General features: G+C 62.8%; 55 protein-coding genes and 1 pseudogene (1 of these 56 running past the window's edge). 12 read left to right on the top strand and 44 right to left on the bottom strand.

Annotated elements, in window-relative coordinates:
* The 6 genes and pseudogenes from A9762_RS06595 to A9762_RS06620 all read right to left on the bottom strand — a co-directional run.
* Window positions 1–167, bottom strand: a pseudogene (locus tag A9762_RS06595) (branched-chain amino acid ABC transporter permease); the annotation flags it as partial.
* A 152-nt stretch (window positions 168–319) separates the two neighbouring features.
* Window positions 320–1,360, bottom strand: coding sequence for a GTP-binding protein (locus A9762_RS06600; RefSeq protein ID WP_069341243.1), 1,041 nt, complete (start codon window positions 1,358–1,360; stop codon window positions 320–322).
* Window positions 1,350–2,960 carry an amidohydrolase family protein gene (locus tag A9762_RS06605; protein WP_069341244.1) on the bottom strand — a complete coding sequence of 537 codons (1,611 nt, stop codon included), beginning with the start codon at window positions 2,958–2,960 and terminating at the stop codon, window positions 1,350–1,352. Before A9762_RS06605 ends, A9762_RS06600 begins: the two co-directional genes overlap by 11 nt.
* Before the next feature lie 18 nt (window positions 2,961–2,978).
* Window positions 2,979–3,950, bottom strand: a complete 972-nt coding sequence (locus A9762_RS06610; protein WP_069341245.1) for a DMT family transporter — start codon at window positions 3,948–3,950, stop codon at window positions 2,979–2,981.
* Entirely contained in the window at window positions 3,947–4,573 is a 627-nt protein-coding gene (locus A9762_RS06615; RefSeq protein ID WP_069341246.1) for a GAF domain-containing protein, read from the bottom strand. Before A9762_RS06615 ends, A9762_RS06610 begins: the two co-directional genes overlap by 4 nt.
* A gap of 147 nt (window positions 4,574–4,720) precedes the next feature.
* Window positions 4,721–5,638 (bottom strand): LysR family transcriptional regulator, encoded by a 918-nt coding sequence (locus tag A9762_RS06620; protein WP_069341247.1) that lies wholly within the window; start codon window positions 5,636–5,638, stop codon window positions 4,721–4,723.
* Window positions 5,639–5,775: 137 nt separating this feature from the next.
* Here A9762_RS06620 and A9762_RS06625 point away from each other — a divergent pair, with 137 nt between their 5' ends.
* Window positions 5,776–6,540: an SDR family NAD(P)-dependent oxidoreductase gene (locus tag A9762_RS06625; RefSeq protein ID WP_069341248.1), complete on the top strand. Its 765-nt coding sequence runs from the start codon at window positions 5,776–5,778 to the stop codon at window positions 6,538–6,540.
* Window positions 6,541–6,701: 161 nt separating this feature from the next.
* Here A9762_RS06625 and A9762_RS06630 read toward each other — a convergent pair whose 3' ends face one another.
* The 4 genes from A9762_RS06630 to A9762_RS06645 form a co-directional block, all read right to left on the bottom strand.
* Complete coding sequence (locus A9762_RS06630) at window positions 6,702–7,361, bottom strand: carbonic anhydrase (protein WP_069341249.1); 660 nt, start codon at window positions 7,359–7,361, stop codon at window positions 6,702–6,704.
* A gap of 129 nt (window positions 7,362–7,490) precedes the next feature.
* Window positions 7,491–8,132, bottom strand: coding sequence for a DJ-1/PfpI family protein (locus tag A9762_RS06635; RefSeq protein ID WP_069341250.1), 642 nt, complete (start codon window positions 8,130–8,132; stop codon window positions 7,491–7,493).
* 154 nt (window positions 8,133–8,286) lie between these two features.
* On the bottom strand, window positions 8,287–8,958 hold the full coding sequence (locus A9762_RS06640) for a helix-turn-helix domain-containing protein (protein WP_069341251.1): 672 nt from the start codon (window positions 8,956–8,958) through the stop codon (window positions 8,287–8,289).
* A gap of 128 nt (window positions 8,959–9,086) precedes the next feature.
* Window positions 9,087–9,527, bottom strand: a complete 441-nt coding sequence (locus tag A9762_RS06645; protein WP_240493464.1) for a cupin domain-containing protein — start codon at window positions 9,525–9,527, stop codon at window positions 9,087–9,089.
* A 296-nt stretch (window positions 9,528–9,823) separates the two neighbouring features.
* Between A9762_RS06645 and A9762_RS06650 the strand changes: the two genes are divergently transcribed.
* Together A9762_RS06650 and A9762_RS06655 are read left to right on the top strand one after the other, a co-directional pair.
* Entirely contained in the window at window positions 9,824–11,089 is a 1,266-nt protein-coding gene (locus tag A9762_RS06650) for an MFS transporter (protein WP_069341252.1), read from the top strand.
* 130 nt (window positions 11,090–11,219) lie between these two features.
* The gene (locus A9762_RS06655) at window positions 11,220–11,555 is read left to right on the top strand and encodes a 4Fe-4S dicluster domain-containing protein (protein WP_069341253.1); all 336 of its coding nucleotides are present in this window, start codon (window positions 11,220–11,222) and stop codon (window positions 11,553–11,555) included.
* A 35-nt stretch (window positions 11,556–11,590) separates the two neighbouring features.
* Here the strand turns inward: A9762_RS06655 and arsH are convergent, their stop codons facing one another.
* The 5 genes from arsH to A9762_RS06680 form a co-directional block, all read right to left on the bottom strand.
* Window positions 11,591–12,361: an arsenical resistance protein ArsH gene (gene arsH, locus A9762_RS06660; protein ID WP_170836195.1), complete on the bottom strand. Its 771-nt coding sequence runs from the start codon at window positions 12,359–12,361 to the stop codon at window positions 11,591–11,593.
* Entirely contained in the window at window positions 12,361–12,783 is a 423-nt protein-coding gene (gene arsC, locus A9762_RS06665) for an arsenate reductase (glutaredoxin) (protein ID WP_069341255.1), read from the bottom strand. Before arsC ends, arsH begins: the two co-directional genes overlap by 1 nt.
* A gap of 17 nt (window positions 12,784–12,800) precedes the next feature.
* The gene (gene arsB / locus A9762_RS06670; RefSeq protein WP_069341256.1) at window positions 12,801–13,865 is read right to left on the bottom strand and encodes an ACR3 family arsenite efflux transporter; all 1,065 of its coding nucleotides are present in this window, start codon (window positions 13,863–13,865) and stop codon (window positions 12,801–12,803) included.
* Window positions 13,862–14,203: a helix-turn-helix transcriptional regulator gene (locus A9762_RS06675; RefSeq protein ID WP_069341257.1), complete on the bottom strand. Its 342-nt coding sequence runs from the start codon at window positions 14,201–14,203 to the stop codon at window positions 13,862–13,864. The genes arsB and A9762_RS06675 overlap by 4 nt, the downstream gene beginning before the upstream one ends.
* Window positions 14,204–14,305: 102 nt before the next feature.
* Window positions 14,306–15,205 carry a LysR family transcriptional regulator gene (locus A9762_RS06680; protein WP_069341258.1) on the bottom strand — a complete coding sequence of 300 codons (900 nt, stop codon included), beginning with the start codon at window positions 15,203–15,205 and terminating at the stop codon, window positions 14,306–14,308.
* A gap of 134 nt (window positions 15,206–15,339) precedes the next feature.
* On the opposite strand from A9762_RS06680, the gene A9762_RS06685 reads away from it, so the two are divergent.
* Entirely contained in the window at window positions 15,340–16,077 is a 738-nt protein-coding gene (locus A9762_RS06685; protein WP_069341259.1) for an SDR family oxidoreductase, read from the top strand.
* Window positions 16,078–16,147: 70 nt separating this feature from the next.
* A complete protein-coding gene (locus A9762_RS06690; protein ID WP_069341260.1) occupies window positions 16,148–17,050 on the top strand; it encodes an SDR family oxidoreductase in 903 nt (300 codons plus the stop codon).
* Window positions 17,051–17,072: 22 nt separating this feature from the next.
* Here the strand turns inward: A9762_RS06690 and A9762_RS06695 are convergent, their stop codons facing one another.
* The 6 genes from A9762_RS06695 to A9762_RS06720 form a co-directional block, all read right to left on the bottom strand.
* Window positions 17,073–17,714, bottom strand: a complete 642-nt coding sequence (locus A9762_RS06695) for a DUF1109 domain-containing protein (protein WP_069341261.1) — start codon at window positions 17,712–17,714, stop codon at window positions 17,073–17,075.
* A complete protein-coding gene (locus tag A9762_RS06700) occupies window positions 17,711–18,256 on the bottom strand; it encodes a sigma-70 family RNA polymerase sigma factor (protein ID WP_069341262.1) in 546 nt (181 codons plus the stop codon). Before A9762_RS06700 ends, A9762_RS06695 begins: the two co-directional genes overlap by 4 nt.
* A 269-nt stretch (window positions 18,257–18,525) precedes the next feature.
* Window positions 18,526–19,305 (bottom strand): YkgJ family cysteine cluster protein, encoded by a 780-nt coding sequence (locus A9762_RS06705; RefSeq protein WP_069341263.1) that lies wholly within the window; start codon window positions 19,303–19,305, stop codon window positions 18,526–18,528.
* A gap of 121 nt (window positions 19,306–19,426) precedes the next feature.
* Window positions 19,427–20,308: a CoB--CoM heterodisulfide reductase iron-sulfur subunit B family protein gene (locus tag A9762_RS06710; RefSeq protein ID WP_069341337.1), complete on the bottom strand. Its 882-nt coding sequence runs from the start codon at window positions 20,306–20,308 to the stop codon at window positions 19,427–19,429.
* A 9-nt stretch (window positions 20,309–20,317) separates the two neighbouring features.
* Window positions 20,318–21,226 carry a succinate dehydrogenase/fumarate reductase iron-sulfur subunit gene (locus A9762_RS06715; protein WP_170836196.1) on the bottom strand — a complete coding sequence of 303 codons (909 nt, stop codon included), beginning with the start codon at window positions 21,224–21,226 and terminating at the stop codon, window positions 20,318–20,320.
* A 95-nt stretch (window positions 21,227–21,321) separates the two neighbouring features.
* A complete protein-coding gene (locus tag A9762_RS06720) occupies window positions 21,322–23,154 on the bottom strand; it encodes an FAD-binding protein (protein WP_206093557.1) in 1,833 nt (610 codons plus the stop codon).
* A 228-nt stretch (window positions 23,155–23,382) separates the two neighbouring features.
* On the opposite strand from A9762_RS06720, the gene A9762_RS06725 reads away from it, so the two are divergent.
* The 3 genes from A9762_RS06725 (at window position 23,383) to acnB (ending at window position 28,514) form a co-directional block, all read left to right on the top strand.
* Window positions 23,383–24,684, top strand: a complete 1,302-nt coding sequence (locus A9762_RS06725) for an MFS transporter (protein ID WP_069341266.1) — start codon at window positions 23,383–23,385, stop codon at window positions 24,682–24,684.
* Between the two features lie 184 nt (window positions 24,685–24,868).
* A complete protein-coding gene (locus A9762_RS06730) occupies window positions 24,869–25,696 on the top strand; it encodes a helix-turn-helix domain-containing protein (protein ID WP_170836197.1) in 828 nt (275 codons plus the stop codon).
* A gap of 232 nt (window positions 25,697–25,928) precedes the next feature.
* The gene (gene acnB / locus A9762_RS06735; RefSeq protein WP_069341267.1) at window positions 25,929–28,514 is read left to right on the top strand and encodes a bifunctional aconitate hydratase 2/2-methylisocitrate dehydratase; all 2,586 of its coding nucleotides are present in this window, start codon (window positions 25,929–25,931) and stop codon (window positions 28,512–28,514) included.
* 102 nt (window positions 28,515–28,616) lie between these two features.
* Here the strand turns inward: acnB and A9762_RS06740 are convergent, their stop codons facing one another.
* The 4 genes from A9762_RS06740 to A9762_RS06755 form a co-directional block, all read right to left on the bottom strand.
* Window positions 28,617–29,483 carry an endo alpha-1,4 polygalactosaminidase gene (locus A9762_RS06740; protein WP_069341268.1) on the bottom strand — a complete coding sequence of 289 codons (867 nt, stop codon included), beginning with the start codon at window positions 29,481–29,483 and terminating at the stop codon, window positions 28,617–28,619.
* Between the two features lie 210 nt (window positions 29,484–29,693).
* Complete coding sequence (locus A9762_RS06745; RefSeq protein ID WP_069341269.1) at window positions 29,694–31,070, bottom strand: aldehyde dehydrogenase family protein; 1,377 nt, start codon at window positions 31,068–31,070, stop codon at window positions 29,694–29,696.
* Window positions 31,071–31,185: 115 nt separating this feature from the next.
* Window positions 31,186–31,653: a GFA family protein gene (locus tag A9762_RS06750; protein ID WP_371442557.1), complete on the bottom strand. Its 468-nt coding sequence runs from the start codon at window positions 31,651–31,653 to the stop codon at window positions 31,186–31,188.
* Between the two features lie 67 nt (window positions 31,654–31,720).
* On the bottom strand, window positions 31,721–32,755 hold the full coding sequence (locus A9762_RS06755) for a LacI family DNA-binding transcriptional regulator (RefSeq protein ID WP_240493465.1): 1,035 nt from the start codon (window positions 32,753–32,755) through the stop codon (window positions 31,721–31,723).
* Between the two features lie 264 nt (window positions 32,756–33,019).
* On the opposite strand from A9762_RS06755, the gene A9762_RS06760 reads away from it, so the two are divergent.
* On the top strand, window positions 33,020–33,634 hold the full coding sequence (locus A9762_RS06760; RefSeq protein ID WP_069341270.1) for a PolC-type DNA polymerase III: 615 nt from the start codon (window positions 33,020–33,022) through the stop codon (window positions 33,632–33,634).
* A gap of 17 nt (window positions 33,635–33,651) precedes the next feature.
* On the opposite strand, the gene A9762_RS06765 is transcribed toward A9762_RS06760, so the two are convergent.
* The 4 genes from A9762_RS06765 to A9762_RS06775 all read right to left on the bottom strand — a co-directional run bounded on the left by A9762_RS06765 (window position 33,652) and on the right by A9762_RS06775 (window position 38,110).
* Window positions 33,652–34,557 (bottom strand): NAD(P)/FAD-dependent oxidoreductase, encoded by a 906-nt coding sequence (locus A9762_RS06765; RefSeq protein WP_069341271.1) that lies wholly within the window; start codon window positions 34,555–34,557, stop codon window positions 33,652–33,654.
* A gap of 199 nt (window positions 34,558–34,756) precedes the next feature.
* The gene (locus tag A9762_RS06770) at window positions 34,757–36,109 is read right to left on the bottom strand and encodes an MFS transporter (protein WP_069341272.1); all 1,353 of its coding nucleotides are present in this window, start codon (window positions 36,107–36,109) and stop codon (window positions 34,757–34,759) included.
* A 317-nt stretch (window positions 36,110–36,426) separates the two neighbouring features.
* The gene (locus tag A9762_RS28860; protein ID WP_170836198.1) at window positions 36,427–36,588 is read right to left on the bottom strand and encodes a hypothetical protein; all 162 of its coding nucleotides are present in this window, start codon (window positions 36,586–36,588) and stop codon (window positions 36,427–36,429) included.
* Window positions 36,589–36,640: 52 nt separating this feature from the next.
* Window positions 36,641–38,110 carry a putative sulfate exporter family transporter gene (locus A9762_RS06775; protein WP_069341273.1) on the bottom strand — a complete coding sequence of 490 codons (1,470 nt, stop codon included), beginning with the start codon at window positions 38,108–38,110 and terminating at the stop codon, window positions 36,641–36,643.
* 400 nt (window positions 38,111–38,510) lie between these two features.
* Here A9762_RS06775 and A9762_RS06780 point away from each other — a divergent pair, with 400 nt between their 5' ends.
* A complete protein-coding gene (locus A9762_RS06780; RefSeq protein ID WP_069341274.1) occupies window positions 38,511–39,137 on the top strand; it encodes a LysE/ArgO family amino acid transporter in 627 nt (208 codons plus the stop codon).
* Here A9762_RS06780 and A9762_RS06785 read toward each other — a convergent pair.
* The 7 genes from A9762_RS06785 to A9762_RS06815 form a co-directional block, all read right to left on the bottom strand.
* Window positions 39,128–40,366 (bottom strand): phenylacetate--CoA ligase family protein, encoded by a 1,239-nt coding sequence (locus A9762_RS06785; RefSeq protein ID WP_069341341.1) that lies wholly within the window; start codon window positions 40,364–40,366, stop codon window positions 39,128–39,130. The genes A9762_RS06780 and A9762_RS06785 overlap by 10 nt on opposite strands.
* Before the next feature lie 122 nt (window positions 40,367–40,488).
* Window positions 40,489–41,301 (bottom strand): ABC transporter ATP-binding protein, encoded by an 813-nt coding sequence (locus A9762_RS06790; RefSeq protein ID WP_069341275.1) that lies wholly within the window; start codon window positions 41,299–41,301, stop codon window positions 40,489–40,491.
* 157 nt (window positions 41,302–41,458) lie between these two features.
* On the bottom strand, window positions 41,459–42,733 hold the full coding sequence (locus tag A9762_RS06795; protein WP_240493470.1) for an ABC transporter substrate-binding protein: 1,275 nt from the start codon (window positions 42,731–42,733) through the stop codon (window positions 41,459–41,461).
* Window positions 42,734–42,871: 138 nt separating this feature from the next.
* On the bottom strand, window positions 42,872–43,948 hold the full coding sequence (locus A9762_RS06800; protein ID WP_069341277.1) for a branched-chain amino acid ABC transporter permease: 1,077 nt from the start codon (window positions 43,946–43,948) through the stop codon (window positions 42,872–42,874).
* Window positions 43,949–44,003: 55 nt separating this feature from the next.
* Window positions 44,004–44,918: a branched-chain amino acid ABC transporter permease gene (locus tag A9762_RS06805; RefSeq protein WP_069341278.1), complete on the bottom strand. Its 915-nt coding sequence runs from the start codon at window positions 44,916–44,918 to the stop codon at window positions 44,004–44,006.
* A 68-nt stretch (window positions 44,919–44,986) separates the two neighbouring features.
* Complete coding sequence (locus A9762_RS06810) at window positions 44,987–45,793, bottom strand: ABC transporter ATP-binding protein (protein WP_069341279.1); 807 nt, start codon at window positions 45,791–45,793, stop codon at window positions 44,987–44,989.
* Window positions 45,794–45,896: 103 nt separating this feature from the next.
* The gene (locus A9762_RS06815) at window positions 45,897–47,870 is read right to left on the bottom strand and encodes a long-chain fatty acid--CoA ligase (RefSeq protein WP_069341280.1); all 1,974 of its coding nucleotides are present in this window, start codon (window positions 47,868–47,870) and stop codon (window positions 45,897–45,899) included.
* 355 nt (window positions 47,871–48,225) lie between these two features.
* Between A9762_RS06815 and A9762_RS06820 the strand changes: the two genes are divergently transcribed.
* Window positions 48,226–48,897 (top strand): Crp/Fnr family transcriptional regulator, encoded by a 672-nt coding sequence (locus tag A9762_RS06820; RefSeq protein ID WP_069341281.1) that lies wholly within the window; start codon window positions 48,226–48,228, stop codon window positions 48,895–48,897.
* Between the two features lie 26 nt (window positions 48,898–48,923).
* Window positions 48,924–49,541: a GNAT family N-acetyltransferase gene (locus tag A9762_RS06825; RefSeq protein ID WP_069341282.1), complete on the top strand. Its 618-nt coding sequence runs from the start codon at window positions 48,924–48,926 to the stop codon at window positions 49,539–49,541.
* Window positions 49,542–49,681: 140 nt separating this feature from the next.
* Here A9762_RS06825 and A9762_RS06830 read toward each other — a convergent pair whose 3' ends face one another.
* The 8 genes from A9762_RS06830 to A9762_RS06865 form a co-directional block, all read right to left on the bottom strand.
* On the bottom strand, window positions 49,682–50,002 hold the full coding sequence (locus tag A9762_RS06830) for a hypothetical protein (RefSeq protein WP_069341283.1): 321 nt from the start codon (window positions 50,000–50,002) through the stop codon (window positions 49,682–49,684).
* Window positions 50,003–50,248: 246 nt separating this feature from the next.
* Window positions 50,249–51,349 (bottom strand): diguanylate cyclase, encoded by a 1,101-nt coding sequence (locus A9762_RS06835; RefSeq protein ID WP_069341284.1) that lies wholly within the window; start codon window positions 51,347–51,349, stop codon window positions 50,249–50,251.
* Between the two features lie 290 nt (window positions 51,350–51,639).
* A complete protein-coding gene (locus A9762_RS06840; protein ID WP_069341285.1) occupies window positions 51,640–51,996 on the bottom strand; it encodes a RidA family protein in 357 nt (118 codons plus the stop codon).
* A gap of 55 nt (window positions 51,997–52,051) precedes the next feature.
* Window positions 52,052–53,485, bottom strand: a complete 1,434-nt coding sequence (locus tag A9762_RS06845) for an NAD(P)/FAD-dependent oxidoreductase (RefSeq protein WP_069341286.1) — start codon at window positions 53,483–53,485, stop codon at window positions 52,052–52,054.
* Window positions 53,482–53,790, bottom strand: a complete 309-nt coding sequence (locus A9762_RS06850; protein WP_069341287.1) for a (2Fe-2S)-binding protein — start codon at window positions 53,788–53,790, stop codon at window positions 53,482–53,484. The genes A9762_RS06845 and A9762_RS06850 overlap by 4 nt, the downstream gene beginning before the upstream one ends.
* Window positions 53,768–54,868, bottom strand: a complete 1,101-nt coding sequence (locus A9762_RS06855) for an FAD-binding oxidoreductase (RefSeq protein ID WP_069341288.1) — start codon at window positions 54,866–54,868, stop codon at window positions 53,768–53,770. The genes A9762_RS06850 and A9762_RS06855 overlap by 23 nt, the downstream gene beginning before the upstream one ends.
* A 3-nt stretch (window positions 54,869–54,871) precedes the next feature.
* Window positions 54,872–55,687: an ABC transporter permease gene (locus A9762_RS06860; protein WP_069341289.1), complete on the bottom strand. Its 816-nt coding sequence runs from the start codon at window positions 55,685–55,687 to the stop codon at window positions 54,872–54,874.
* Between the two features lie 14 nt (window positions 55,688–55,701).
* On the bottom strand, window positions 55,702–56,411 hold the 3' portion of the coding sequence (locus tag A9762_RS06865) for an ABC transporter permease (RefSeq protein WP_083253697.1). The gene runs 229 nt beyond the window's last position; the window shows 710 of its 939 coding nt (coding positions 230–939); its start codon lies off the right edge, out of view; the stop codon is at window positions 55,702–55,704.

Raw genomic sequence — 56,411 nt, forward strand, 5'->3', positions numbered from 1 at the left:
AGGTTGATGGTGGACAGCGCGACCATCGCGCCGATCATCATCACGTCGGCGTGGGCAAAATTGATGATGCCCAGAATGCCGTAAACCATCGTGTAGCCCAGTGCGATGATCGCGTACACGCTACCCAGCACGAGGCCGTTCAAGATTTGTTGAGCAAAAATATCCATACGAGATTTCTTGTGGTTGATTTGGACGATGCAGCACGGCTGCGAGAAGGCCTCTGCTGCTCCACTCGTGGATTGCGACGGTCGAGGACCGCGACTATCGGAAGTCGGGGATGAGGAAACGTGTCATTGAAAAAGTGAGAAGCGCGCAGGATTCAGCGGGAGCGCGAAAGAAAAAGAGGACGCGTGAAACGAAACCCCACATCGCCGGGGGACACGGCGCTCGAAAGCGTTGACACGTCAGGTGATGGCAGATTCGTCGGGATGGCGAGTAGCTCCCTTGCATCCGTGTCCACCGTGATGACGACGATCTGCGAGCGCGGCGCAAGGGATGCGATGCGCGTCGGTCGATCGAAATGCTGCCCAACGCCCTGCACAAGCACTCCATCGGCACATTCAGCGACACGAACGATGCCCTTGACGCGAAGCAATCGCCCTTCCAGAAACCCGGCGACGTTTTCCATCCAGTCAGAGAACGCCTGCCAGTCGAGCGGTGCGTCCCACGACAAGGTGAATGCTTTTACGCGAGCATGACCGCCGGGTAGCCCCACGCGCGTCATGGCGGGGTCCATGAGCATCGGCGCCACGGACGGATCTTCCGAAAAAGCGGCCGTAGCCCTGCGCTCCCGGTCGTGCTCGACGACGCGATGGGAAAGTGGCGCCAGCAGATCGATCTCGGCCAGCGCATGCGATCGTTGCGCCGCGTCGCACAAATCGAGCTTCGTAACGACGACCGTGTGAGCGCCGCAAACCTGCGCCGCCAATAGCGGGAAGTCATCGCGGCTGACGAGATTATTGGCGGCATAAGTGGTCACGACACGAACTCGCATGCCGTATGACGCCAGGGCAGACAGTCCTCGCATGACTGCGCCAGGATCGGACAGTCCGCTACATTCCAGAACAATGCGCGAAAAGGCTTGATCCGTCGTCGCGCGACGCGACGCAATCAACGACTCCACAGTGAACTGAAGGTCGTTGATGAGACTACAGCAGACGCACCCGTTGCCCAGCGTAGCCATCGGCACACCGTCGTGAGCCGCCAGAATCGCGCCGTCGATGTTCACTTCGCCGATGTCGTTGACGATGACCGCTGTCCCGCTGTCCGCTCCCTGCCTGAGAAACTCGGACAACAACGTCGTCTTACCGCTGCCAAGGAACCCGGACAGAATGACGAAGTCCGTGAGGTCAGATGCCATCCCGTGCCTCCCGGTCTTTCGCCTGAGCGACCATCGCTTCGACGTCCGTCAGCAATTCGCCGGTATCGAACACGACCCCGTCTTTGATGGTGTACCTCAGACAGCGATGCCAGACGCCCGCCTGACGCGCTTCGTCGAGCCGTAGCGCACCGGTTCCGTAGAGCTGCTTGAAATCGTCGAGAGGATTCGTATCGTGCACGAGCAGGTCCGCCCGCTTGCCGACTTCCACGGTACCGACACTGTCGTCGATACCGAGCAGCTCCGCGCTCGATTGGGTCGCAGCACGCAGCACTTCGTGCGGGTTGAATCCGGCCTCCTGAAGCAACTCCAGCTCTCGAACGAAGCCGAATCCGTAGACCTGATACATGAAGCCGGAATCGCTTCCTGCGCAAACACGTCCTCCGCGGTTCTTGTAGTCCCGCAGAAAGTGCATCCAAAGCCGGAACGTCTCGCGCCAGTCGACCTCGTTCTGCGTGCTCCATCGATACCAATAGGCACCGTGGCCACCGCGATGCGGCTCGAAATAGCGCATGAGCGTCGGGTCGGTGAACCGGTCGTGCCAATCCGCGCGACGGGTGCGCATGAGATCACGATTGGCGTCGTAGACGTTCAATGTCGGCACGAAGGTGTGTTTCGCGGAAAGAAAGGCGTCCAGCACGTCGTTCCACTTGGCGCTCCCGGGCTTCGCCGCCTGGAGGAACGTGGTCCCGGCGGTTGAGAAGCGCAGATACTCGTCGTTGTAGTGATAGTCGGCGGGAAACGACTGCACGGTGCGATCGTCGAACAACGCTTCGGGAAGTCCGTACGAGTGCTCGGAACTGGTCAGCCCCCAGCGCGCCGTGGTCAACGCATTCATCCGGCTCACGGCAAGCGTGGCGTGATGGCAGCAGGTTCGCAGCCCGGCCGCACACGCTTCGTCCAGCGCGGCTTCCATGACGGCTGGCGGCGCGCCGAAGAACTTCACACCATCGGCGCCCGCCTCGGCGACGCGGCGAATCCATTCTCGGGCCTGCGCCGGTGTGTGAATCGTCTTCAGATAATCGTTGATTGCCGGGAAATAGGCATAGGCGTAGAGATTCGGCGCGGCGATCTGATGATCCAGAGACGCCTGTTTCTGCGCTAACGTCCACGCCAGGCCGTTAAAGCACCCGGCCTCGCGGATCGTCGTCACGCCGTGTGCCAGCCAGAGCTTGTAGACGTAATCCGCACTCGGCATGACACCGCGAGCGGCGTGAAATGGCGCGCCGATGTGCGCGTGAGCGTCGATGAATCCGGGGGTGACGAACTTACCGTGACAATCGATCTCGAAATCCCCCGGTGCGGGGCGCCTCTCCGGCTTGATGGCAAGCCCCGGCGCCCCCACGCTGACGATGTCCGCAATGACGCCGTTCTCGATGACAACGTCGACGAATCCCCAGGGGGGTGCGCCGGTGCCGTCGATCAGCGACGCGCCTCGGAGAATCAGCCGACGGTGTGGGCCGACGCCCCGGTCGCGAGAGGTCGCGGGAACTACGCTTGGCAGTTTGTATTTGGCAAAGCCCGCGACGATTTCCTCGCCAATGGCGATCTGACGCGCGGCGCCATGTTGATTCGAGTTCATGATGTGCTTTCGCGAGGGTTAAATCGTCTTCCGAACCTGCCGATCGGCACGGTTGCCGAGGGCGACGGCAATGCTGACCAGAACGGCGCCGACAAGCGCCGCCGGTTCCACCCCGCGCCCCAGAAAGAGACCGACGAACAAGGTCGACGCAATGGGAACCGCGTAAGCCAGAATCGCAATCTGGTTTGGACGGCCGCGCTTAATGGCGAAATCCCACATGTAAAACGTGCCGCCCAGAGGGCCGAGCGCAAGAAAGGCAAGCGTTGCCCATTGGCGCAAGCTCAGGTCGGCAAGACCGAACATCGACGTCGTGCCATCGCCCCCTGAGCCACTCTGTAGTCCGGCATGTAGTCCAAGGGCGAGCCCCCCGGCCAGCACACAGTACAAAGCCACCGTCGAGGTGGGCACCGAACAGCGCTTGCGAGACCAGACCGTGTAGTAGGCCCAGATCAACCCGGAAACGCCCGCGAGCGTGAATCCGGCCCAGGTGCTGCTGGAAAATGCGGGGCCGGAGATCATGCAGGCCGCCGCGCCCGCGAATCCGCACAGAGCGGAAAACACATGCAGGAGGGAAATCCGGTACTCCCTGAGCATGACCGGCGTCAGAAGAATGATGAAGAGGGGCCAGAGATAATGCAGAAGGCTGGCGGCAACCGGGTCAGCCCATTGCAGGCTCAGGAAATAGAGGGCGTGATAGCCGAACATCGAAAGCGAGCCGACCAGCACGGCGCGCCAATCGAGCGAACGCCATTTCACCCAAGGCAAGCCGATGAGTCCCCCGCCGGTGAGCGCGATGCCCGTGGTCAAAAGTGGTGGTACCGCACTGAGACTTACGACCGATACCGCCAATGTGCTCCAGATCAGCAACGTCAGAATAGCGACCATGAGCGGCAGGGCGTCGGCATGGACTTGCGGCGAGCTCACGACCTTGATGGGCGAGCGGTCAAAGGCGCGCTCATCCATCAACTGTCGCGCGGCTTCCGGGCTCATGTCGCATCCCCTTGTCCCAGCGCAAAGACGCCAGCCATCAGTGGCGCCAGGCGCTCGACCTCGGCCAACGCGGCTCGGTCGATCTCCGTCGCATCGAAAAGCAGCGCAAAAGCTCCGATCGTGCGGCGACACACGACGATGGGAATGTTGACCAGCGTGCGAACGCCCAGCGACTCCAGCAGCGCGTAGTCGGGAAAGAAGTGTTTCAGGGGCGCTTGACCGGAGGCGATCAGCGTTTTCTGCTCAATGAGCACATGCTGTGCCCAGTCGCTGCCCGAGAGGTGTTTCCACCCGCCTACCGGATATGCCGTGGGGACGGTGGAAAACACGCGGCGTACGTCGCCCGGCGATCGATCAGCCGTTGCATTCGACGCGTCGGACGCACTGCACACCAGCGCCGTGGCGTGAATGAACGGCAGTAGCGGATTGACGATAGCGTCCCACGCCTGGAACGCCGCAGTTGTCGACGCCGCTTGCCGGATTTTCGACAGTAACGCCTCGGCAAAATCCTCGTGATAAAGCCGACGTCGAGCGGCAACTGCCGTCTCATCCGCATATCCGTTACGGGTGACGAGCGTGCACGCGGATACCGCGCTTGCGAATGCGAACTGTCTCCTGTTCACAGAATCCTCCTCGCTTGGAATTTACGTACGAGGATAGGTATTCAAAAAAACAGGTACATCAAACACAACGTACGAGGTTCGGCGCTCCGATTCGTACGGTTCACACAGATTGTCGACGCGGCGAGCCCGAATTCCCCCGCGTCCGCCCTACTTCGGCCACCGCCAAACCGGATCCGAAAGATGCGCCGCAAAGTAGTCCGACAGCGCCGCCACCTTTGCCGGGCGCGCTCTTGCCGATGGCGTGACGAAGTACAAGCCACCCTTGGTGAGCGACCAGTCGGTCAGCAGCGCTTCGAGGCGTCCGTCGGCAAGATATTCACCCGCCATGAACTCGGGCAACTCTGCGATGGCGAGACCGTCGAGCAGCATCGGTAGTAACGCCTCGGAGTTGGTCACACGCAACGGCCCCCTCGGGCTGATGGCCTCCTCTTCCCCCGCGTCGTTCGTGAAACGCCACACATCACTGCGGGCGCGGTACGCGTAAGACAGGCATGGCCGATCCGCAAGTTCTCGCGGGTGCACCGGCCGCCCTTCCCGCTTCAGATACGCGGGCGACGCCACGACGAATTGCGTCACCGCGCACAACCGTCGGGCGACCAGGGACGAATCCGGCAGCGCGGCAATACGTAGCGCGGCGTCAAATCCGTCCGCCACGATATCGACCGACGCATCCGACAGGTGCAAGTCGATAGACACCTCGGGATACGCCCGGAAGAACCCCGGTAGCAGCGGCGCGACCCAGCGCAGCCCGAACGCCATCGGCACCGCCAGACGCACCAGCCCTCGCGGCTTCACCGACATCTCCCTGGCAGTGCTTTCCGCCTCCTCCGCCTGACGGTAAATCTCCCCGGCCTTCTCGCAGATCGTCCGGCCGAACTCCGTCAGCGAAAGCTGCCGCGACGTACGGTTGAAGAGCCGCGCGCCCAGCCGGTCCTCCAGCCGCGCAACGCCACGCGACACCGTCGCCACGGATACCCCCATCGTCCGCGCCGCCGCCGCGAACGATCCCTCCTCGGCAACCTTCGCGAACATCGCCAATCCTTCGAAATCAGGTAGCTTTGCCATTCGCCCTCATCATTTCATTTTTGCAACGTTTGTTTGCAATTGATTCTATTTCGAAAAGATCGGGACGTCGATATTCTCCTTTCATCGCAGCACGCAACACCTCGCGCGCTCACTCACTGGATGGAAGGAGAAACATCATGGCAAGCAAGCTCGACGGCAAGATCGCACTCGTTACCGGCGCCAGCAGCGGGATCGGCCTCGCCACCGCACAGCGTTTCGCGGCAGAAGGTGCACACGTCTATCTCACGGGACGCCGTCAGGCAGAACTCGATGCCGCAGTCGCCGGCATTCGCGAAGCCGGCGGCAGCGCCACGGGCGTCAACGTCGATTCCACGAAACTCGATGAACTCGACGCGCTCTATGCGCAGATCGACAAGGAAAAGGGACGTCTCGACGTGCTGTTCGTCAACGCCGGCGGCGGTTCGATGCTGCCGCTCGGCGCCATCACCGAGTCGCACTATGACGACACGTTCGATCGCAATGTGAAGGGGGTGCTGTTCACCGTGCAAAAAGCACTGCCGCTGCTTGCCGAAGGCGCATCGGTGATTCTCACGGGGTCGACCGCGGGTAGCGCAGGCACGGCGGCATTCAGTGTGTATTCGGCGTCGAAGGCTGCGGTGCGCGCCTTTGTCCGTAGCTGGATTCTCGATCTCAAGGACCGTCGGGTGCGCGTGAACACGATCAGCCCGGGCGCAACCCGTACACCGGGTCTGCTGGACCTCGCCGGCAACGACGCCGCCCAGCGACAAGGCCTCGCCGATTACCTGGCCGCGCAGATTCCGATGGGACGTCTGGGTGAGCCCGGCGAAATCGCCAGTGCCGCCCTGTTCCTAGCATCCGACGACGCGAGCTTCGTCAACGGCATCGAATTGTTCGTCGACGGCGGCCAACAGCAGATCTGAAAGCACTTCGGGCGTGGATGCCATCCTTGCAGATCGCATTCCACGCCCGAAATGTCTGGCGCCCATCACGGACACCGCTTGACCGACACTCGCCCGCGACTCGCCTTCACGGCAATGACTCCGGCATCGCCTGAAAACGCGGACTTGCGGGCTAATCCGACTTAACGCCCGTCGAGATTGCGCGACGTCACCGCCACGGTCGTCGGCGAATCCGCCAGCGAGACGAATTGACGCGTTGCGCCGTCAAGCGCTTCGATGCCGCCAGTTTCGATGTCGTAGACCCAACCGTGCAGGTTCATGCGCCCCTGCTCCAACGCCAGCGCCACGGAAGGGTGCGTGCGCAGGTTGGCCAACTGCGCAATGACGTTCTCCCGCACCAGCCCGTCGAGCTTGGCATGCGGCGTATCGAACGAGTGCGCTGCGTTGATCACTTTCGCAGCATCCGCATGGCGCAACCAGTTGGCGACCGCCGGCATATGGTCCAGACACGTGCACCGCGAGATAGCCCCCATCGCCCCACAGTCGGAGTGACCGCAAATCACGATGTCTTTGACGCCCAGCACGGCGACCGCATATTCAACGGTCGCGGAAACACCACCGGGCTCAGGGCCGTACGACGGAACGATATTGCCCGCGTTGCGGATGACGAACAGTTCACCGGGCTCGCGCTGCGTCAGCAGCTCCGGCACGACGCGGCTGTCCGAACATGTCACGAACAGCGCTTTGGGGTTTTGGCTTGTGGCGAGCTGTTTGAAAAGCTCGGCACGCTGAGGATAGGCCTCACGCTGAAATCGCAGGAAGCCGTCGATGATGTCACGCATAGCGAATCTCTGAGTTAAGACGCCGACACAGGCGTGCCCCAGTGCGCGAAGCAACGTCCGGCCTGCCGACGGACGCCCATTATCGCCGATCTCTGCGAAAGGCAAAATGGCGTCGCATCATCAGCCCTGTTATCGGCTCTGCTCGCCCGACGCGTCAACGATGACGGGGAGCCGTGCCCGATTGGCCTCCCACGACGCCGCATATTCCATGATCCGCGCCGTTTCCTGCGCCACATCGCCCCCGAGAAAGCGTTGCAGCAGATACAACGTCGTGTCGATCCCCAGCGTCACGCCCCCGCCGGTGACAATTTGCTCCTCATCGACGACCAGCGCCTCGGTCGACTCGATACCGAAGCGCTCACGCAACACTGTCAGCGGTGGCCGTTCGGCGGGCGTCACCTCGAACTTGGTCGTCGCGCGTTTGCCGTCGAGCAAACCCGCTGCCGCGAGAATCATCGCGCCGGTGCACACACTCGCCACCACCTCACCGGCAGCATACCGACCTCGGATGAAATCGAGCATCGGTGGATGTTGGGCCTGCGCCTGCCATCCGGGACCGCCCGTCACGATCACTACGTCCACGGGCGGCGCCGACGCAAAGTCGTGATCGACCTGCACGGTGAACCCGTTTTGCAACGTGAGCGCGCCACCCTGCTCCGCGACCGTGAAATATTCAAGTTGATCGGTCACACGGGTCGCCATGGACAACACACCCACCACGGCAAGATCGATCGGCTCAACAGCCTCATACAGCACTACGGCGACTTTCAATTGGCATCTCCCAGGAGAAATCGGGGCAAATCATTGCGAATAAAATTCGGATTCCGAATTAAATAAGAGAATTTCCACCGCACACATCACCCCAACCTCCATCGTCGCCCACGTCCGGCCATGGCATCCATGACCTGAACGCGGGCCTTGCCGGTCAGTGCTCGTCCGCCTCGCCCTCAGCCGCCCCCTGCATGACGACCATCGCTTGCGCCTCGCCTTCCAGGCTGTAGCCACGATGCGGCAGACTGGAGTCGAAGTAGATGCTGTCACCGGCTTCGAGCGTATAAATTCGCTTGGCGTCGCCCAGCATGACCTCGAACGCCACCTTGCCCGACAGCACGTAGATAAACTCCTCGCCCGCGTGCTGAAAGAACTGGTCGACGTCGCCCGACGCCGGGAAGGTGAACGCAAACGGCTCCATCAGCTTGTTGGCGCGCTTGTGCGCCAGACTGACATAGTCGTACCCGAACGCCGAACCGCCGCGCGTCACAGGCTTGCGCTCCCACTTGTGCACCACGGAGACACGGGACTCGTCCAGCCGGGCGGACGTGCTGGTGACGTCGTCGACGAAGAAGCAGCTCAATTCCTGCCCCAAGGCCCGCGCGATCTTCGCCAGCGATGCGATGGGCGGCGCCTTGCCACCGTTTTCGATCCGGGAAAGGTATCCCTTCGTGAAACCGGAAAGCGCCGCCAGCGCTTCGAGCGTCAGTCCCTTTTCCGTGCGAAGCGCACGCAGTCTGCGACAAACGGCCTCTTCATCATCGTTGAACAACTCGCCGTTGGTTTCGATGGAACGGATGTGTGCTGCGGTCTGTTTCTTGGTCATATTCCAGTGTGTGCCCGGATTCCAGGAAGCGCGAACAGCGCACCCTGTCTCGAAGGTGCACCGTTCAACGCCCCGATTGTAACCCTTTTGGGAAACTCCAGGCACCACACTGGTGCTGATGTTTCCGATCAGTACTTCTTATTCTCGAAACCAGCGACCGCATTGAAGAACGTATTCGGCTTGCGGTAGACGGCGAGAAGCAAGCACCCTTCGTCGGAATGGGTCTCGTGCAACGACCCCGGCACGCGATACACGTACTCACCTGCCCGGCAAACCCCGTCGTGATCGTAAAACGACCCTTCGAGCACGAAACTCTGCTCGATCTCCGGATGACGGTGAAACGGCAGCGTCGCGCCCGGCTCCCACTTCAGCAACACCGTCATCTCCCCTTCCTGATCGTTGCGGTACAGCACCTTCATCCAGATCTTGTCGAACTGGGACTTCTGCCACTCCATCGACTTCGGGTCAACGTACACGGACCCACCTTTCGTCGGTTCCAGCTTTCCCTGCAAACGCTGGTTGAAATGTTTCGCAGGGGTGTTCTCTGCCATCGCTTCAATCGTGTCCATAGCTTCGTTTCCTTGACTGGATGAATCGCCCCGCCTGTGCCGGCGAGGGGTTAGCTGCACTGTACGTCCGTGTTTCCTGATAGGACATCAGTGTTTACGATTATGAAACTATTTTTGATTTGTTTTTTATCAGGGCTACGCTTGTTTCATGTTTGTGTTCCTCGGGCAGGACCGAAGTCCCGCGTCAAGACGGCGCATTCATTTTTTGGAGAAGGGAAATGGCACTTACGGGCGTAGAACACCTGGACTCGCTACAGACGGCAGCCAGCCGGACGGCCGCCGCCGAGCGATCTCGAATGCGAACCATCATGTTGTCGAGCGTGATCGGCACGACGGTGGAGTGGTATGACTTTCTGCTTTACGGCGCAGCAGCGGCCCTGATTTTCAACAAGCTGTTCTTCCCCGCGTTCGATCCGCTGGTGGGGACGATTGCGGCGCTTGCGACCTTTGCCGCCGGCTTTGTCGCACGGCCGCTGGGCGGCGCGATTTTCGGGCATTTCGGCGACAAGCTCGGGCGCAAGACCATGCTCGTCATCACCATGTTCATGATGGGCGGCGCCACGTTTCTGATCGGCTTGCTGCCGACGTACGACCACATCGGCGTGTGGGCACCGCTTGCGCTGGTCTTCCTCAGAGTGATTCAGGGTATCGGGCTCGGTGGCGAATGGGGTGGCGCGGCGCTGATGGTGATCGAGCACTCCCCACCCGGCCGACGCGGACTCTACGGCGCCATCGTGCAGGTGGGATTTCCGCTTGGCATCGTGCTATCGACCGCCGCGTTCGCGCTCGTGAGCCGATTGCCCGACGCGCAATTCCTCACCTGGGGCTGGCGTCTGCCGTTCATGGTCAGCATCGCGCTCGTCTTCGTCGGTCTGCTGATCCGTCTGCGCGTGACCGAATCCCCCGAATTTTTGCGTGCCATGAAGGACGAGCACGCCATTAAGCTCCCGCTGGTCGAGGTCTTCCGGTCGTACAAGCGCAGCCTGTTCATCTCCATCGGACTGAAGGTGTCGGAAGTGGCGTGGGTTTACCTACTGTCCGTATTCGTCGTGATGTACGGCTCGCAGGTCGTGGGCATTCCGCGCGACGTCATGCTCAACGGCGTGCTCATCGCCGCCGTACTGGAGTTCGTGACGGTGCCGCTCGCCGGATGGCTCTCCGACAGGATCGGCCGGCGTCCGCTGTACTTTTTCGGCGCATTCTCCACGATCGTCGCTTCGCTGCCGCTCTTCTATTTCGTTCAGACGGGCAGCCACACGGCCGTCATCGTCACGATGGCCGTCTGCATGAGTCTGGGGCACGCCACGCTATTCGGGCCGCAAGCCGCCTTCGTTCCGGAACTCTTCGGCACGCGTGTGCGATGCAGCGGCGCCTCGCTGGGTGTGCAGATCGCCGCCGCGCTGGGCGGGGGGCTCACGCCGATGGCCGCCACCTGGCTGCTCGCCAGGACCGGACACATCGAATCCGTCGCCGCACTCATGGCAGCGCTCGGGCTGATCACGCTGGTCGCCACGTGGGCCGCGCGTGAAACCTATCGGGAGAATCTTTCGGAAACGCCGTAAGTGATCGGGGAACGCTGACCAGATGACGCTGGCAGACGAACCGCCTGCGATGGTCCGTCGATTGCGACGGCCATCGCGCTAGCGCTTGCGTGCGCGCCCCCCATGCGCCGCGCGATTGAGGAGACACGCAATGACTTGCGTCGTAACAGAACCTTGCATCAAATGCCGCTTCGGGGACTGCGTTTTCGCATGCCCCGTCAGCGCCTTTCACGTCGGGCCGGAATTCGTGGTGATCAACCCGGCCGTGTGTGTCAATTGCACGACTTGCGTCATCGTCTGCCCGGTAGGCGCGATCGTGCCGGACTATGAGCTGCGCCCCGATCAGAGGTGGTTTGCCGAGGAAAACGCCCGGCTCGCCGGCGTCTATCCGCAAGCCGACGAACCGGTCACACCGCTGCCCGATGCCGAAGCGTGGGCGCTCAGGACGGACAAGAAAGCATGGCTCGCGACGCCACCGGGCAAATAACGCAGCGCCATCCTTGTCGCGGCCGCACGGGTGCGTTATTCGGCGTTGCTTCCGCCAGCGTCGCTCGTTTGCGCGGCAGCCTCATGACGCATGGCGGCTGCGGCCAGCGACGCTGCAACCGCAGGCGCAGCATCCTTTCGTTCGCTGTACCGGTCAGTGAGGTATTCGCTCCGGTCTCTGACCAGCAGCGTGAACTTGTAGAGCTCTTCCATGACGTCGACCACCCGGTCGTAATACGGCGACGGCTTCATGCGCCCATCCGCATCGAACTCCTGATACGCCTTGGCCACGGACGACTGATTCGGGATCGTCACCATCCGCATCCATCGCCCCAACACACGCAGCGCATTCACCGAGTTGAACGACTGCGAACCGCCGCTTACCTGCATGACGGCGAGCGTGCGTCCTTGCGTGGGACGCACCCCGCCCATCTCCAGCGGCAACCAGTCGATCTGATTCTTGAAGACCGCCGTCAACGTGCCATGACGCTCCGGACTGCACCAGACCTGCCCCTCGGACCACTCGGAGAGCCTGCGCAGCTCCACCACCTTGGGATGATCGGCCGACACGCTATCGGCCATCGGCAAACCGGACGGATCGAAAATGCGCGTCTCCGCACCGAAACGGCGGAGAATCCGCTCCGCCTCCTGCACCAGCAACCGGCTGTACGACGTGGCTCGCAACGAGCCGTAAAGCAGCAGGATTCGCGGCGGATGAGCGCTAGGGGGCACCGGATTGAGCTTGGAAAGATCCGGCGTATCGAAGACGGATTCTCTGACATTCGGCATATTCAGCAGGTCGGACATCACGCAATCCTCCGTCCGTCGGCGTCCACAACCGGCTGACCATCCTCTTTGACGAAGGCCCCCTTTTGCGGCGACGGCAGAATGTCGAGCACCACTTCCGACGGGCGACACAGCCGCACGCCCAGCGCCGTCACCACGAAGGGCCGGTTGATGAGGATGGGATGCGCGAGCATGGCGTCGAGCAGCGCATCGTCGGACAGCGACGGATCACCCAGCCCCAACTCGGCGTATGGCGTGCCTTTTTCCCGAATGGCGTCGCGCACCGTCAGGCCCGCATCGTGAATCATCGATTGCAGTGTGCTGCGGTCCGGCGGCGAACGCAGATACTCGATCACCGTGGGCTCGATACCGGCGTTGCGAATCATCGCCAGCGTGTTACGCGACGTCCCGCAATCGGGATTGTGATAAATGGTGACGGACATGGTGCTTTCTCATTGCCTCATTGCGATTCGTACCAGCGTTGCGATCGGTTGACGACGCCGACGACCAGCAGCATCACAGGGACCTCGATCAGCACGCCCACCACGGTGGCGAGCGCAGCGCCGGACTGGAAACCGAACAGACTGATCGCCGTGGCGACCGCCAGCTCGAAGAAATTGCTGGCGCCGATCAACGCCGACGGCCCCGCCACACAATGGACGACCCCCAACTTTCGGTTGAGCCAGTAGGCGAGCGCGGAGTTGAACAGCACCTGAATGAGGATAGGGATCGCCAGCAGCGCAATGATCAGCGGTTGCTTGACGATGGCATTGCCCTGAAAGCCGAACAGCAGCACCAGCATGAGAAGCAATGCGGCAACCGAATAGGGCCCCAGTGCGCCGACGACTCGCTGGTAAGCGGCCTCGCCGCGCGCCAACAACGCTTTCCGAACGACCTGCGCGATCACGACCGGCACAATGATGTACAGCCCGACCGAGATCACCAACGTATCCCACGGCACGGTGATCGACGACAACCCGAGCAGCAACGCCACGACAGGCGCGAAGGCCACGATCATGATGGCGTCGTTGAGCGCGACTTGCGACAGCGTGAAATAGGGATCGCCTTTGCACAACTGCGCCCAGACGAAAACCATCGCCGTGCATGGCGCCGCCGCGAGCAGGATCAACCCGGCAACGTAGCTATCGAGCTGATCCGCGGGCAGCCATCCGGCAAACAGATGGCGAATGAAGATCCAGCCCAGCAGCGCCATCGAAAACGGTTTGACGAACCAGTTCACGAACAGCGTGACGCCGATGCCGCGCCAATGTCCGGCCACCTGCCCCATCGCGCTGAAGTCGATCTTGATGAGCATCGGAATGACCATGACCCAGATCAGCAGCCCGACCGGCAAGCTGACCTGCGCGACTTCCATCGTGCCGATCGTCTGGAAAAGCCCCGGCAGCCATTGACCGAGCAAGACCCCGGCGACGATGCACAACGCGACCCACACCGTGAGATAGCGCTCGAAGAATCCGATGGCTGCCGGCGGCGACGCGACGACCGCCTTTTGCGAAAGGCTCATCGCGACTTCCCTGCCGTTTCGCCGACCTTGCAGGCGACATCAGGCAAACACGGCACACCACCGCAGCAGTTTTCCGTGAGGTAGCCGAGCAATCCGTTCATGGTCTCGAAGTGCGCCATGTAGATGATGGAGCGGCCTTCCTGTCGGCTCGTCAGCAAATCGGCGCGATGCAGTTCCTTGAGATGGAACGACAAAGACGACGCCGGCATCTCCATCAGTTCCGCAATGCGACCGGCGGGCAACCCCTCGGGGCCCGCCTGGACCAGCAAGCGGAAGACCGTCAGACGGACGGAATGCGCAAGCGCCGCCAGGGCAGTGAGTACGTTTTTAGTTTCCATGATTCGAATTTAGTCGAAATATGGAAATGTTGCAAACGGAAATTTCAGAACAGCAGCGGCACAGCGGGGAAAGCATTGACGGTCGGGTGTGCCCCGGCCGAGTCAAAGCGACACGTTTCTCGACTTGAATTCGTCGCCGGCCCACTCCAGGAAGACGCGAACACGCGGCGACAGTTGACGTTTGCGCGAATAGAGCAGCGACACCGGGGCAGACGGGGGGCGTGCGTCGGCCAGAATTTCGATCAGCTTGCCGGTTTTCAGATCGTCCTCGACATGGAAACGCGGGACCTGGGCAATCCCAAGGCCCAGCCGGATTCCGGCGAGGTAACTCTCGGTGCCGGTCACGATGAGCGGCCCTTTGAGCGACAGCGTCTGCAACCCGTTCGCGTGCTCGAACTCCAGAGGCGTCACCAGCCCCGTCGTAATGGAGCGCAGCCCTACCATGCGGTGCCCATCGAGCGCATCGATGCTGGCAGGCGTGCCGAACTTCGCCAGATAGCCGGGTGTTGCACAGGTCAGTCGCGTCAACGTCGCGACACGCCGCGCCACAAGATCGCTGTCCGGGAGATGGCCATATCGCACCGCGCAATCCACGCCTTCGTGCACCAGATCCACCCATCGATCGCTTTCGCTCATCGAAAACTCGATTTGCGGATAGCGCTCAAGAAACGCGGGCAGGCCCGGCATCAGGAAGTGACGCGCCAGCGTGCCCTGCACTTCCACGCGCAACTGCCCCGTGGGCTGCGCACCTCGAAATGCCCCTTCGGCGTCTTCCAGATCGTCCAGGATACGCACGCACCGCAGGTGGAATGCCTCGCCGTCAAGCGTCGGACGCACCACACGCGTCGTGCGTTGAAGCAGCCGCACGCCCAGTCGCGTCTCCATCTCCGCGATCACTTTGGTCGCCGTCGAGCGGGGAATCTCCAGATCGTTCGCGGCCAGGGTGAAACTGCGCCGCTCCACGATTCGGACGAAAAGCCGCAGGGCATCCAGACGGTCCATGACGCATTCTCCCGATCCGTTATTGTTCGCCATAGGGAAACAGTGACGTGCAATGTACACCGATTATCTCCGGACCGAAAGATCGCATAGTTCTCTCAACGCCGCGATCCCGCGGTCTCAATCGGAGAACTGCCATGACTTCCCTCACCAAAGTTGCCATCGTCACCGGTGCGTCGCGCGGTATCGGCGCCGCCATTTCACGTCATCTGGCGCGCGACGGCTTCACCGTCGTCGTCAACTACGCAGGCAGCACCGCAGAAGCAGAACGCCTCGTCGCCGACATCGAAGGCGCCGGTGGCCACGCCATCAGCGCGCAAGCCGACGTCAGCAAGCCCGCCGATGTCGCGCGCCTGTTCGACGCCACCGAAGCGGCCTACGGCGGCGTCGACGTCCTGGTCAACAATGCCGGCATCATGAAGCTCGCCACGCTTGCCGACAGCGACGACAGCCTGTTCGACAGCCAGATCGCCATCAATCTGAAAGGCACGTTCAACACGTTGCGTCAGGCTTCGCGCCGACTGCGCGACGGCGGCCGGATCATCAATCTGTCCACCAGTGTGGTCGGGCTGAAGCCGGAGACCTACGGCGTCTATGCGGCAACGAAGGCGGCGGTGGAGACGATGACGGCCATCCTCTCGAAAGAACTGCGCGGCCGCTCGATCACGGTCAATGCCGTGGCCCCCGGCCCGACCGCCACCGACCTGTTCCTCAACGGCAAGTCGCCCGAACTGATCGACCGGCTGGCGAAGATGAACCCGCTGGAACGCCTCGGCACCCCCGACGACATCGCCCACGCCGTTGCCTTCCTTGCCAGTCCGGCTGGGAGCTGGATCAACGGGCAGGTGCTGCGCGCCAACGGCGGCATGGTCTGAGTGCCGTCCGCCCTGCTATCGAACCTCGAAACCCCGTCACCGACTATCTAATCAGCCAAGGAGAATCACCATGAGCAAGATCATCCTCATTACGGGCGCATCGAGCGGCTTCGGCCGCCTTAGCGCTGAAGCGCTCGCCCGTGCCGGCCACACCGTCTACGCATCGATGCGCAACACGACAGGCCGGAACGCCCCGGTCGTCGAGCAGATGGCCGACTTTGCGAAGCGCAACGGCGCAGACCTGCGCACCGTCGACATGGACGTGCAATCGCAGGCCTCGGTGGACGCCGCCGTCGCCCGGGTCATCGCCGACACCGGTCGCATCGACGTCGTCATGCACAACGCCGGTCACATGGTGTTCGGCCCGGCCGAGGCATTCACGCCGGAGCAGTACGCGCAACTCTATGACGTCAATGTCCTGAGCGCCCAGCGGGTCAACCGCGCCGTGCTGCCGCAACTGCGCGCGCAGGGCCAGGGGCTGCTGGTCTGGGTGTCCAGCAGCAGTTCTGCCGGTGGCACGCCGCCCTATCTGGCGCCGTACTTCGGGGCGAAGGCGGCCATGGATGCGATTGCCGTGCAGTACGCCCGTGAACTCTCTCGCTGGGGTATCGAAACGTCGATCATCGTGCCGGGCGCCTTCACCCACGGGACGAACCACTTCGCCCATTCGACGACACCAGCCGATCAGGCGCGCGTGGCCGAATACGAAGCCGGCCCCTATGCCGGGTTCGGCGAACAAGTCCAGAAGGCCTTCGCCGAGATCGTGCCCGAAGACGCCGACGCCAGCCTCGTGGCCGAGGCCATCGTAAAAGTGGTCGACACCCCGTTCGGCAAGCGTGCGTTTCGCGTGCATATCGATCCGTCGGAAGACGGTGCGGACGTTGGCTTCACGGTACTCGATCGCCTTCGTGCCGAAATGCTGCATCGCGTCGGGCTCTCGGATTTGCTCAAGCCTCGCGCCAATACACGTTGATGGGTGTTGACCGGTGCATCCCTCACCAACGCAGCAACCTCGGCCCGAGCAGCGCACCGATGAGCGTGGGCAGCAACAGGCCGAGCAAGTACCACAGGCCCCAGAACGCCGGGCTCATCTCGGGGCAATGCAGGCAATAGACCAGCGTGCCGATGGCGCTCGCCAGCAATCCCGCCGCAGCGCCCGCCCGACGCGGGCGCGTCGGCGCCAGCCCTCGCATCGCCCAGATCATGGCGACGAAGCCCGGCGTCGACAGCAGCAGGATGTTGAACGGGCATGAGCGCCACGTCTGCCCGAGGAGCAGGCCGAGGCGCGCCTCCGGCACCGCCGTCGCCACCACCGCTGCGGCAGCCAGCCAGACGACGAGCACCGGTGCGCTTATCAACGGCAGCCCCATGCCCACACGCGCTGCCGGTCGCGCGAGTCGGCCGACGGCAACCACCGCGCCGACGGCCAGACTCAGCGGGAACGCCACCTTTGCCCAGAAAATCGGCGTCCGGGCCACCAGACCGATGTCCGGCCGAATCCCGTAGAGCGCCAGCATCAGCACCGCACCGCCCACCAGCGCAACGGCAATCGCCACGGAAAACCGTCGGGCCGCCACACCGCGCGGCACAGGCGACTCCCCCGCCGCGAGGAGATTCACGAATTCATCCGTTCTCATATCGCGCCCCTCACCAATGCCGCCAGCGCCTTCAGCCCGCGATGGATGCTGACCTTTACCGCCGACTCGCTCAATCCTGTCAGATGCGCCGCCTCCGCCACCGACAGCCCCTGCAACTTCACATGCTCGATCGACAACCGCTGCTTGTCCGGTAACCGCGCGAGCAGCGTGCCGATGTCACGACGCGCCTCCGCTGGCTCATCGTCGGCATACGCGAAGATGTCCTCGTCGCCGTCCAACGGCTCATGCAGTGCGTCGCGTCTCGAATGGGTGCGAAAGAAGTCCATCAGCTTGTAGCGGGCGATCGCATGAACCCACGCCGTCAAAGGCTCGTCCGGGCGGAACGTATGACGGGCGTTGTGCACGGCCAGCAGGATCTCCTGAACGAGATCCTCCGTATCGTCGCGAAAATGCGGAATCCGCTTGCGGAGATAGCCACGCAAGTGTCGGGTCAGCTCGATGAGGAACGAGCGATAGTCGGCCGAATTACCGGAAAGCCCGCTGGCAAACAGGGCTTTCAGGCGCGGCTCTGCGGAATACAAGGTCCAGCCTCCAGAATCACGGCACGCGTCGATTCCCGGTCCATGGCCGCCCGACAGGGGCGAGCCTGCGGCGTCGCCGGTCGTGCATGTCGCGCAGATAGCACAGGTAGCACATATCGACCTCAACGCCACGGCCACCGCTAAGCGAGCGATCGCTCACACCCGACGTCAGCCGGAAATCAGCCGGAATCTTATAACGCCACAATTCGGTAAGTTCGCTGGAAAACCTCCCCCGGTTACATCCCCTGAGAAAAATATCGTCCGGCGGATCACCCGGCCGGATGAAACGGCAGATAGCCGATGGTGTCCGGCAGACCGTCGCCGGGCAGCACAGCCAGCGCCCCGGCGGCCTGAAGGACATCCCGTGTGGGCGACCGGTTCGTCAGGAAGATCCATTCCTGATGGATCGAATCGGCGTCGATGTCCATGCCCTGCACTTCGACGAGTGCCGCCTCCAGAACGTGTGAAGGCGGCGTATGCACCGCGAACCCCTCGTTCGCCAGCGACGCGACGAAAACGCCGAGGCGATGACACAGCCAGGTCTTGCGCCCCATGTCCTCCACACTCGCCTGACGCGAGCGCGCCACCAGCGCCGCCGTCGGTGCATCGACCAGTGTCCCGTCGGTCATCAGGCGCGGCAGCGAAGGTGCCCACGCCTGCGGCGGACACGCCTTCTCCATCGGCACGAACGGCACAAACGGATTCACCTCTGCCGGATAGATGCGACAGACGCGTGGACGCACCTCGTACGCGCCGCACTTCATATCGGGTTCAAGATGCGGGCACGCCCCCTCGAACGCCGCCACCAGCGTAATCACTACGCGCACCGGCAACCCGCCGCTGATCGCAGCAACGGACCGCTCGCGCTTGTACCCGGCCATCCCGTCGAGGTTCTCCGGGTCTGCCGGCCACGGAATCGCCTCGCACAGCACCTGCACCTCGCCGCCGTTGCGGATCCATTGCAGCGCCTCGCCTGTGTCGACGGGCAATCGCAGGTCATGGCAACACTTGCCGCACATCGTGCAGGAGAAATGGTGAGTCGATGTCATGGGGATGCCGCGCGGGCGGCAGGAAAGGCAAAGTAAGACTCAGTTCGTTCCAGCCTTCCCGCCGGTTACATCCCATGACGAAATCTCCGTAGCCCGCCCAACGAACTCGGATGGTCCGGGGTTATGACGCCGGCTCTCGCACCCATTGAATCGGCTTTACCGGCACCACGTGCCGTCCCAGCCCGAGCGCCTCGGCGTCGAGTCCCAGGGCGAGCCCGACCAATTGCGGCAAATGCAGCACCGGGAGGTCCAGCGACTGGCCCAGATCCTTCGCCATATCGTCCTGATAGGTATCGAGCACCGTATGGCACAGCGGGCAAGGCGTTACGATCGCCTCGGCCCCTGCGGCCTTGGCTGAGGCCACATGACGGCCGCTCAGCTTGACGGGGATCACGTCGGTCTGGGCGGAGCAGTGAAAGCCGCAGCACGACGTTCTGCCGGAATACTCGACGGTCGAGCATCCGAGAATCTGCGCGAGGGTTTCGATCGAACGCACCTCGCGCGCGTCGGTATCGCCATACAGCGAGGGCGGCCGCACGATATGGCAACCGTAGAACGCCGCGATCCGATGCTCGCTCAGCGGTGTTCTGACCAACGAACGCAGCCTCGCCTCGCCGACCTCTTCGAGCAGATACCAGAGGAAATGCGTGATGCGTGCCGTGCCCCGGTACGTTAGCCCCTCCTGCGCCAGTTTGGCATTCACACGCTCGCGCAATGCGGGGTCGTCGTCCACCCGCTGCTTCGCCTCGATCAGATTCAACGTGCAGGTGTTGCAGATCGTCATCAGATCCAGCCCCTGCGCCTCGGCCATCGCAATGATGCGCACGTTGAGCGCCACGAAGCGTTCGACATCGGCGGCACGAATCTCACGACTGCCGGTACACGTCGCAGAACTCAGCGCGACCAGCTCGATGTCGAGACGATCGGCCACCGCTTGCGTCGCCAGCAGCAACTCGCCGCACGTCGTTCGGGCGCTGCACCCCGGATAAAAAGCAATTCGCATGACCATCCCTCAACGGAAGAAGATTTGCCGGATCTTTTCGATGCCCGCCACAGGCCGGCGCAGCAGCGCCGCCATCGGGCGAACCTTGCCTCGCAGCAGCAACCTGAGCGTGCGCGCCGGGCGTTGCAGCACCGCACGCCAGCCGCGCGTGCCCAGCACGAGCAGCATGGGCTCGATGCGCCCCCGTCGCGAAACGATCTCCATGAACGTGCGCGCGTGCGGCGACGCCTGCGGGTCGCTTGCATAAGCCATGCGCTTGAGCGGCTCGATGGCTGCGCTCACGATCGGAATATGCGCGGGACAGACCGCCTCGCACTGGTAACAGCTCACGCAGTGGTGCACATGAGCCTCTTTCAGAATCGTCGACACACGCGAGGCGTCGTCGCGAGCGTCGAGCGCCACGCGAGCGAGATGCACCAGCGGGGCCGGCCCGGCGAACGCAATCTCGTCCGGGAAATCGAGCACGGGGCACGCCGAATAGCACGCGAGACAGCTCAGGCAATCCATCGTCGACCTGAGCGTGGCCGCATTGGCCGCGTCGACCGGCTCCGGAAAGCCGCCATACGGACGCGAGCGCTGAAGCCAGGTCTGCATCGACACCAGCTTCGCCTCGGCCGGCCCGCGATCCACCGCCAGATCCCGGATACGCGGCAAGTGCCGCAGCGGTTCGAGGGACATCTCCGCCTCGGCCGCCTCCCAGCAGGCGAGCACTTCCTTGCCGTTCATGCGCACTGCGCAAGTGCCGCACTTCTTGGTACCGCAATACCACCGGTAGCCAATGTCGACGCCGAGCGTTTCCTGCACATAGTTCAGCGCATCGATAATGCGCATGTGCGGCACGTGCGGCACCTGAAAGGTCTGTACGTACGGCGCGGCATCCATCTGCGGATCGAAACGCGAGATGTGCAGCGTCACCATGGTCAGCTCATCGCCACCGCTTTTGCCAACTTCTCCCTGAAATTGCCTGACGTCCGAATACATGTGTCCCCTCGGTAAGAATGTTTGGGTACGGCTCACCACGGCACGCTGAAGTACTCCTGCCGCGCGAAGTCGGGGGCAATCGTGCCCACCGGGTACGACGCCTTGCGGAACCGGTAGTCGGCGCCGTCGCGCGCCACGATGTTCTTGCACTGCCACTCGGTGTTGTCGACGTACGGGAAGTCGGTGCGATAGAAGCTGCCGCGACTCTCCTCGCGCCGCAGGGCGCTGCGCAGCGTGACGTCGCAGACGTCGATCAGGTTGTGCACGTCCAGTGCGTCGAGCCACGCGGTGTTGAAGCAGCGCGAGGCACTCGGCGGCGTCATGCGCGGCAACTCGCGCTCGCGAAGCGCATCGAGCCGCGCCAGTCCGTCGCGCATCGTCTGACCGCTCTTGATGAGGCCGTACGCCTCGCCCATCAGGTCCCAGATGGCGGTCTTGACGTGCATGGGCGCGATGCCCGGTTGACCCGCCGCCTGTGCGGCGCTGGCGCCTGCGCTTGCCCCGACCCGAAGGCCCTCCACCCGGCTCGCCTCCTCGCGGATTTGCTGCGCAGTGAATTCGTCGTGACGGTGTCCGGTCGGCAGATGGCCTGCGACCGACTCTGCGGCAAGCCCCCCGTCGTAGATGGCGACGGCCAGACTGCCCGTGACATGCGCCCCCACACCCCCAGCCACCCACAACCCCGCAACGCTCGTGCGCATGGAGTGCGGATCGGACTCGATCCCGCCTTGCCGGTAGTGCATGGTCGTGCGCGCCTCGACCTTGTCTTGCGTGATGTCGAGCCCCAGCTTCTCGAACGCCGAGCCGGCATATTGATAACGCCGCAGCACATCGGCATCGACGTGGCTGTACGACGTGAAATACCCGCCGCTAAAGCGCGCCTTTCCTGCCAGCACCTGTTGCGTGAGCCGCTTGACCTGAAGCGTGTAGGGGGCGAGCGCGGCCGGCGCGTCGCGCGACTGCTCAAAGAAGCACTCGCCCTGCGCGTTGTACACGCGCGAACTCTGATCGGTGCCCACCAGCGGATTCGGATAGATGTGCAGACGCTGCCACGTCGGCGGATTCGCAAAGTCGCTGATGTGCCAGAACTGCATCTCCAGATTGGTCATCTCGGCGCCGGCGCGCAGTGCCAGCGCAATGCCGTCGCCGGTCTGCTCGCGCGTGCCGGTCGAGCGACGCACCAGCCGGTCGGCATGCCCCGTCGCCATGACGACGGCCTTGGCCTGCACGGCGAACAACTCGCCGCGCACGTAGTCGAGGGCCACCAGCCCGCACACGTCGCCATTGGCATTGCGCAGCAGCGAGGTGACCACGCACTCTTCATGCATCGGGATGCCCAGCGCCTGCAACTGCTTGCGCCGGATATCCATGAGCAGAATGCCGGTCTGCCCCTGCATGGGCGCAACGGCCCACCGCACCGGCGAATGGCTCATGGCGATATTGCCATTGTCGTCGCGCGAGAACAGCAAGCCGAGCGACTCCATCTCCGGATAGAACGTGTTCTCGATCCACTCCCCGGCCGCCGCCAGATAAGACTGGTCGACGAGAAAGTGGCTGTAGTACTTGGCAAAGAATTCGAGCGAGCTGGCCGCGTTCTCCTCAGTGCCGCCCAGCATCTTCGAGCCGACGATCACGGCGCCGGCCATGATCGACGCGCCGCTCTTGCCGACGAGCCCTTTGGAGATCAGCATTGGCTTCAGACCCAGGGCGTGCAGACGCAGCGCCGCATAGGTGCCGGCGCCTCCCCCGCCCACAACCACGACATCGCACTCGATCACTCTCATCGGAGCAGCGCCCTCCTTGGGCTGGTAGTGAACCGCAATACCTTCATTGTCGGCAGCCAGGCTCACCGCTAATGCAGCCATCGGGACACGCGGTCTACCAATCCGGCCAAGGTGACGGCGGCGATTGATGTGCCGGATGTGCCGGATGTGCTTGAAGTGCAGGAGGACGGGAAGCGTCGAACGCGTCGGTTTTGTCCGCTTTGCGATATGTGTTGTCCCGGCAGCGGTGTCCGCCATGCCCGGGAAGCGGTACGTTGAGGTGGGCCTTCAATCCCCTACGACAACGATCAGCCAACAGGAGACAACACCATGGATGCGACCCTGCGAGCCGTGCCGCACAACGAACGTGCGTCGCCCGCGAAATCGGTCATTTTGGGCGCGGGTATCGGCAACGCGCTGGAGTGGTACGACTTTGCGTCGTTCGTGCTCTTTTCCCGCTACTTCTCGACCCAGTTCTTCCACGCGGAGGACCCGACCGCCGCCTTCCTCTCGACCCTTGCCGTCTTTGCCGTCGGCTTTCTGCTGCGTCCGATCGGTGGCATTTACTTCGGCTGGCTTTCGGATCGCCGGGGACGACGCCTCGCCATGGTCGCCTCGATGGCCGTGACGGCCGCCGGCTGTCTCGTGATCGCCGTCGCGCCCACGTATGCGTCGATCGGCGTCATGGCACCCGCCCTGCTCGTTTTCGGCCGTCTGCTGCAAGGCTTCGGTCTGGGCGGCGAGATCGGCGCTTCGTTCACGTTCCTCGTGGAAAGCGCCCCCGTCCAGCGCCGGGGACTCTGGTCGAGCAGCATGTTCATCGCGATTACCGGCGGCTCGCTGCTGGCCACCGCAGTCGGACTCATCCTCACGCAAGTCTTTTCTGCCGACGAGATGACCCGCTACGGCTGGCGGATCCCGTTCTTTTTCGGCGCGGCACTCGGCGTGTATGCGCTCTTCCTGCGCGGCAGACTCAAGGAGACGTCGGCCTTCGAGCAGGAACAACACGACGCGCGCTCGGGCACGCACGAGCAAACGATGGTGCAGGCCATCTGGGAACACCGTGCGTCGGTGCTGCGGATCATTGCGCTGACCGCCGGGCCCACGCTCACGTTCAATACCTGGATGTCGGGGGCGATCACATTTGGCACCCATTTCAAGGGGGTCGATGCCCGGCAGGGGCTCTGGGCGCTCACCATCGGGTGTCTGGTCTATATGGCGGTACAACCGCTGTGGGGGGCGCTCTCGGACCGCATCGGCCGCAAGCCCAACCTGTTGCTGGGCGCTGGGGGTTCGGCGCTCGTCATCGTGCCGTTGCTGCTGCTCATCGATAACTCGTTTGCCCGGTTGACGCTTGCCATCTGCGGCGGGCTGGTCGTGCTCGCCGCATGGACCGCCATCGCCCCGGCCGTCTACGCCGAGCTGTTCCCGACGCGCATTCGCGCCACGGGCGTCGCCATCCCCTACTCGCTGACGGTGGCGATCTTTGGCGGCACAGCCCCCTATCTGCAAAACTGGCTCGCGGATCACGGCCATCTGGGATGGTTCGCCGCCTACCTGATCGCGCTCAACCTGCTCACGGTCGTGGCGGTGTTGCGCATGCCCGAAACCCGTGGCCAGCCGCTGGAATAAGCCTGCAATGACTCACCGGGCGGCCTGTAGGCATGGGGCCGCCCGTCGCATCCGGCCTCGTCCTGATTCGCCCCTGACCGTACTTCCGTGTCGCGCTTCGGCGCGCTTCAGTTCTCATTACCTCGCGTCACCCCGCCATCCCCCATGTTTACCCCCATGTCCAGCGTTGAGGGTTCGAGAAAAAATGAAACGGGCATCTCTCTCCCTTTCGGCCATGGGGCAAGTCATGCAGACCCGGATCATTACCGCACAGGATGTCGAGTTCTTCGAGTCCCGCATCTCGCCGGCCCCCATGGTGGGGCTCGCGTTCGAGTTCCCGTCCGGCGGCGGCGTCGAACCGCACGTGCATCCGTACGGTCAGGTGCTCTTCGGCGGCGAGGGCATCATGTGCGTCGACACCCCGCGCGGCACGTGGGTCGTACCCCCGCAGCGCGCTGTCTGGATTCCGCCGATGACCTTGCACGCTGTGCGGGGGCGGGCCTCGTTCGGCATGCATAACCTGCTGATCTCCCCGCACGCGGTCGCCGATCTGCCCAAGACGTGCGAGCCGCTGGTCGTCTCGAACCTCATGCGCGAACTGATCCTGCGCGCCGCTTCCACCGAAGAACCGTTGCTGCGCAAACGCCACGTCGACAAGTTCTTCGAGATCATTCGCGACGAACTCGAATTCATCGACGAAATGCCGCTTTCGCTGGAGATTCCCCGCGAGCGCCGCCTCGCGCGCCTGTGCACGGAGTTTCTGAGAGAACCGTCGGACAATCGCACCCTGCAGGAATGGGGCGATCATGTCGGGGCGAGCGCCCGCACGCTGTCTCGCCTGTTCACGCGCGAACTCAACCTCACATTCGACGAATGGCGGCGGCATGTCCGCCTGCAGGAAGCGCTCTACAGACTGGCCGAAGGCCGCGCGGTCTCGGCGGTGGCCAACGAACTCGGCTACGAGAGCACGACCGGCTTCATCGAAATGTTCCGCAAGTCGCTCGGACGCACGCCCGGTCAGTATTTCGCCTGAATTCGCCGCCCCGCTCCGGGGTAGCAGCACCCGAACCGCCCGCCTGTTCACCGGCATCGCTCGCCGTCGCCCGGCGCCGCACCGGCCGCCCTGTCGCTTTTAAGTCTTATATAAGACATAAGACATTTGACCTTACCTGCCATAGGGACTAAAATCTCGCCAAAAGCAGTACTGGAACGAGCCTTGGAGGCCTCAAAACCTCCCCCGAAACGCAACATCAGCAGGTCTCCTCATGCTTGAAAACTATCGTGCTCACGTGGCCGCTCGCGCCGCGCTTGGTATCCCGCCCCTGCCGCTGACGGCCCAGCAGACCGCCGAACTGGTCGAGTTGCTGACGAATCCGCCGGCCGGCGAAGAACAAACGCTGCTGGATCTCATCACGAACCGTGTGCCCGCTGGCGTGGACGAAGCCGCCCGCGTGAAGGCCGGTTTCCTCGCCGCCGTCGCCAAGGGTGAAACGGCTTGCGCGCTGATCTCGCGTGCACGCGCCACCGAACTGCTCGGCACGATGCTGGGCGGTTACAACATCGCGCCGTTGATCGAACTGCTGCCGGATGCCGAAGTCGGCGCCGTCGCGGCCGATGCGCTCAAGAAAACCCTGCTGATGTTCGACCAGTTCCATGACGTCAAGGAACTCGCCGACAAGGGCAACGCCAATGCAAAGGCCGTGCTGCAAAGCTGGGCCGACGCCGAATGGTTCACGAGCCGTCCGGAAGTGCCGGAAAGCCTGACCATCACCGTGTTCAAGGTCACGGGCGAAACCAACACCGACGACCTGTCGCCGGCACCGGACGCCACGACCCGCCCGGACATCCCGATGCACGCGCTGGCCATGCTCAAGAACGCACGTCCCGGCATCACGCCGGAAGAAGACGGCAAGCGCGGCCCGATCAAGTTCATCGAATCGCTCAAGGAAAAGGGCCATCTGGTCGCCTACGTCGGCGACGTGGTCGGTACGGGTTCGTCGCGCAAGTCGGCCACCAACTCGGTGCTGTGGTTCACGGGCGAAGACATCCCCTTCATTCCGAACAAGCGCTTCGGCGGCGTGTGTCTGGGCAGCAAGATCGCTCCGATTTTCTACAACACGATGGAAGACGCCGGCGCCCTGCCGATCGAACTCGACGTGTCGCAGATGGAAATGGGTGACGTGGTCGAACTGCGTCCGTACGAAGGCAAGGCCCTGAAGAACGGCGCCGTGATCGCCGAATTCCAGGTCAAGTCCGACGTGCTGTTCGACGAAGTGCGCGCTGGTGGCCGTATTCCGCTGATCATCGGTCGTGGCCTGACGTCCAAGGCACGCGAAGCCCTCGGCCTCGCCCCGTCGACGCTGTTCCGCCTGCCGCAGCAACCGGCCGACAACGGCCGTGGTTTCTCGCTGGCACAGAAGATGGTCGGTCGCGCCTGCGGTCTGCCGGAAGGTCAGGGCATTCGTCCGGGCACGTACTGCGAACCGAAGATGACCTCGGTCGGCTCGCAGGACACCACCGGCCCGATGACCCGTGACGAACTCAAGGATCTGGCCTGCCTCGGCTTCTCGGCCGACCTCGTCATGCAGTCGTTCTGCCACACCGCGGCTTATCCGAAGCCGGTGGACGTGAAGACGCACCAGACGCTGCCGAACTTCATCAGCAACCGTGGCGGCATCGCCCTGCGCCCGGGCGACGGCGTGATCCACTCGTGGCTGAACCGCATGCTGCTGCCCGACACCGTGGGCACCGGCGGCGACTCGCACACCCGCTTCCCGATCGGCATCAGCTTCCCGGCAGGTTCGGGTCTGGTCGCCTTCGCCGCCGCCACCGGCACGATGCCGCTGGACATGCCGGAATCGGTGCTGGTCCGCTTCAAGGGCAAGATGCAGCCGGGCGTCACGCTGCGTGACCTCGTCAACGCGATCCCGTTGTACGCCATCAAGCAGGGCATGCTGACGGTCGCCAAGCAAGGCAAGAAGAACATCTTCTCGGGCCGCATTCTCGAAATCGAAGGCCTGCCCGACCTGAAGGTCGAGCAAGCGTTCGAACTGTCGGATGCCTCCGCTGAGCGTTCGGCTGCCGGTTGCACGGTGCACCTGAACAAGGACCCGATCATCGAGTACCTGAACAGCAACGTCACGCTGCTCAAGTGGATGATTGCGCAGGGTTATCAGGATCCGCGCAGCCTGCAACGCCGTATCGCGGCGATGGAGCAATGGCTGGCCGACCCGCAACTGCTGTCGCCGGATGCCGACGCCGAGTACGCCGCCGTCATCGAAATCGATCTGGCGGACATCCATGAGCCGATCGTTGCCTGCCCGAACGACCCGGACGACGTGAAGACGCTGTCCGACGTTGCCGGCGCCACGATCGACGAAGTGTTCATCGGTTCGTGCATGACGAACATCGGTCACTTCCGAGCTGCGTCCAAGCTGCTCGAAGGCAAGCGCGACATTCCGGTCAAGCTGTGGGTCGCGCCGCCGACCAAGATGGACCAGAAGCAACTGACGGAAGAAGGTCACTACGGCGTGTTCGGCACGGCCGGTGCCCGCACCGAAATGCCGGGCTGCTCGCTGTGCATGGGTAACCAGGCACAAGTGCGCGAGGGCGCCACGGTCATGTCGACGTCGACCCGTAACTTCCCGAACCGTCTGGGCAAGAACACGAACGTGTACCTCGGCTCTGCGGAACTGGCAGCGATCTGCTCGCGTCTGGGCAAGATCCCGACCAAGGAAGAGTACATGGCCGACATGGGTGTGCTCGCCAGCAATGGCGACAAGATCTACAAGTACATGAACTTCGACCAGATCGAAGACTTCAAGGAAGTCGCCGACACGGTGCAGATCTAAGTGTGCTGTCGGATTACGGCGTGATCGTTACGCCGTAGCCCGATGAAAAAAGCGCCGCTGGCCAATGGCTAGCGGCGCTTTTTTATTGATCACAGAAATACATCAACGGCCGTCGCAACTAAATCGATAGCTGTTATCGAGTTCCTTGGCCAGCACCAGCGTGCGCAAATTGGCCAGACTTGCCGCGTCGCACAGCGTGCGTTGCAATGCCGGCGTTCGATACGGCAGCCAATACTCCGCATTGAGTACCGGCTTGTTCTTCGCCGTGAAGACGGCATAGCCCTCGCATTCCTTCTGCTCGTTGCACTCCTCGTTGACGGCGAAATCGAACCACGGCTCAAGCGCGGCGAGTTGGCCCACGTCGTTCTTGAGCCCGACGGCGAGTTCTCGCCAGTGGGCTTCGTTGGCAATGAAGGTGTTGAAGTCGAGCTGATCGCGCGCCGTCAGCGAGAACCCCGTGTCGTTCGCATAGCCGTCGACGTTATCGGGCTCGACGCCGTCACACCCCTTCGCCGCTGCCCTGTCCAGGCGCTGCTTGACGACCCTCCGAACGTTTTCCGAGCGAATGTCCAGCCAGCGCTCGCCCTTCCATTCGTGAAGACGCTTGCCCATCTCCGCCGCATTGAACTGCGGGAAATCCGGCCGCCAGTCCTCCGAGCTTCCCGCAGAGAAGTAGCACACGACCTTGCGGCCCGCGCGCTTGAGCGCATCGATGGTCGACGGGTCCACATCGAACAGATCGACGTCGTAGATCTTCACGTCGTACGACGTATCGATCTTGCCTCGAAGCTGCCATTGCCAGGTGTCTGAGACATGGGGCGTCCAGTGTGCAGGCACATTCGCCGGCGCAGCCTTCACAGGACTGGCTGCAATCATGGCAACGGGCACGGTGGATGCCGACGCATCGGACAGAAATGCAGCACAGAACAATACAGCGGTGACGCAGGACAGCACTTTGAGCGTTTTCATTACGTGAGCGAATTTACCGTTGTCGACGAATATCCCGGGAGATGGTATTCGTCACCGCGATTCGCTCGATGAACAAATAGTGGAGTTTCGAGGGAGTTTCATGCTGCCAGACGGCGCCCGCCAACGACAGGCCAATGAGCCGGGTCAGACGTTGCGAGCGAAAGGCCCACAAAGTCTGTCCGTTGTCTCATATCAGAACACCCTCACCACTCAGGCGTGTCCAGCCACACGTATCAACTTTCGGTTCAAAAACTCCCCGATGCCGATCTCCGAGAGTTCTCGCCCAAAACCGGAATTCTTCACACCACCAAACGGCAACCCCGGCGAATCGGCAAAGCACGAGTTGATGTAGACCATTCCGGCGTCGATGTAAGACGCAACGCGCTTGGCATTCTCGACGTCAGCATCAAACACGTAACCGCCCAGGCCATACGGTGTTGCGTTCGCCAACTGAATGGCCTGCGCTTCATCGTCGACGACATAGAACGACAGCACGGGGCCAAACGCTTCCTGTCCGTAGAGCGGATTATCGGCATCGATATCGGTCAGAATCGTCGGTTCGAGATAGAAGCCGGGACGATCGATACGCTTGCCGCCAAAGACCACCGTCGCGCCAGCAGCCTTCGCATCGTCGATCTGCTTGAGCAGCCCCAGCAACGCCTGCTCGCTCACCAGCGGCCCCAGCAACGTCGTCTCGTCTGTCGGATCACCGACCGGAATGGCAGCAAACTTCGCTTTGAGTGCCGCCAGCACGTGTTCGCCGCGCTCCTGACCGATCACAATGACGCGTTTGATGTTCACGCAGCCTTGCCCGTTGTTGAACGTGCGCCCCATGACGATCTGCTCCACCGCGTGATCGAGCGGCGCACCTGGCAAGACAATCGCCGGGTCGCTCCCCCCGAGCTCAAGAATCACTTTCTTGAGGTTACGCCCCGCCCGCTCGCCAACCGATGTCCCGGCGCGCTCACTGCCCGTCAACGCGACGCCCCGCACACGAAAATCGTCAACCAGACGCCCGATCTGCTCGACGCTACAAAACAGATTCGTATAAGCGCCCTGCGGCGCCCCCGCCTCCTCGAACAAACGGGCAAATGCCTGCGCACACTGCGGCACATTCTCCGCATGCTTCATCAGCACGACGTTGCCCGCGATCAACTGAGGCGCAGCCACACGCGCCAATTGGTAGTACGGGAAGTTCCACGGCTCGATAGCCAGAATGACGCCGATCGGCTCCGACAGCAGCGTTGCGCCGGGCTCCCCCGGGAGCGCCTGCTCTGCCAGCAACCGCGCGCCGTGCATGGCGTAGTAATCGAGAATGTCCGCGACCAGATCGATTTCCATGTAACCGAAACGCGTCACCTTTCCCATTTCGAGCGTTGGATACTTGACATACTCGTCACGTTTTTCGCGCAAGATCCGTGCGGCACGCGCCACGATTGCCGCTCGCTCGGCGACGGGGCGCCAGCGCCAATCCTCACGGTAACGGCGGTCGGCCGTCTCTAGCGCGGCGAACACTTCCTCGTCCGTCTGGAAAGGAAACGCCTTGATCAGTTCTCCCGTCGCCGGGTTGATAGTTTGAAAGCTCATGGTTGACTCCTGATAATCGACCCGACGGACACCGACCGAAACGGTGCCTCACACCTTGGTCGATGATGAATGCACCGACAACACGAAAACGTTTTCGTAAAAAGACAAAAAAATATCAAATCACGGGGGCCTGCGCGAACTGCGTCGCGGTGGCTACCGGCGAATGCCAGCCCCAAGCGTGTTCCATGTAGATCTCCATCTGCGGCATTACCCCGGCCGGATCGTCGAGGGTGCCCGCTTTGACGATCATCATTTCGGGCAGATTCATCGCCTCCGTTCTCACCGGAGACCCGCATTTGCCGCAGAAATGCCGGTAAGAGGGCAGACCGCTGTCCCCGCTATCCGTATAGCAACTCGTCTCTCCCGTCTGCACGTAATGACTCGCACCAACCAATAGATTGATCGAGTACGCGCTCCCACTCGCCCGCTGGCAGTGCGTGCAGTGACATACGACGACTGCCGCCGGTGCCCCTGTTATCCGGTATCGGACAGCCCCGCACAGGCATCCGCCTTCCTTGACATCCATGACTTGATTCATACGAATTTCCCGAAACAACGAAAACGTTTTCGAAACATTGTACATCACGGCCAAAAGAGGAGACGAAGACCACTTTGGGGATGGGGCTTAGACGCGTCGAGAAACCGAGGCGTCAGATGCCGGGCGCGACACTCACGCCATGGGATGACCGAAGTATCAACTCGGGCGACCAGACTTCCTGCAACGATTCCACGGACTTGCCGTTCATTTGTGCGAGCAGCAGATCCACCATTCGCTGACCGGCTTGCAGTGTCGGTGCGGAGAATGTTGTGAGAGGCGGGTTCAGGTACGGGCCAAGCGGATGGTTATCGCAGCCGATGATCGCCACATCGGCCCCCGGGCGTTTGCCCGTCTCGGTAATGGCCTGTATCGCGCCGCTAGCGATGAGGTCGTGTCCGCACATGATGGCCGTCGGCGGTTGCTTCATCGCCAGCAGCTTGCGCGCGCCCGCGAGACCGCCCGCTTCCGAAAGTTCCGATTCGACGATCATTTCCGGATCAAAAGGCAATCCCGCCGCATCAAGCGCGGCGCAGTACCCTTCGCGCAGATGCTGGCTGAGCATGAGGTAACCGGGCGTGCATAGCAGGGCGATCCGACGATGCCCAAGCCCGATGAATCGGGCGGTACCGTTACGCCCGGCAACCGTCCTGTCGATATCGACGAAGGGGAACGGATCGCCGGTTTCGCTTCGCCCTAACGTGACGAACGGGATGCCTCGCTCCTGCAGAAAACGGATTCGCGGGTCGTCACGACGTGTGCGCCCGAACATGACCGCATCCACGCGCTGCTTCTCTACGAGACGGCGAAAGCTGTCGACTTCGCTTTCGACACTCCGGGCGGTAACGATTACCAACTGGAATGGCGTTTTCTCCAGTCCCTCGTCAATGCCCATCAGAAGGTCGAGGAAAAACGGATGGGCAAAGTGACTTTGCGGCGGGGACAGAACAAAGCCAATCGTTTCCGAGTGCCCACTACGAAGGCGCCGGCCGGCGGGATCGGCAGAAAACCCGAATTCCTTCGCGGCGTGCAAGACCCTTTCCCGGGTGGCTTCGCTCACGTCGGACCGACCGTTCAGCGCTTTGGAGACGGTCGATACCGCCAAATCGAGCTGGCGCGCCAACTCGACGATACTGATGCGCCGATTCATCTCGTTTCTGGTACCCGACAGGCCTTAGACCGCAGCACTCTATCACGATACCCATACCGACGAAAACGATTTCGAGCCGTGGTTTCGCACGTTTGTGCCACCGTTCGACCGAGGCCCCCGTCACCGCCGGCGCAGTCTTCGCGCTGACCTCGGACGATCGACGGACCTTGTAAAATCACGGGCAAATTCTTACGCTGGCCCACGTTGTTGCCGCCCTCGGCCCTGCCGTCGGCACACTGGGCGAGGCACCCAATGAGACGTAGCATGCAGACAGTAGCGATCCTCGACTTCGAAACCACCGGCCTCTCGCCCACTCAAGGCGACCGGGCCACGGAAATCGCCGTTATCCTCCTGCGCGACGGGCAGATCGTCGACCGTTATCAGAGCCTGATGAACGCCGGGCGGCGCATTCCGTCGGACGTCGCAGCACTGACCGGCATCACGAACGACATGATCGCCTCGGCACCGCCCGTGGCGCAGGTGATGCGCGAGGCGGCCGCGTTCGTCGGTCAATGCCCGGTCGTCGCTCACAATGCCGGATTCGACAAACGCTTCTGGCAAGCCGAACTCGCCATGCTGGGCACACGCGCCGATCATGCATTCGCCTGCACAATGCTGACCGCGCGGCGCCTCTATCCGAACGCACCGAATCACCGGCTCTCCAGCCTCGCGGATCTGCTCGCACTCCCGAAGACCGGTCGTGCCCACCGGGCCATGGTCGATGCGGAAATGACGACCCACCTCTGGCGTCGTATGCACGACGACATCTCGCGCACCTACGGCCTGAAGCGGGTGGACCACGCTCTCATCTCGCGCGTGCAGAGCACCAGCAAGGACAAAGTGCCGACGCTGCTCAGATCGCTTGCACAGGACACCTGACCTGGGCTTGATCGAATTCAGCGACCAAAGATCAAGGATCGATGCGCTCCAACGCCCGCCGCCACGCCTGCCGCCGACGCGAACGTGGCGTTCGTCATGGCGTTCGACGCATCGCCCGCCGCAAAGACGCCCGGCACAGTGGTTTCCTTCCAGTCGCCCACACGAATCAACGGGCCCAGCGGCCCTTCGTCGATCGCACAACCGAGTTGCACGGCGAGATCGTTCGCCATAGCGGATTGGGGAGTGATGAATAACGCGTCGACAGGCACAACACGGCCATCGACCAGACGCACCGCTTCGATGTGCGGCACATCGCCAAGCAACTCGGCCACCGGCGTGCGCTCGACAACAACACCACGCGCAGCCAGCAGCGCCGCCTCTTGCGCATCGGGTTCGACGATACCTTGCGTGAACCACGTCGTCGGCCCCCAATCAGGGATCAGCATCGCCTGATGCACCGACAATGAATGCGTCGCCAGCACGCCCAGTCGTCGGCCGGCCACTTCGAAGCCGTGACAATACGGACAATGCAACACGCCGACACCCCATCGCGATTCGATCCCCGGTACCGGCGGCAACACGTCCCTCACCCCAGTTGCGAGAATCAGGCGACTCGCTTCACGCTGCGCGCCGTCGGCCAGCGCAACGCGGAAACCCCCAAGCGCGCCGGAGACCTTCCGCACCTCGGCCTCGATCACTGTCACTGTCGGATACTTCAGTAACTGCGCTGTCGCCGTCGCGACGATCTCCGACGGCGAGACCCCATCAAGTCCAAAGAAGCCGTGCGAATGCGGTGCAAAGCGGTTGCGAGGCAGGCGGGCGTCGATCATCAGCACACGACGACGCGCACGCGCCAACTGCATCGCTGCAGACAAGCCAGCAAAGCTGCCGCCCACGATGATCACTTCGAATGGTTCCTGCATTCGCATTTCTCCCATTAAGCAACGGGATGAAATCGAGTGACATCACCCCACATAAGAAACTTTAAAAGTTACATGATAGAGCACAACAACCCTATCACGCAACTTCATATGTTTCGAATGAGAAGGATGGGTATGGAAGGCTCACCACAGTCCCTGCACGGCAAGCCTTCCGTCGATTTGACGGCGCGTTACAGCCCCTTCACCGCCCCTTCACCGCATCCATGACGGGGACAGACGAGACTTCCGGCGACTGACGATTACGCAGTTCCCTGCGCGCGACGCGGGGACCGTACCAGACGGCCACCAGGCTGACGAGAATCAACGCCGAGTAGAAAAGCTGGATCGGCAGGATGCTCGGCGAATAGGCGCTCACCAGCGCAACGGCCCCCAAAGGCACGATGCCTGACACCAACGCACCGGAGAGCTGATACCCGAAGGAGATGCCGGTAAAGCGCAACTCGACCGGATACAGCGTCGTGAAGAATCCGGAGAGCGTGGCGTAATACAGGCCGTGTCCGACATACGAGAGAATCACGCCCGCAAACACGCTGACCGCGCTACCGTCCTTGATCAGCGCGATGAGCGGCACCGGTACACAAACGAGGTACAACACCGTAAAGATGATCTGCGCCCGTTGTACGGAAATCCTGTCGGCGATCATCGCCGCCACGGGGGTGACGAAAATCTGCACGAAAGCGCCCGCCAGCAACGCGCTCAGGAACAGGCTCTTGTCGATGCCCAGCGTGCCCGTCGCCCAGTTCAGCGCAAAGATGTTGCGGAAATAAACACCCGCCACGGCAAACGAACCGACGAACACACAAAGGCTCGTGAGCGGAAACTGTCGGAGCACATTGGTGAGCGGCGCGCTCGCTTCCTTCATCTTCTTCTGCCGCTCGCGAGCGGCAATGAACTCCGGATTCTCTTCGAGCGTCATGCGGATCAACAAGCCCACGATCAGCAGCACGCCGCTGAGCAGGAACGGGATTCGCCATCCGCCATTGATCAGGAAGTTGTCGCTCATGGCCATGAACGTCAACGTCGCGAGGCACGAACCGGCCGGCGAGCCCATCTGTGCCATCGATGCGGCAAGCGCCTTGCGATGCGGCGGGGCCGCCTCAGAAGCCACGAGCACTGCCCCGCCCCATTCGCCGCCGACGGACAGGCCTTGCGCCAGACGAAGCAGCACGAGCAGTACCGGCGCCCAGATGCCGATCGACTGGTACGTCGGCAACAGACCGATACACATCGTCGATCCGCCCATCAACAGCAGGGTGATGAGCAGCGACGACTTGCGGCTGATCTTGTCGCCGATATAACCGAAGACGATCGCCCCGATGGGACGCAGCAAAAAGCCAAACGCAAACGTGCCGAGCGCGAGCAACGTCTGTGCGAGATGATCGTCCGAGGGGAAAAACAGTTTGCCGATAATCAATGCGGCAGCGGTACCGTAGACGTAAAAGTCGTACCACTCGATGGTCGTGCCGATGAAGGCGCCGAGGGCGGCGCGACGCGCCTGACGGGATTTGTCTTGCGATTGATTCAACTCCGACATCATTGTCTCCGGGGGTGATGTTTTCGGAACTTGTTATCCCCCTCTTCGTCGACTGCGAAGTGTTATTGGCCGAAGCCTGGATCTTTGACGTGCGTGTGCGAGCCGCAAAGAGGGTCGCGTATTATTCGGACACCCGGCTCCAGCGGTAAAGCAACATTAAATTATCGGGTGATGCGTTTTTGTCAGCATCTTCCCTTCGTACACCTCAATACACCTCACTACACCTCACTACACCTCCCCGGCAGCCCCAAAAGCAAACCGCCCCGAAACACGGTGCTGTATGCACCGTTTCGGGGCGGAGAATCAGAACAGCGCGATCAGACCGATGCGACAGGCAGGAAGTGATTCACGATGCCGAGCACGACCAGCAAGACGATACCGAGCGTGAGGCTGCCCGCAATCAGTTTCTTCTCGATGGGAAGTAACGGCTCTTCCGGAATTTCGGCGATGCTTTTCGACAGTTCGTTGAGATCGGACATACGAATGGGATTCCTCAGATAAGACGGCGAATCAGTCACGGGCGGCACAGTGTCAGGCCAGCGGCGGCTTCACGCCGTGGAAGAACAGCCACGAGATCAGCAGTCCGACCCAGATCACGAAACCGAACAGGCTGATGACGTAGACGGCGGCGAGCTTGCCGATACCGTCCGCCCAGAGCTTGCGGAAATTCGACAGCAAGCCGATGGAGAAGAACGTCAGCACGAAGAAGATCACGCGGAAGTTGTTGGCCTCCCCGACCGCGCCTTTGATCCTCGCGGCCACTTCCGGGCCGGCGCTCAACGAGAACGCGAGCGCCACCGCGAACGTCACGACGAAACCGATGATGAACTTCGGGAAGCGTTCCCAGATTTCACGCGGGCGCGCACGGTTCGACGGGTCGGTGACGTTGATGTGATTCGTCCAGATCCACGCGAGGATGAACGACCAGATGCCGATGAACACGTCGATAAACACCTTGATCGTAGCCGTCGTGCCGACGATCCAGCCTGCGGCGTAGTGCGTGCCGCCGGCGGCGGCCTTGGCGTTGATCAGCGCTTCGGTGATCGCACCGCCGGCCACGGCAGCGCCGTCGGTCTTCACCGCGAGACCGAGCCATGCCGCGGCGACCAGCGGATCATCCGCCAGAAAGTGCTGCGCAAAAAACGGGAGGATCAGCAGTTCGATGACCGCGAACACCACCACCAGCGACGACACGAGAATCGGCACCGCCGGGCGCGCACGAATGGCGCTCCCCGTCGAAATCGCAGCGGCGACACCGCAAATCGAGATGCCCGACGCCAGCGGCACGGCCCACTCGCGCGGAAACTTGAACCACTTGCGCGCGATGAAGTACACGACCGCCCAATAGATCAGATACGCCTCGACGATGGCCGCGACACCGCGCAACAAAATCGACGACGCGAACGACAGCCGCTCGGCGACCGTCACTGCGATGAACGCCCCCAGCACCACGATGGCCGTCTTGATGTACCACTCGGGGCGCACCGCGTCGGAGAGCCAGGCTGTCGCTCCCGGAAAGACGTTGGCGATCACGAGGCCGGCGAGCAGCGCCACGATGTAGCCGCCTTCGTTGGTGAGACGCAGCGACCAGTCGATGCCGAACTTCGCCTGTTCCGTCGGGGTGACGGCCGCCAGATGCGCGTAGCTGCCGACGAACCAACTGGCGTAGGCGAGCCAGAACAGGACCGAGAACCGCACGGCAAAGCGTTTGACGTCCTGTTGCAGCGACGCCGCACCGAGCGACAGCACGACCGTCAGCACGATCCATGTCGCAAGAAAAGCGCCGATGCCGCCGATCCGCCCATAACCGGCCGTGGCCGGTGCCAGCGCCGCCGCCGGATCGGTCCAGACGCGCGTGGTAACGACCCAGCCGATCGGGTCGGCCCCCGAGACGCCGATCAGTCCTGCGGCAACGATGACGAGTCCGATGATGACCGCCAGCCAGTCTTCACTGAGCGGCTTCGCAGCGACGAGCTGCGGTGTTGTGGTGGCTTCCGCCATAACGCATTCCCCCAAAAGTACGTGTTACGTGACGTATTGAACGATGGCCTGGGTGCACCGCCTGATGACTGTTGTGGGTGTCGTTGCACAGAAGCAGCACTGGCAACGCAGGCGGGCGAGCCCATCCTAGGCATCGGACGACGTCGGGGGAACCAACGATTTGCGCTATGGATGGATGCGGAGGTGGCGCATGCAAATGCGCGTGGACCCCATATGAAAAGCGAGATTTTTGCCTCGCGTTTTGTCTGTCGAGACCGCGCCGCCAGGGCGTGGCGTGCGCCGCGACGATGCGGGGCAAACGAACGTGAATCCGTTCGCGATTGCATTTGTCACAAACGACTTTTATAGTTCGGAAACTTAACTATTCCCGGTTCAGCTTAAGAGGTTGTCGGCATCTCGCATGTTAGACACCTCTGCATTCGCCGAAGGATTGCTCCTCGGCCTTGGCCTTTTCACTTCTGTCGGCCCGAAAGACGCGTTCGTCATCCGGCGCGCCATTACCGGGCAGTACCTGTTGCTGATCGTTCTGATCTGTGCGGGCAGCGATGCACTGCTCATCGCGCTGGGCACCGGTGGACTTGCGGCACTTCTGAACCGCTATCCGATGGTGTTGAGCGTTGCCTTGTGGGGCGGCATCGGGTATCTCGTCTGCCACGGGCTGGTCGCATTGCGCTCGGCGATTCGCGGTCATCACGAAGCGACGACGGGCGACGTCAGGCAGCGTCACACTGTCGTCCAGACCTTGCTCGCCACCTCCGCCGTCTCGCTGCTGAACCCCTATGCCTGGGTCGATACGGTGCTGGTGCTGGGGTCAATTACCGCGAGCAAGGCCGTCGAAGCGCGCATGCCGTTCACCTTCGGCGCGGTCGCCGCGTCATTCGCATGGTTCTTCGCGCTCACGTATCTTGCCTACGCCTGCCGCTGGATCTTCTCGCGCCGTGTCGCATGGCGCGCTCTGGACGGCTTCGTCGCGCTCATGATGTTCGGGATTGCGGGGCATCTGGCAATGCAAAGCGCTCAATCGTAAGCCCGCGCATCCTCCACCAGCTTCCCGTCCGCCGGGAGCGAGCCCGCGGCCACGAAGTCGACTTCGCCGCGCAAGCGCGTCACATCGCGCAACGTCTCCTGCACGCGCGCCGCCAACCCTTCCGGCGGCGTGTCGGTCGTCTCGCAGAGCAGTCGCATCCGGTCGTCACCCACACGCCCTTCCACGCGCAGACGCACGCGAACCAACTCCGGATAGCGCTTGCCGATCTCGCCGATCTGGCCCGGATGCACGAACATGCCCCGCACCTTGACGGTCTGATCGGCGCGGCCGAGCCAGCCCTTGAGGCGCACGTTCGTCCGCCCGCACGGGCTGATACCCGCCTCGATCGCCGACAGGTCGCCGGTCGCGAACCGGATCAACGGATAGTCCGGATTGAAGTTCGTCACCACGACCTCGCCGACCTCACCGTCCGCTACCGGCTTCGTTCCGCCCGGCTCCACCAGTTCGACGAGCACGTTCTCGTCGACGATCAACCCGGCCTGCGCGTCGCTCTCGAACGCGATCAGTCCGAGATCCGCCGTGCCGTACAACTGACGCGCCGTAATCCCCCGCCCGTTGAACCATTCCCGCAACGACGGCGGCAGCGCCTCGCCGGATAACGTCGCGCGCCGGATGCTGCTGATGTCCGCTCCCGCCGCCTCGCCCTTCTCGATCAGGATCTTCAGGAACGACGGCGTGCCCGCATACGCCACCGGCCGCAGATGACGAATCGCTTCCAGTTGCAGCTCCGTCTGCCCCACGCCAGCCGGGAAGACGCAGCAGCCCAGACGCGTCGCCCCCGTCTCGATCATCATGCCCGCCGGGGTGAAGTGATACGAATACGTGTTGTAGACGAGATCCCCCGCGCGCAATCCGGCCGCGAACATCGCCCGCGCGAAGCGCCACCAGTCGCTGCCGCGCCCGTCCGGCTCATAGATCGGGCCGGGCGATTGATAGACGTGAGCCAGCCCGCTGACGGGCGTCGCGTTCAGACCGCCCAGCGGCGGGTGCCGCTGCTGGAAGGCCGACAGATCCGATTTGCGCGTGACGGGCAGGCCGGCCAGTGCGTCGCGCGAACCGATCTGGCTCGCATCGACGTCGCCCAGCGTCTCGGCAAAGTAGGCCGCATGCGTGCGGGCGTGGGCCACCTGCCCGGGCAGCGCGGCGAGCAGCGCCTGCTCGCGAAGCGCCGGCGCACGCGTTTCCAGCGTATCGAAGTATTGGTTCATATCCACGATGAGGCGATCAGGATTCAGGGTCCCGCGCACGGCCATGCCCCTGGCGGCGTCTGGACAGGCCGGCGTTCTTTCGGGTGCGTTCGGGTTCGTTTGTCTATCCGCTGGCTATCCGTTCAGGCGATCCAGCGCTTACGACGCCGGTAGCTCTTGACGTTACGGAAACTGCCCGCGCTACTCGCGCCGTCCTTGGCGATGCCGAGATAGAACTCCTTGACGTCCTCGTTATCGCGCAGCACGTCGGCGTCGCCGTCCATCACGACGCGACCGTTCTCGAGGATGTAGCCATAGTCGGCATAGCGCAGCGCCGCCATGGTGTTCTGCTCGGCCAGCAGGAAACTGACGTTCTCGCGCTGGTTCAGATCGCGCACGATCGTGAAGATCTCTTCAACGATCTGCGGCGCCAGCCCCATCGACGGTTCGTCGAGCAGAATCATCGACGGCTGCGCCATCATGGCGCGACCGATCGCACACATCTGCTGCTCGCCGCCCGACGTGTAGCCGGCCTGCGACTTGCGGCGTGTCTTCAGACGCGGGAAATAGGCGTAGATGCGCTCCAGCGCGTGCTGCTGCGCACTGCGCGACGCGTGCCGCACATAACTGCCGGTCAGCAAATTCTCTTCGATGGTCAGATGGCCGAAGCAGTGACGCCCCTCCATCACCTGAATCACACCGCGCTTGACGAGCCCGTTCGGGGTGAGCTTTTCGACCCGCTCGCCGCGATAGTCGATCGTCCCCTTCGTCACTTCGCCCCGCTCGGCATGCAGCAGGTTCGAGATGGCCTTGAGCGTCGTACTCTTGCCCGCGCCATTGGCCCCCAGCAGCGCCACGATCTTGCCTTCCGGCACGATCAGCGACACGCCCTTGAGCACCAGAATGACGTGGTCGTAAATGACTTCGATGTTATTGACGCGCAAACTCGCTTCCATGCGTGACTCCGCAATCGTTGCTGCCGGGACCGGTGGGTGATGGCATCCCTCCCCGCCGGATCGTCCGATGTGTCGATGTGTCGATGCGCCCCTCGCCCGTGCTACGTGCCGCCATGCAGCGCCGGCGAGGGGCCTTGCCTAACGGCTCTGCCCGTCCTTACCCCTTGAAGCAGGCGGGCGTCATGCCCTTTTCCTTGGCGTATTGCTTGGCCGACGCTTCGAACAACGGGTGGATCAGACGACGATTGCCCTCGATCCAGTCGGACACCATGACCCACTTGGCGCCGTCCCATTGCTGAATGCGCACCTTGCCCGAGCCTTCGTGGTCCTCGCAGCTCGTCTTGATGTCCGGCAGCAGGCCCGTCGCGCCGAGCGCCTTGAGACGGGCAGCGTCGATGTTCAGGTTTTCGAGCGCCCAGCGCACCTGCACCGGCGTGGAGACCTTGCCTTTACCGAACTTGTTCTGTGCGGTATTGAGCGCCTCGACCGTCGCTACGGCCGCCGACACGCCACGGTTGTACAGGACCGAACCGACCTTCGACGGGTCCTGCATATTCCCCTTGCCCGCGCCGTACACGACCTTTTCGATGTCGGCGATGAGCGGCACCTGTTTGCCCGCCACGTTCCACGTCGCACTCATGTAGCCCTTGGCCGCCGGACCGGCCGGGATCGTGTCTTCCTCCGAGCCAGCCCACCAGCTACCGACGATCTTCTCGCGCGGATAGCCGACCTTCTGGGCCGCCTTGAGCGCCGTCTGGTTCATCACCCCCCAACCCCAGAACACCACGTAGTCGGGGTTCTCCTGACGAATCCGCAGCCACTGCGCGCCCTGCTCGTTACCCGGGTGCGCCACCGGAATCTCGATCAGGTTGAACTTGTGAATCTTCGATTCGGCCTGCATGGCGACGATCGGCTCCTTGCCGTACGCCGAGTCGTGGTACAGGAACACGATCTTCTTGCCATTGAGCGATCCGCCGTTCTTGTCGGCGAGGAACTTGATGATGGCCGACGCCTGCATCTGGTACGTCGTCACCAGCGGGAACGCCCACGGGAACACGGTGCCGTCTACGGCGTCGGTGCGCCCGTAGCCCATCATCACGAGCGGCACCTGATCGGTGGCCGTCTTGTCGATCAGCGCGTACGAAATGCCCGTCGCCATCACGTGATAGGCGGTACCTTTCGTCACCGGGTTCTTGCCCTTGAGACGCTCATAGCACTCCACGCCCTTGGCGTTGTTGTACTCGGTCTCGCACTCTTCCCACGTGAGCTTGACGCCGTTCACCCCGCCGTTCTTGAGGTTGACGTATTGCAGATAGTCGATGAACCCGCCATAGAACGACTGGCCGTTGGCGCCATACGGGCCGACGCGATAGTCCGCCAGCGCGATGAACTGCTCGTTCGACTGCGCGAACGACGTCCCTGCCACTCCCATCGCCCCCGTGCCGAGCGCCAGCGCCAGGCCCAACGATGTCGTCAACTGTTTCGTGTTCATGCTGTGTCTCCATCTGTGGTTTTGTGTATGACCGAACTTGCACCGGCAATACGTGAATACGTGCCGGCTTGGCGAACCTCAATGCGGGAAGGGCCAGATGCGAAGCTTCTCCTTGGCGATCTGCCACAGCCGCGCCAGCCCATGCGGCTCGACAATCAGAAAGAAGATGATGAGACCGCCGAACACCATCATCTGGATGTGCGAAACCGTGGCGTTGGTGAACGGCAGATGCAGGAAGGTAGCGATCGTCGGCAAGGTGCTGTCGAGCAGGATCGGCAGCAGCAGAATGAACGCCGCGCCCAGAAAGCTGCCGAGAATGCTGCCCACGCCACCGATGATGATCATGAACAGAATGCGGAACGACAGGTCGAGCGAAAAGCCGTCCGGCTCGACGGAGCCGAGATAGCAGTACGCGTACAGTGCGCCCGCCACACCGCAGTAGAACGAACTCACCGCGAACGCGAGCAGCTTCACGCGCATGAGCGGAATGCCGATCACTTCGGCAGCGACGTCCATGTCGCGCACGGCCATCCAGGCGCGACCAATGTGCGAGCGCACGAGATTCTTGGCGATCAGCGCCATGACCGTCACCACGCCCAGCACGAACAGGTACTTGCGCACGGGCGTGTCGACATCCACGCCGAACACGGAGATCTTCTGCGCCGTAATTACGCCCGACGAACTGTTGTTCGACAGCCAGGGAAATTTCGTCAGCACCCACAGCACGAAGAACTGCGCGGCCAACGTCGCGACCGCCAGATAGAAGCCCTTGATGCGCAGGGACGGCAGCCCGAACGCTATGCCGACGAGCGCGGCGCACACGCCACCCAGCGCGAACGACGCCAGAATCGGCATGCCCTCGATGCGCAACTGGAAGTTGTACGACGCGTACGCGCCAACAGCCATGAATGCCGCCGTGCCGAGCGACAACTGCCCCGCGTAGCCCGTCAGCAGATTCAGGCCAAGCGCGGCGAGCGAGAACACGAGAAACGGCACGAGGATGGCGGTGAGCCAGTATTCGGAGGCAATCCATGGCAGCACCCCGAACGCCACCACGAGCACGGCGCTCACGGCGATGCGGTCCTGCCGGATCGGGAAAATCTGGCTGTCGGCAACGTATGACGTCTTGAACTGCCCAGCTTCGCGATAGAACATGTGTGGCCTCTGCAATGAATGCTTACGCGGACATTCCGGATGGATCGCTCACCGCTCAGACGCGGTCGATGTGCCGCTCGCCGAACAGCCCTTCCGGGCGTACCAGCAGGAACAGCAGCGCGAACACGTACGGGAACCAGCCCTCGATACCGCCGAAATTTCCACCGAACTGGGCTTGCAGCAACTGCGGCACGTAAATCTCCGCGAGCTTCTCCGCCGCGCCGATGATCAGCCCGCCGACGATGGCGCCCGGAATCGACGTGAAGCCGCCGAGAATCAGCACGGGCAGCGCCTTGAGCGCCGTCATCGTGAGCGCAAACTGCACGCCGTTACGCGAACCCCACAGCATGCCCGCCACCAGCGCGACGAAGCCCGACACGCTCCACACCACGACCCAGATGCGCTGCAACGGAATGCCCAGCGAGAGCGCCGCCTGATGGTCGTCGGCCACCGCGCGCAACGCTCGGCCGATGCTCGTCGCCTTGAAGAACAACGCGAGCAGCGCGACCAGCACGGCGGCGATACCGGCGGCCGCGAGGTCGAAGCTGCTCACCAGCACGCCGGTCGAGTCCATGATCGAGGCGATGGGCTCGTCCACGATGCCCAGCGACAGCGGACGCACCTCGTTGCCCCACAGCAGCGGCGCGAGGCCTTCGAGGAAGAACGACAGGCCGATCGTCGCCATGAACAGCGTGATGGGCGACTGGTTCACGAGCTTGCGCAACACGAAGCGTTCCGTGGCCATGCTCATGAGCACCATGACGACGAACGCCCCAATGGCGGCCGCCCACAGCGGCAGGCCACTCTCCATGAGACCGACGACCGACAATGCCGCGAAGTACACCATCGCGCCCTGCGCGAAGTTGAAGACCCCGGACGCCTTGAAAATCAGCACGAAGCCCAGCGCCACGAGCGAATACATCACGCCCGAGAGCAGACCGCCGATCAGGATTTCGAAAAAGAACTGCATCGATGTCTCCAGGTTACCTATGCGTCGTCAACGGCCGTGAGGCTGCATCAACGCTCTGCGGTCTACCGTCAGGCGGCCGCCGGCATGCCATGCGACGCCCCGAGATACGCGCGAATGACCTCAGGGTCGGCGCGCACTTCCGCCGGTGTGCCGTCGCCGATCTTCTTGCCGTAATCGAGCACCACCACGCGATCGGAGATGTCCATCACCACCCCCATGTCGTGCTCGATCAGCACGATCGTCGTACCGAACTCCTCGTTCACTTCCAGGATGAAGCGGCACATGTCGCGCTTCTCTTCGAGGTTCATGCCGGCCATGGGCTCGTCGAGCAGCAGCAGCTCGGGCTCGGCAGCCAGTGCGCGCGCGAGTTCAACGCGCTTTTGCAGGCCATACGGCAACCGGCCGACCGGCGTCTTGCGGATGTGCTGGATTTCGAGGAAATCGATGATCGCTTCGACCTTCGCGCGATTGGCCATTTCCTCCTGCCGCGCCTTGCCCCACCAGATCGCGCTGGCGAGCAGTCCGGCACGCATGCGGGTGTTGCGTCCCGTCATGATGTTGTCGAGCACGGACATGCCCTTGAACAGCGCAATGTTCTGGAACGTGCGCGCCACCCCCTGCCGCGCCGCAGCCGTGGGATGCATGCGCTGACGAACTTCGCCGCGAAAGACGATGGTCCCCTGCTGCGGGTGATAGACGCCATTGATGACGTTGAGCATCGAACTCTTGCCGGCGCCGTTGGGGCCGATGATGGCGCGGATCTCGTGCGCCATCACGTTGAACGAAATGTCCGTCAACGCCTTCACGCCGCCGAAGGACAAACTGATGTGCTGCAAATCGAGTAAAACATCGCCAGTCTTGCGGGGCTCACTCATACCGTCTCCTGCGGCAATGCCGGGCTGAAGTCAGTGCGGGGTCGGCGCAAACGCTGCGGCCAGGGGATTCACGACGCGCACGAGTGTCGTGAATCCGTGCATCTCAGGCCGCACAGCGCAATGTCGCAGGCGCAGGGTCGTCGACCGGGGCTCGCACCCCGACCACGCGCGCCGGATGAATCGTCAGCGTGGCGCTCACGCTGCCCTCGCGTCCGTCCTCGAATTTAACCCGCGTCTCGATGAACTGCGACGCCTTACCCGTGTAGAACGCGTCGATCAGCACGTCATACTTCTGCGCGATGTACGCGCGCCGCACTTTGCGCGTGCGCGTGAGTTCGTCGTCGTCCGGGTCCAGCTCCTTGTGCAGAATCACAAAGCGCTGAATCTGCGCGGCGGCAAAGGCCGATTCCTTCGCGAGATCGGCATTGACTTGCTCGATGCAACCGAGGATCAGATCCGCCACGAGCGGGTTGCTGGCGAGATCGAGGTAGCCGGCATAGGCGAGGTTCTGCCGCTCGGCCCAGTTGCCGACCGCGTCCATGTCGATGTTGATGAACGCGCAGACACCGTCGCGGCCGTCGCCAAACGCCACCGCTTCCTTGATGTAGGAGAAGAACTTGAGCTTGTTCTCGATGTACTTGGGCGCGAACAGCGATCCGCAGGCGAGTTTGCCGACGTCCTTGGCACGGTCGATGATGCGCAGATGCCCGTCGGCGTCGATGATGCCGGCGTCGCCCGTGCGGAAGTAGCCCGCTTCGTCGAGCGCTTCGCGGGTGGCGTCCGGGCGCTTGTAATACTCCTTGAGCAGCCCCACACCGCGCACGAGCACCTCGCCGTTCTCGGCGATCTTGATCTCCATGCCCGGTGCGACCGGCCCTACGCTGTCGAAGCGCACCTGACGATCCGGTTGCAGGCAGACGTAAGCACACGTCTCGGTCTGCCCGTAGAACTGCTTCAGGTTGATGCCGATGGCGCGATAGAAACGGAACAGGTCCGGGCCGATGGCTTCGCCTGCGGTGTACGCCGTGCGGATGCGGCTCATGCCGAGCGTGTTGCGCAGCGGGCCGTACACGAACAGATTGCCGAGCGCATATTGCAGCCGGTCGAACACCGGCACGGGCCGGCCGTCGAGCACGGCGGCGCCACAGCGGTTCGCCACGTTCATGAAGTGCGCGAACATCTTGCGCTTGAGACGACTCGCGTCCTCCATGCGGATCATGACCTGTGTGAGCACGTTCTCGTACACACGCGGCGGCGCGAAGTAGTAGGTGGGGCCGATTTCGCGCATATCCGTCGAAATCGTGTCGGGCGATTCGGGGCAGTTCACGGTGAAGCCCGCCACGAGCGCCTGTGCGTAGGAAAAGAGGTGGTCGCCGACCCAGGCCATCGGCAGATAGGACAGCACTTCGTCGCCCGGGCCGAGCCGGTCGAAGGTGCTGCCGTGATACGCCGCGCCGATCAGCCCCGCGTGAGAGTGGCACACGCCTTTGGGTTTGCCCGTCGTGCCTGAGGTGTAGAGGATGGTGGCCGTATCGTCGGGGTCCACACCGGCTACGGCGTCGTCGAAATACCGCGGATGCTTCGCGTCGAACGTGCGCCCCTGCTCCAGGGCGGCATCGTACGACTGCAAGCCCGCGGCGTGGTAGTTACGCAGACCGCGCGGATCTTCGAAGATGATGTGCGACAGCCGCGACACCTGCTCGCGCAGCTCCAGCATCTTGTCGACCTGCTCCTGATCTTCGACGATGACGAAGTCGATCTCCGCGTCTTCGAGCACGTGCGCCATTTCAGCGGCAACGGCGTCCTGATACAGCGGCACGGCGACACCGCCGAGCGCCTGCGCGGCCGTCATCGCCCAGTACAGTCGTACGCGGTTGTTACCGACGATGGCCAGATTGTCACCCCGTTTGAACCCGGCAGCCGCGAGCGCACAGGCGAGCATGCGCACTTCCTGCGCAGCCTCCTGCCAGCTCCAGCTTTGCCAGATCCCGAGATCCTTTTCCCGATACGCCGTGCGGGCGCCCCGTGTCGCGGCATGCGCCAGCAACAATCGCGGGAAGGTAGTCCGCTCCTGCATGCCAGTCTCCTGTGTCTCGCCACATTTCGACGTCGGTCGAGGGGGAGTGGCGTGGCTCGGTCGGCTCGCGTGCTTGCGGCACGCGACTTGTGGCTCGCAGCGTCTTCGTCCGACGCTATTTTTTGATTTGGAATGCCATACAGCGCGTACAGCGCATACAGAGCTAAAGCAAATGCCATCAACAAGCGACTACGGCGACTACCGATATGCCGGGTAAATTTCAGCTTCTATACTTGTGTTTCGGCGCCGTTTCAGAGCGCCATGAATGCTTGTCTCGCTTACCAGGCAGGGCCAAGATACCGCATGGCTCACGGCGGGTTTGTCACCAGGATGACAATCAAGGGAAAGTCCCTATATGTCGCTCGAAAGCTTGTTGCAGCGCAGCGTGTGGGCGCAAGGACTGACACCGGAACAACGCGCGCGCGTGATGGCGGAAATCCAGGTGCGCCCGGTCGAAAACGGCGGTTACGTGTGCCGCAAGGGCGACCCGACGCACGCCTGGTTCGGCGTGATCGAAGGGCTCGTGAAGATTACGACGGCCTCGGCGAGCGGCAAGTCCGTGACCTTTACCGGCGTGCCGGCCGGGGCGTGGTTCGGCGAAGGGTCCGTGCTCAAGCACGAGATTCGCAAATACGACGTGATGGCGTTGCGCGATTCGGTCCTCGCGCATATGCCGATCGCAACGTTCGACTGGCTGCTCGACACCAGCATCCCGTTCAATCGCTTTCTCACGCTGCAACTCAATGAGCGATTGGGACAGTTCATCGCGGCGGTCGAACACGAACGTCTGCTCGATACGGACGCCCGCGTGGCACGCTCGCTGTCGTCCATGTTCAATCCGAACCTTTATCCGTCGGACGACAACACTGTACAGATTTCGCAGGAGGAGCTGAGCTATCTCGCCGGCGTGTCGCGGCAACGCGTGAACCTCGCGCTCAAGGTGCTGGAGCAGGCCGGGCTGGTGAAGGTAGACTACGGGGTGTTGACGATTCTCGATCTCGAAGGCCTACGCGAATTCGGCATGTAGGCCTCATCACCCCAACCGCCCGTCCCATGTCCACCCTTGCCTCCCCGGCCGTCGATTTCCGGCCCACGCTGCTCGGCAGCAGCGTCGAACTCCGTCCCCTCGAACGGCATCACGCGCCGGACCTCGTCGCAGCCGCAGCAGATGGTGAACTCTGGAATCTGAAAGTGACGGTCGTGCCGAACGCCGACACCGTCGACGCCTACATCGACAAGGCGTTGAAGGGCCGCGACGACGGCACCGTCATCCCCTTCGTTATCGTCTCCACGGCCACCGGCAAGGTCGTCGGCCACACCCGATTCTGGAAAGTGGACCTTGTGAACCGTAAGCAGGAAATCGGGCACACATGGGTCAGTGCGTCGGCACAGCGCTCCAGCATCAACACCGAGGCCAAGTCCTTGCTGCTGACCTACGCGTTCGAGACGATGCGTTGCGTGCGCGTGCAATTCACGACGGATGAGCTCAACGAGAAATCGCGCGCCGCGATTTTGCGCATCGGCGCGAAACAGGAAGGCATTGTCCGGCATGAACGCATCATGCCGGATGGCCGCAAGCGGAATTCGGTGCGATTCAGCATCATCGACGACGAATGGCCCGAGGTGAAAGCGGCGCTGGCACAGCGACTGGCGCGTGGTGCGGCGGCGTAGGGCCGTCGGTGTTGCCAGTCGCTCGCGTTCGCGTCAAAGGCCAGAAAGACCTGCGTGAATGACGCGCGTTGAGGGCGGGCGTCGGCGCATCGACCGCCTGCCCTGCTGCCTGTCAGGCCTCAACGCTCAAGCCTCAACCCTCAGGCCACAGCGGTCACCGGGCCGAGCGGGCCGGCGGCAAACAGCACCAGACAGGGACAAATCATGCGTCGCGCGATGTCCAGCGCCTCGGTCTTCGTTTCGAGAAAGGCCGCTTCCCACGGATTCTTGACGTGATCGCTCACATAGATATTCAACTTTGGGTCGTACTGCGAACCGAAGAACTCGTTCCGAAAGTAGAACCAGACGACGTAGCCGCGGCGCGGTAGTTTCTCGGGAAGCGGATGCACCGGGTACTCGTTAGCGGGCACCCGCTGTCTGAGCGAGATCCAGCGCTGGTAGTCCACACGTGTCGCAGTCATTCCATGCCTCCTCTGAAGAAAAGCCCCCACGGGGCGAGGCTTCATGATGCGGAAGAACACGCGACAAGAGTTACAGAAACTTCCGAATCACTACGACTCGTGATCCGTCAATCAAAAGCACCACGACCGGATTCGAAAGTTGCCCTCAGGTGAACACGCAGATGGGGCGAGGAACGGCGTCGGCATGCCGTCGTCGTGCTCCCCGCTTGACGGGGTCAATCGCGGTGTCCCGGCACGGCACCGCTGTCAGCGGAGCACCACGCCTTCGAAACCACCGTCGATATCGGCAATGACGATCCGGTCCTTCCCCGAGCGCTTGGCGGTGTACAACGCGTGATCGGCCATGGCCAGCCACGACGTCGGTGACACAAGATTCACCGTGTAGTTCGCCACCCCGACGCTCAGCGTCACATTGCGTGACGCGTCGAGCCCTTGTGTCGCATCCGAAAACACAGCGCAGACCTTCTCCAGCTTGCGGCGTGCCTTTTCGGCGGATTGCCCGTCGAACAGTACGCAGAATTCGTCACCGCCATATCGACCGATGACGTCATGACTGCCCAGTTCGGTCGAGAGGACATCCGACAGAATCCGGATCAGCGAGTCGCCCTGAAGATGGCCGTGCAGGTCGTTGATTTCCTTGAAACCGTCGATATCGATGAGTGCGATGCTCGCGGTGCCCGTGCGTCCCAGTCGCTTGTCCGCAAAGCAGCTCGTGAGCGCACGCATCCAGGATCGGCGGTTGAGCAGCGACGTCAGATCGTCCTGATCGCTGATGCGGCGCAGCGTGCGCTCGCTTTTCGACAAGCGCTTCGCCAGACGAAAACTCGCGAGTCCGACAAGCGTCGGGTAGATCAGCAGCAGCGGCAGACTCGCGACCAACTCCCGGAGCTCAATGCTGGTCTGCACCGTGAAGCCGAGCACGGTGCCGGTCAGCAGCGCACCGACGATCAGTGCCAGAAGGCCGTCGCGCAACATCCGGTACCCGCCAATGGACGCGTTGTGCATGAGGAGCACCGACACCAGAACGGCAGATGGCACACCGCTGAACTGCATGGCGACCACCCAGCCGCCGCCGAAGGCTGAATCGCACAACAGATTGCGCCGCTCGGCCTTGACCGGATCGGGCGACGCCATGGCGATGACGTGGGCGAACGCAGGCCAGAGAAACGCGTTGAGCGCCCAGATCCCATAGCCGACGTGCGACGCACCGGCACGCTGGATGGCCGTGAATACCGCGATAGCGCTCAGGACACATCCCAGACTGCGCAGCCCCAGCACATGGCGCGAGAAGTCTCGCGCCTTCTGGGCCTGAGTACGCGTGGGCTGGTCTGTCGATGGATCCGTCATGTCGCCTGAGCTTTCGGCGGCTACACGGTAGTTCGTGCCGAATTCGCTCGAAAAATGAGATAAATGTGCCGACTTGCTACCGATAATGTACCGGCTCGCGCATTATGCCTGCGCTCGCTGACTTCCAGCCGTACATCGCGACGCTCATTGGAATCATTAAATTCACCAGTGCGTTGACCCTTTCATCGAGTTCGGGCGGTGATCGCGCCACGATGCGGCTGCGCCCGATGAAAAAGGCCCGCAGTCAATCTGCGGGCCCAGGGTCTTGCGTACTGCCGATGCGCGACCGATTATTTCGCCGCAGCGATCACGGCGATTTCGACGAGCAGGTCCGGCGCGGCCAGCTTCGACTCGACCGTCGCGCGCGTCGGGGTGTTGCCCGGGCTCGTCCAGGCGTCCCACACGGCGTTCATCCCGGCGAAGTCCGACTCGATATTCTTGAGCCACACTTGTGCAGACAACAGTCGCGACTTGTCGATGCCGGCGTCCTTCAGATAGCCGTCGATCTTCGCCAGCACCTGCTGCGTCTGACCCGTGATGTCCTGACTACGGTCGTCGGCGGTCTGGCCACCGATGTAGACCGTTCCGTTATGCACCACCACACGGCTCATCCGTGCATTCGTGTGATGACGTTGAATATCGCTCATTACCACGTCTCCAAAAGGAATAAAAAGAGTAGATGACAGGCGTTTGCCGTCTCACCTACTTGGGGAAACCTGCGCGTTCACTCAGGAATTCGGGCGCTTCGATCGCCGACGCCAGCTCACCCAGCGTGACCGGCTTGATCGGCGGACGGATGCGGTAGTAGCCGACTTCCGGCACCGGGCAGTCTTGCGCCTGCGCGAGCAATTCGGCCACGGTCATGCCGCAGAACCGGCCCTGACACGGGCCCATGCCACAGCGCGAGAAGGTCTTCGTCTGGTTCGGTCCGACGCACCCCAGACCGGCCATGCGGCGCACGTCGCCTGCCGTGACCTCTTCGCAGCGGCACACGATGGTGCTGTCGTCAGCCGGCGCGCGAAAGCCGTCGGCCGGTCGATACAGCGCGTCGAGGAACGGACGGATCGACGTATGCGAGGCCAGTTCGCGACGCAGCGACAACGCCCGCGAGTCGCGCTTGGCGGCATCGAGCCTGCCCAGCTTCGCGGCGGCCTGAGCGGCGGCGAGACGCCCTGACGGCTCCGCCGCCAATGCCCCGCCGATGCCCGCGCCGTCGCCTGCGACGAAGATTCCCGGGACACTGGTCTCGCCCCAGCTATCGGTCTTCGGACGCCAGCACAGCTGTGCCTCGTCCCACTCGTGATCGCAACCGATCGAGCGCGTGACCTGCGTATTGGGAATTACGCCCTGATGCAGCAACACCAGGGCCGTATCGATGCGCTGCGTCTTGCCGTCCACGACATATTCGATGGCTTCTGCCTGCGCTTTGCCGAGCACGCGCAACGACGACACGTGCTTGACGTGCTGTACGCCTGCCGCGCGAATCGTGCTCAGCAACTTGAAGCCCTTGAGCAGATAAGACGGCGCGCGCAAGGCGCCGCCTGCGTGACGCAGCGCTTCGCGGCGCGCGCTCGCCTCGGCCGTGTCGAGAATCGCCCGCACCGGCACGCCGGCATTGATGAGCTGCCACGCAAACAGATAGAGCAACGGGCCGCAGCCCGCCAGCACGGCCGGGGTATCCGGCACCAGCGCCGAGGCCTTGAGCAACGTCTGCGCCGCCCCGACCCCCATCACGCCGGGCAACGTCCATCCCGGAATCGGGAACGGACGCTCCTGTGCGCCGCTCGCGAGCACGATCGCGCCCGCTTCGATTTGCAGCGTGCCGCCGCCTGCGCTCTGGCGGGTGACCGAGACACGCTTGTCCGTGCCGATCTGCCAGGCGAGCGTTTGCGGCCAGTAGGCGATGTTCGCCTCGGTGAACGCGTCGACGAGCGCACGTCCGCGCAGATAATCCGGCCCGAGCACGCCCGGATCAGCGAGCGGCGAGCGGCTCACGCTGCGGTAAATCTGACCGCCGGGCAGCGCGTTTTCATCGACGACCAGCGGCTCCAGTCCATGGCGCTTCGCTTCGAGCGCCGCCGCCAGTCCCGCAGGTCCGGCGCCGACGACCAACAAATCCACGTGTTTCGTGCTCATGCCAGACTCCTTGCGCCATCCATGCGACGTACCTGCATTCCCTCGCGCACGGGCGTCATGCACCCCTGCCGGTTCGGCACCCCGTCGATCTCCACGAGACAGTCGAAACACACGCCCATCATGCAAAACGGCGCGCGATCGCTGCCGGTCACGGGCGTCGTGCGGCATGCCGTCACGCCTGCGAAGAGCAAGGCTGCCGCCACGTTCATGTCCGTCGGCACATCGACCGGCGTCCCTTCGATAAACATCCGCACCGTCGCGCCATCCTTGCGCGCCAGCGACTTAAGCAGCGAAACGTTTGGCATAGAAATGATCCAGAAGCGCGGGGCGTTCGGCGCCGAGAATCCACGGCGCGATGGTTTCACAATGCGCAGCGGCGAGCGTCACGCCGCTGTGGCAGGTCGCGAGGAACGCGCCCGGACAGGCTTCCGATTCCTCGTAGATCGGCAGACCGTCGGCGGTCATCACGCGCAACGCGCCCCACGCGCGCACCACGCGCACATTCTTGAGAATGGGGAACGGTGCAATGCCGCGCCGCGCGATGTCGGCGAGTACGTCCGGCGTCACGCCATCGTTAAAGCCCACGTCTTCGGCCGAGTCGCCGAGCATGACGGAGCCTTCAACGGTCTGACGCACATAGATGGTCGGATAGTCGAGAAACGGTTTGACACGCTCGGTCACGAGAATCTGCCCGCGCAGCGGCTTGACGGGGGCATTGAGGCCGACCATCGGTGCGAGATCGCGATTGCCCAGCCCGGCGGCAAGTACCACGCGGCCGGCTTCGAACGACACGTCGCCCATGCTGACGCGAAAGGCATTGCCCAGATGACGGATGTCGGTCACACGGCCGTTGGGCGCATACTCGCCGCCCGCCTGCTCGAATGCGGCGAACAGCGCGCGCAGCGTGTACAGCGGGCTCACGTGGCCGTCGTTAGGGGAATAGATCGCGCCGTGCACGTCAGGGCCGATGGCCGGCAGACGCTCGGCGAGTGCATCGTGATCGAGCACTTCATAGACGAGCGCAGGCTCGGCTTCCTTGAGCTTGCGCATGCTCTCGACCTTCACAGCAAGCTCCTCGGCGGTCTGCGCGATGTTGAAGCCGCCCGGCCGTTGAAAGCCGACGTCCACACCGGTACGTGCAAACAGCTCATCGGCCATGCCCTGCCACGTGTTCGCCGAGTGCAGCGACCAGCGTGCATAGTTGGTGCAGGTGCCTCCCTTGCCCTGCACCCAGACCAACCCGAAGTTGCCGCGAGCGGCTCGCAGCGAGTTGTCTTCGCCATCGCAAACGACGACGCGTTGTCCGCGCTTGGCGAGCCCGTAGGCAATCGCCATGCCGACGAGGCCACCGCCGATGACGGCGATATCGTATGTCTTTTGCATGTTTTAGTGATTTCCAACCAGAACTTTGTTCAATCCGTAGATGCGATCGAGCACCAGCATCACGGCGAGCGTCAGGCCGATGAGCAGCGTCGAAATCGCCGCCACGCTCGGGTCTACCGTCTCGCTCATGTTCATGTAGATGCGCACCGGCAGCGTGATCGTCTCGGGCGAGGTCACGAAGATCGTCGCCGTGAGTTCGTCGAAACTGTTGATGAACGCCAGCACCCAGCCGCCCGCCACGCCCGGCAGGATCGCCGGCAGCGTGATCCGGCGGAAGGTCGTCCAGCGCCCCGCGCCGAGCGAGCGCGCCGCCCGTTCGCCTTCATCCGCCTGACCGACGAGCGCCGCCATGATCAGACGCAAGGCATACGGGAAGATGAGCAACGCGTGACAGGCGACCAGACTTTCGAACGAGCCGCCCATGTCGAGCAGCGTGAACAGCCGCAGGAAGGCGATACCCAGCACCACCGGCGGAATCATCAGCGGCGAGAGCAGGAACGAGTTGATCGCGTCACGCCCCGGAAAGCGATAGCGCGCGAGCCCCATCGCGGTAGGCACGGCCAGCACCGTCGACACCGTGGCGGACATCACACCCAGCCAGAGGCTGGTGCGCAATGCCGACTGGAAGTCCTCATCGCCCATGAGCGACTTGAACCAGCGCAGCGAGAAGTGCTGCGTTGGAATCGAGAGGAAGTTGTCCGGCGTGAAGGCCACCAGGCACACGACGACCAGCGGCGCGAGGATGAAGACGAGAAACACCCCATGGAACACGAGCGCGCCGAAGCCGTTGCGATCGTACTGAGAATCTTGCGAAGACATGTGAGGGCCTCCCGTCAGCCGAGACGGCGCGTAAAGCGCTTCTCGAGTGCGCGGTTGTAACCGCTGATGATGAGCACGTTGACGATCAGCAGCACGATGGCGATCGCCGCGCCCAGCGGCCAGTTCAGCGTGCCGAGGAATTCGTCGTACGCCGTGGTCGCCACGACCTTCAGACGACGGCCACCGATCAGTGCCGGCGTGGCAAACGCACTTGCCGTCAAGGCGAACACGATCAGGCTGCCCGAAAGAATGCCCGGCGTGATCTGCGGCAACACCACTCGCCACATCACCGTCGCGCGCCCCGCACCGAGCGAGCGTGCGGCATGAGCCACAGCCGGGTCGAGCCGCGTGAGCGACGTCCACACCGAGAGCACCATCAGCGGCACCAGCACATGCACCAGCGCCACCGTGACTGCGCCCATCGTGAACAGCATCTGCAACGGATGATCGATGAGACCGAGCTTCGTGAGCACCGTATTGATGAGCCCTTCACGGCCGAGCAGGATCGACCAGCCGAGCGTGCGAACGACGACCGAAATCAGCAGAGGGCCGAGCACGAGCACCAGGCACAGCGAGCGCCACGGGTCACGCATGCGGAACAGGAAATACGCCTCCGGCACGCCGACGAGCACGCACAGCAGCGTGACGCCGACCGACAACAGCAACGTGCGCAGGAAGATCTCGTAGAAGTAGCTGTCCGTGACGATGTCGAGGTAATGCTGCA

It is taken from the genome of Pandoraea sp. ISTKB (assembly GCF_001721285.1).
Taxonomy (GTDB): Bacteria; Pseudomonadota; Gammaproteobacteria; order Burkholderiales; family Burkholderiaceae; genus Pandoraea; species Pandoraea capi.

What these genes read in the sequence shown, in the direction of transcription:
- A9762_RS06600 (WP_069341243.1), bottom strand. Translation starts at nt 1,360, where the DNA reads ATGGCATCTGACCTCACGGACTTCGTCATTCTGTCCGGGTTCCTTGGC.
- A9762_RS06605 (WP_069341244.1), bottom strand. Translation starts at nt 2,960, where the DNA reads ATGAACTCGAATCAACATGGCGCCGCGCGTCAGATCGCCATTGGCGAG.
- A9762_RS06610 (WP_069341245.1), bottom strand. Translation starts at nt 3,950, where the DNA reads ATGAGCCCGGAAGCCGCGCGACAGTTGATGGATGAGCGCGCCTTTGAC.
- A9762_RS06620 (WP_069341247.1), bottom strand. Translation starts at nt 5,638, where the DNA reads ATGGCAAAGCTACCTGATTTCGAAGGATTGGCGATGTTCGCGAAGGTT.
- A9762_RS06625 (WP_069341248.1), top strand. Translation starts at nt 5,776, where the DNA reads ATGGCAAGCAAGCTCGACGGCAAGATCGCACTCGTTACCGGCGCCAGC.
- A9762_RS06630 (WP_069341249.1), bottom strand. Translation starts at nt 7,361, where the DNA reads ATGCGTGACATCATCGACGGCTTCCTGCGATTTCAGCGTGAGGCCTAT.
- A9762_RS06640 (WP_069341251.1), bottom strand. Translation starts at nt 8,958, where the DNA reads ATGACCAAGAAACAGACCGCAGCACACATCCGTTCCATCGAAACCAAC.
- A9762_RS06645 (WP_240493464.1), bottom strand. Translation starts at nt 9,527, where the DNA reads ATGGACACGATTGAAGCGATGGCAGAGAACACCCCTGCGAAACATTTC.
- A9762_RS06650 (WP_069341252.1), top strand. Translation starts at nt 9,824, where the DNA reads ATGCGAACCATCATGTTGTCGAGCGTGATCGGCACGACGGTGGAGTGG.
- A9762_RS06655 (WP_069341253.1), top strand. Translation starts at nt 11,220, where the DNA reads ATGACTTGCGTCGTAACAGAACCTTGCATCAAATGCCGCTTCGGGGAC.
- arsH (WP_170836195.1), bottom strand. Translation starts at nt 12,361, where the DNA reads ATGTCCGACCTGCTGAATATGCCGAATGTCAGAGAATCCGTCTTCGAT.
- arsC (WP_069341255.1), bottom strand. Translation starts at nt 12,783, where the DNA reads ATGTCCGTCACCATTTATCACAATCCCGATTGCGGGACGTCGCGTAAC.
- arsB (WP_069341256.1), bottom strand. Translation starts at nt 13,865, where the DNA reads ATGAGCCTTTCGCAAAAGGCGGTCGTCGCGTCGCCGCCGGCAGCCATC.
- A9762_RS06675 (WP_069341257.1), bottom strand. Translation starts at nt 14,203, where the DNA reads ATGGAAACTAAAAACGTACTCACTGCCCTGGCGGCGCTTGCGCATTCC.
- A9762_RS06680 (WP_069341258.1), bottom strand. Translation starts at nt 15,205, where the DNA reads ATGGACCGTCTGGATGCCCTGCGGCTTTTCGTCCGAATCGTGGAGCGG.
- A9762_RS06685 (WP_069341259.1), top strand. Translation starts at nt 15,340, where the DNA reads ATGACTTCCCTCACCAAAGTTGCCATCGTCACCGGTGCGTCGCGCGGT.
- A9762_RS06690 (WP_069341260.1), top strand. Translation starts at nt 16,148, where the DNA reads ATGAGCAAGATCATCCTCATTACGGGCGCATCGAGCGGCTTCGGCCGC.
- A9762_RS06695 (WP_069341261.1), bottom strand. Translation starts at nt 17,714, where the DNA reads ATGAGAACGGATGAATTCGTGAATCTCCTCGCGGCGGGGGAGTCGCCT.
- A9762_RS06705 (WP_069341263.1), bottom strand. Translation starts at nt 19,305, where the DNA reads ATGACATCGACTCACCATTTCTCCTGCACGATGTGCGGCAAGTGTTGC.
- A9762_RS06710 (WP_069341337.1), bottom strand. Translation starts at nt 20,308, where the DNA reads ATGCGAATTGCTTTTTATCCGGGGTGCAGCGCCCGAACGACGTGCGGC.
- A9762_RS06715 (WP_170836196.1), bottom strand. Translation starts at nt 21,226, where the DNA reads ATGGTGACGCTGCACATCTCGCGTTTCGATCCGCAGATGGATGCCGCG.
- A9762_RS06720 (WP_206093557.1), bottom strand. Translation starts at nt 23,154, where the DNA reads ATGGCTGCATTAGCGGTGAGCCTGGCTGCCGACAATGAAGGTATTGCG.
- A9762_RS06725 (WP_069341266.1), top strand. Translation starts at nt 23,383, where the DNA reads ATGGATGCGACCCTGCGAGCCGTGCCGCACAACGAACGTGCGTCGCCC.
- A9762_RS06730 (WP_170836197.1), top strand. Translation starts at nt 24,869, where the DNA reads ATGAAACGGGCATCTCTCTCCCTTTCGGCCATGGGGCAAGTCATGCAG.
- acnB (WP_069341267.1), top strand. Translation starts at nt 25,929, where the DNA reads ATGCTTGAAAACTATCGTGCTCACGTGGCCGCTCGCGCCGCGCTTGGT.
- A9762_RS06740 (WP_069341268.1), bottom strand. Translation starts at nt 29,483, where the DNA reads ATGAAAACGCTCAAAGTGCTGTCCTGCGTCACCGCTGTATTGTTCTGT.
- A9762_RS06745 (WP_069341269.1), bottom strand. Translation starts at nt 31,070, where the DNA reads ATGAGCTTTCAAACTATCAACCCGGCGACGGGAGAACTGATCAAGGCG.
- A9762_RS06750 (WP_371442557.1), bottom strand. Translation starts at nt 31,653, where the DNA reads ATGTACAATGTTTCGAAAACGTTTTCGTTGTTTCGGGAAATTCGTATG.
- A9762_RS06755 (WP_240493465.1), bottom strand. Translation starts at nt 32,755, where the DNA reads ATGAATCGGCGCATCAGTATCGTCGAGTTGGCGCGCCAGCTCGATTTG.
- A9762_RS06760 (WP_069341270.1), top strand. Translation starts at nt 33,020, where the DNA reads ATGCAGACAGTAGCGATCCTCGACTTCGAAACCACCGGCCTCTCGCCC.
- A9762_RS06765 (WP_069341271.1), bottom strand. Translation starts at nt 34,557, where the DNA reads ATGCAGGAACCATTCGAAGTGATCATCGTGGGCGGCAGCTTTGCTGGC.
- A9762_RS06770 (WP_069341272.1), bottom strand. Translation starts at nt 36,109, where the DNA reads ATGTCGGAGTTGAATCAATCGCAAGACAAATCCCGTCAGGCGCGTCGC.
- A9762_RS28860 (WP_170836198.1), bottom strand. Translation starts at nt 36,588, where the DNA reads ATGTCCGATCTCAACGAACTGTCGAAAAGCATCGCCGAAATTCCGGAA.
- A9762_RS06775 (WP_069341273.1), bottom strand. Translation starts at nt 38,110, where the DNA reads ATGGCGGAAGCCACCACAACACCGCAGCTCGTCGCTGCGAAGCCGCTC.
- A9762_RS06780 (WP_069341274.1), top strand. Translation starts at nt 38,511, where the DNA reads ATGTTAGACACCTCTGCATTCGCCGAAGGATTGCTCCTCGGCCTTGGC.
- A9762_RS06785 (WP_069341341.1), bottom strand. Translation starts at nt 40,366, where the DNA reads ATGAACCAATACTTCGATACGCTGGAAACGCGTGCGCCGGCGCTTCGC.
- A9762_RS06790 (WP_069341275.1), bottom strand. Translation starts at nt 41,301, where the DNA reads ATGGAAGCGAGTTTGCGCGTCAATAACATCGAAGTCATTTACGACCAC.
- A9762_RS06795 (WP_240493470.1), bottom strand. Translation starts at nt 42,733, where the DNA reads ATGGGAGTGGCAGGGACGTCGTTCGCGCAGTCGAACGAGCAGTTCATC.
- A9762_RS06800 (WP_069341277.1), bottom strand. Translation starts at nt 43,948, where the DNA reads ATGTTCTATCGCGAAGCTGGGCAGTTCAAGACGTCATACGTTGCCGAC.
- A9762_RS06805 (WP_069341278.1), bottom strand. Translation starts at nt 44,918, where the DNA reads ATGCAGTTCTTTTTCGAAATCCTGATCGGCGGTCTGCTCTCGGGCGTG.
- A9762_RS06810 (WP_069341279.1), bottom strand. Translation starts at nt 45,793, where the DNA reads ATGAGTGAGCCCCGCAAGACTGGCGATGTTTTACTCGATTTGCAGCAC.
- A9762_RS06815 (WP_069341280.1), bottom strand. Translation starts at nt 47,870, where the DNA reads ATGCAGGAGCGGACTACCTTCCCGCGATTGTTGCTGGCGCATGCCGCG.
- A9762_RS06820 (WP_069341281.1), top strand. Translation starts at nt 48,226, where the DNA reads ATGTCGCTCGAAAGCTTGTTGCAGCGCAGCGTGTGGGCGCAAGGACTG.
- A9762_RS06825 (WP_069341282.1), top strand. Translation starts at nt 48,924, where the DNA reads ATGTCCACCCTTGCCTCCCCGGCCGTCGATTTCCGGCCCACGCTGCTC.
- A9762_RS06830 (WP_069341283.1), bottom strand. Translation starts at nt 50,002, where the DNA reads ATGACTGCGACACGTGTGGACTACCAGCGCTGGATCTCGCTCAGACAG.
- A9762_RS06835 (WP_069341284.1), bottom strand. Translation starts at nt 51,349, where the DNA reads ATGACGGATCCATCGACAGACCAGCCCACGCGTACTCAGGCCCAGAAG.
- A9762_RS06840 (WP_069341285.1), bottom strand. Translation starts at nt 51,996, where the DNA reads ATGAGCGATATTCAACGTCATCACACGAATGCACGGATGAGCCGTGTG.
- A9762_RS06845 (WP_069341286.1), bottom strand. Translation starts at nt 53,485, where the DNA reads ATGAGCACGAAACACGTGGATTTGTTGGTCGTCGGCGCCGGACCTGCG.
- A9762_RS06850 (WP_069341287.1), bottom strand. Translation starts at nt 53,790, where the DNA reads ATGCCAAACGTTTCGCTGCTTAAGTCGCTGGCGCGCAAGGATGGCGCG.
- A9762_RS06855 (WP_069341288.1), bottom strand. Translation starts at nt 54,868, where the DNA reads ATGCAAAAGACATACGATATCGCCGTCATCGGCGGTGGCCTCGTCGGC.
- A9762_RS06860 (WP_069341289.1), bottom strand. Translation starts at nt 55,687, where the DNA reads ATGTCTTCGCAAGATTCTCAGTACGATCGCAACGGCTTCGGCGCGCTC.